This is a genomic window from Methanoculleus sp., assembly GCF_020696975.1.
GTDB lineage: Archaea > Halobacteriota > Methanomicrobia > Methanomicrobiales > Methanoculleaceae > Methanoculleus.
The window spans coordinates 217998-272822 of sequence record NZ_JAJGBK010000032.1; the positions used below are offsets into that span (position 1 = coordinate 217998).

A 54825-nucleotide genomic window follows, 5' to 3' on the forward strand; every position below is an offset into this window, starting at 1 on the left:
CGGTCTCGCGGTCGTTGAGATTGGGGGTTTGTAGCGCCGGATCTTCGTATGAACACCTCCCTGGAGACGGGTGGATAATATTTCTTGAATGCCGGTTGTTTCACCGAATATTAACGATTGCGGTTTCGCTCTCCGGGGGGCCGGCGCCGCGACAGGTTTATCCGTTCTCCGGCGAGAGAACCCCCATAGATGCATCGATACGTGAAAATCCTCCTCTACGGCATGCTGGCGTTTGCCGTCTTTGCCGGGATCAGTTTCACCATCAGCGGGCGGGTGAACTGGGTCTCTGCCGCGGCAACGGCCGTTGGGGTGATGATCGCATACTACTTCATCGGCCCCGGGCGGAGGCGGTGAGAGGATGGCGGCGGGCGTGCGGGCGGAGTGGGAGCGGCTCCGGGAGGTCGCCGTCCACCGCCCGGGGATCGAGATGTTCTTCGGGCTGCTGGAACCGTATGCAGCGCTTTATGAGCGGGCGTTCAGCCGCTATGAGGCTCGCCGGGAGCATGATAACCTGGTGCGGACCCTCCGCGAGGAGTTCGGGGTCCGGGTCCTGCACCTCAAGGAGACGATCCTGGATGCCGCCGACCGCGATCCGGGAGTGCGCCGGCGGCTCGTCGATCGGGCCTACGGGACCGTCACCCTCCGGGGCGGGAGACGGGAGGTGGCGGAGGCCCGCCGGAGCATGGAGCAGAACGCCGACGCCCTGGACTCGCTGCACTTCTTTACGCTCCTCCTCTTGAACCCGGTCATCGAGGTCGGAAGGGGGCACCTCCACAGCGGGGTGGACGTCCGGGTCCCGGGGCAGGAACCGCTCGCGAACCTCTACTTCATGCGCGACCAGCAGGCGGTGACCGGCTCCGGCCTCGTCGTCGGACGCCCGGCGAAGCGGCAGCGGCTCCGGGAGCCCGAGGTTACCCGGTTCCTCTGGGAGATCCTCGGCATCCCCATCGCCGGGACGGTCGAGGAGCCGGGGGCGTTTGAGGGCGGCGACTTCATGCCGATGGGGGAGTTCGCCCTCGTCGGCACCGGCGACCGGACGAACCATGCTGGAATATGCCAGTTCCTTGACTTCGCCCCGGAGTTCGACGAGATCGGCGTCGTCCGCCAGCCGGGCCACCCGCTCATCCCGAGCGATCGGCCCGACCCGATGGTCGACATGCACCTTGACACCTACTTCAACGTCGCGGGGAGCGGGGTGGTGATCGGCTCAGAGGTCCTCCTGCGGCGGGCACAGGTTGATGTCTACCACCGGGCGGACGCCGGCTACGAGGTCTCGAGCGAGACGACGAACCTCTACGACTACATCCGGTCAAAGGGGTTTGCCGTGATCGATCTCTCGATCCTTGAGCAACTCTCCTACGCCGCGAACATCCTCTGCATCCGGGACGGGAGCATCCTTGCGGTGGAGGGGGAGCAGGTGATGCGGACGGTCCTTTTGAACCTGGAGCGGAAGGCTGCCGGCGACCCGCGGCGGTACGGGAAACTTCTCCGCCATGCAGAAGAGGATTACCGCCGGATGCAAGGTGCTGGACGGTTCTTCCCGGACAGGGAGGAGTTCTCCCGCCACGGCATCGAGGTCTGCCCGCTCCACCTTGAGAACCTGACGGGCGGCTACGGCGGCCCCCACTGCATGACCTGCACGCTGGAGCGGGGGTGAGGAGGTGCCGGGGAAGGCTGTGGTGATCGCGCTCGGCGGGAACGCCATCCTGCAGCACCGGGAGACGGGGACCGCTGAAGAGCAGTCCGCGAACGTCCGGAGAGCCTCCCGGCAGATTGCCGCGATTGCAGCCGGGGGGTATGGCGTCGTCATCACCCACGGGAACGGCCCCCAGGTGGGGGATATCCTCCTCAAGAACGAGATAGCGAAGGATATCCTCCCGCCGATGCCGCTCGACGTCTGCGGGGCGGAGAGCCAGGGGATGATCGGCTACCTGCTCCAGCAGTCGATGCAGGAAGTTCTCCTTGCGGCCGGAGTCGACTGCCCGGTCGCGACGGTGCTCACCCAGACGCTCGTGGAGGGTAACGACCCGGCGTTTGGGAGACCGGAGAAGCCCATTGGTCCGTATTATACCGCGATGCAGGCCAGGAAGCTCCAGGAGGAGCAGGGCTGGCGGATGGTGCAGATACCGGGGCAGGGCTACCGGCGAGTGGTCCCCTCGCCGCGCCCGATCGGCCTCGTGGAGGAGGAGGCAATAGTCCGGCTTTTCTCGGCCGGGGCGGTCGTGATCGCCGCCGGCGGCGGGGGCGTCCCGGTGGTTGCAGGCCCGGGGGGCATTCTCCGGGGCGTCGAGGCGGTGGTGGACAAGGACTACACCGCGGCGCTCCTCGCCCAGCTCGTCGGCGCCGACGACCTGCTGATCCTGACCGACGTCGAGCGTGTCGCCCTGAACTACGGGCGGCCGGGTCAGCAGGAAATCCATGAGATGACGGTTGCCGAAGCACGCGAGCACCTCGCGGCGGGGCAGTTCCCGCCCGGGAGCATGGGGCCCAAGATCGAGGCGGCCATCGGGTTCCTTGAATCCGGGGGAGAGCGGGCAACCATCGCATCGCTTGAACAGGCTTCATCCGCCCTTGCCGGGCAGGCGGGAACCCGGATATGCCGGTAACCGGGGCCTCACCCCAACACTTATATATGTGATCCCCAAATTCCCGGCGGTGATAGAAGGGTATGGCTAATAACTTCTGGACGGGTGTCATCGTCGGATGGCTCGTGGGGCTCATCCTCGGCTTCCTGCTGCCGGTCATCGGACCTCTGGTCGGCGGTTTTGTTGCCGGGTGGCTGGCCGGGCGCGGGATCGAGATCGGTGCAAAGGCCGGGCTGCTTGCCGGCATCCTCGGTGCCATCGTCATCGCGGTGCTGCTCCTCGTTGGCGGCACGGTTTTCCTCGGGGCGTTCGGGTTCGTCGCAGGCCTCGGGACATCGCTCGTCATCATCGTGACGGCGTTCATCTACCAGGGCATCCTCTCCCTGATCGGCGGCGTCATCGCCGGGGCGATCCGGCGCTGACGCGGAGCGAACACCGGGGTGGGTCACCCTCCCCGGCTATTCTCTACCTGGAGGCTGGATTGGCGAAATACGGTTCATACTGGGTTTCTGCGCTCGTGGGGTTCATCTTCATGCTCTTCATCAGCCCGTTCTTCCCGGTAGCGGGCCCGATTGTCGGGGGGATCATCGGCGGCTACCTCGGCCCGCCCGGCGCGGTCAGGGGCGCTCTCGGGGGGCTCCTTGACGGGCTCATCGTCGCCGCGATCTTCTCGGTCATCGCCGTCATCGGGGGGACGGCGATCCTCGGGCCGATCGGCACCCTCATCGGCCTCGGCATAGCTGCCCTTCTCTTTGTTCTCGCCCTCTACTTCGGGATCCTCGGTGCTGTCGGCGGCGCCATCGGCGGGGCGCTCAAGGCATGGATGGTGGAGCGCCGGCGGGTTACGGGATGAGGTTCCCGAGCCCTTCCTGGAACCTTACAGCGATACGGCAGCGGTACATCCAGAGGTAAGCGATCAGCGCCGCAACCTCGACGATGACGACGTATGCGACGATATGGCCCAGGGATACGTCGTAGAGGACCCCCATCACGGCGCTCCCCACGAACCACGCCGTCCCGAAGACCGCGCTCACGGTGCCGTAGACCTGCCCTCTCAGGTCCGCCGCCGTGGACTCTGCGATCGACGCCCGGAGAACGGTCTCGAAGATCCCGATCCCGGCTCCCCAGACGAGTGAACCGGCAAGCGCCGCACCTGGTGTGAGCGAGAAGGCGAGCAGGACCGTCGCGATGCTGAGGATCGGGATGGCGAGAAGCGTGTGGATGCCGATCCGATCGAAGGCCCGCCCGATGAGCAGCGCCACGATGACCGAGACCACCATCGCCGAGGCGTAGAAGAGGGGAATGGCGGCATCGGGGATGATCGATTGCGCCTTCAGGTGAAAGGAGATGAGCGGGAAGTTGGCGAACCCGGCCATGCCGAGAAAGATGAACGTGGCATACGGCATGATCCCCGGCAGTTCCTCTCCGGTCTCCCTGGTCCCCCCGTTCACCTCCAGGCGCCCCGGTTTCGGGACAGCCGACCGGGCGAAGAGGAGTATCATGGCGACACCGGCAAGAGGGACTCCGAGCAGAAGAAAGCCTGGAGCGTAACTGCCCGTGAAGGCCAGGACGGCCACCATGACGAGGGGGCCTATGACCGCGCCGACCTGGTCGAGCGCCTTGTGAACCCCGAACCCCCACCCCCTCCCGATGGCCGTCGTCGCGTGGGAGAGGATCGTGTCCCGGGCCGGCGTCCGGATGGCTTTTCCGACCCGCTCGGCGATGATGAGGATGGCCGCCCCCTCCCACCGGCCGGCAAACGCCAGGAGCGGGATGGCGGCGAGCAGACCGTAGCCGGCCATCGCTACGTTCCAGTAACGGCGGCTCTGGTTGACGTAGGCGCCGGTGGCAGACCGGAGCGCGTAGCCTATGAATTCGCCGAACCCGGCGACCAGCCCGACGACCGCTGCACTTCCCCCGAGAAGGAGGATGTAGGGGCCGGTGACACTCCGGGCACCGTTTGAGACCAGGCTCCCGAAAAGGCTTGCCACGCCGAGCAGCAGGATGAGCTGCATCGAGAGGTCGCGCACTTCCTGCCGGTTGTCTGGAAGAGGATCGGGCATATTCAAAGGAGGTCCTGGAAGGCTGTTCTCATCAAGGTGCTCCACGGATCCGGGATGGGCGGCAACAGTGCCATTATTTGCAGCGGGCACAAATACCTATGCAACATAGCCCGGCCGGGGCTCGGGCTGTTCGGGAGGCATGAGTGACGGGAGTAGAGCAGAAAGGCGAGCAACCGTATTCACGAAGGTTCATCCTGCTACTGGTCACCGTCGTCACGTTCTTAAACCCGTTCACGGGTTCGGCGATCAACCTCGCCCTCCCGGCAATCGGGGGCGAGTTCTCCGCGGACGCCGCAACCCTCGCCTGGATCTCCAGCGCCTACCTCCTCTCGTCGGTCATCTTCCTCCTCCCGGCAGGGAGGCTCGGCGACTCCCGCGGGAGGGTCACGGTCTTCCTCGCCGGGGTCGTCGTCTACACTCTCGGGTCCATCCTCACCATCTTCACGCCCACGCTCGACCTGCTCCTCATCTTCCGCTTCGTGCAGGGAGCCGGCGGGGCCATGATCTACGCAAACAGCGTGGCCCTGATCACCCAGCTCTACCCGCCGGGCGAGCGGGGCTCCGCAATAGGGCTCAACGTCACCGCCGTCTACGCCGGGCTCTCGCTCGGCCCGTTCCTCGGGGGCGCCCTGACCCAGTTCTTCGGCTGGCGGAGCATCTTCATCCTGACCGCGCTCCTCGCCGTCCCGGCGCTCGTCTACGCCAGAAAGTTCCCGGCGTTCCTGAACGAGCGGCGGCAGGAACACTTCGATATCCCCGGGCTGGTCCTCTCCTCGGCCCTGATCCTCTGCCTCTTTCTGGGCCTGGCCTCGGCGACCACCCCGGCCGGCGCGGCTCTCCTCGTCGCGGCCCTGGCGCTCGGGATAGCCTTCTTCCGGGTAGAGCGGCACCAGCCCTGCCCCCTCCTCCCGGTCTCTCTCATCGAGAAGAACCGGGTCTTTGCCGCCTCGAACGCCGCCGCCCTGATCAACTACAGCGCCACGTATGCGGTCGGGTTCCTCCTCTCCCTCTACCTCCAGTACATCCGGGGCTACGAACCCGTCACCGCGGGCACCCTTCTCCTGGTCCAGCCGATCATCCAGGTCTTTGTCGCCCCGGTCTCCGGCCGTCTCGCCGACAGGATACAGCCCGGGCACGTCGCCTCGGTGGGGATGGGGATCTCGGGTGCGGCTCTCTTCGGCTTCTTCCTGCTCGGGGAGACCACGCCGGTTGGCGTGATCCTCGCCCTCCTGATCCTGCTGGGTGTGGGGGTCGGGCTCTTCTCGTCCCCGAACACCACCGCCATCATGGGTTCTGTCACGAAGCAGGACTACGGGTGCGCATCGGCGATGACGGCCATGATGCGATCGCTCGGTATGATGCTGAGCATGGGGGCGGTCCTGGTGATCTTTGCGGTCATCATGGGGGCGACCGTTGTCACACCGGCGATATTCCCGGAGTTTCTCCTGAGCATGCGGCTGATCTTCCTCGCGTTCGCTATCCTTTCGGTGTTTGGAGTCTTCCTCTCGCTTCGAAGGAACAAAATCCTCTAAATATCGCCTTATTCTAAGAAAGGGGCCCCGTGGAGCAGAGAGTAAACGTTAAAACTCCGGACACCCTGTGATCTCCTTAACGAATGGACCTCGTAATCGGAATGGCCGGTGACCGGGAGATCGCCGTCGATGCCCAGGAACTGGTAACCGGAAGGACCTGCATCATCGCGCAGTCGGGTGCCGGGAAGAGCTGGGGGATTGCAGTCCTCTGCGAGCAGCTCCTGCTGGCGCGGGTGGGGTTCTGCCTCATCGACACGGAGGGGGAGTACTCCTCACTCAGAGACCGGTTCCCCCTCCTCTGGATCGGTTCCGGGAAGGGCTGCGATGCGGATATCGAGTGGGCGAACCTCCGGGAACTGATGCATGAGGCGATCTGCTCACGGACGGCGGTGATCTTCGACGTCTCGGAGGCCGATATGCAGGCGAAGGTGACCCTCCTCGCCGACGTCCTCTACGACCTGGAGAGCGGGTTAAAGCAGCCTTTTTTGCTGATTGTGGAGGAAGCGGACAAATTCATCCCGCAGTCCGGCGACTCCGTAAAAAAGATCGAGGAGATCTCCCGCCGGGGGCGCAAGCGCGGGCTCGGCCTCCTGGTCGCGACCCAGCGGCCGTCGCTCGTGACAAAAAACGTTCTCTCGCAGTGCAACAGCCAGATCCTCGGAAAACTCTCGATCGAGAACGACTTAAAGGCTGTCAGCCTCTTCTTCTCGTCCCGGAAAGAGGCCGGTGAACTCGCGGACCTCGAACCCGGGGAGTTCTTCGTGATGGGCAGACTCAGGGGAGAGAAGACCAGGATGCGCTTCCGTGACCGGATCTGCGAGCACCGGGGCACGACGCCCCGGCTTGTGCCGGGAAAGCCGCCCGGACCGTGCGCCGGCCCCCAAAAAGACCCGGTGCCGCCGCCTGCCCCGGGAAACGCGGTTGTCCCGGTGCTGCTCCGTGAAGAAGCGCTCGGTATTGCTATGGCGAGACGCAAACGCCGTCTCCTCTTCTTTGAACCCGAAGAGAGGGTTGTCTCCGGGGAACGGCTCTACCGGCCGCTCCACCGCCTGGAGGTCCGCTACATCGGCGGGTTCATCCGGAAGGCGACGAAGACGGCGTCGTTTTGCATAGACGGGCTTACCGGCTGCATCGTCGAGATTGACCGGGGGCTGAAGGTCAGGCCGGGGTTCTCGGAGCTCCTCGGGCTCGATGAGGCCGCGGTGAGGATCGTCACCCGGCTTGCAAACGGCGGCTCGACACCGGTCGAGATCGAGGCCGATACCCGTCTCCCGCCCGATCTGGTTAAGAAGGCGTTGAAAAACCTCGAGAAGGCGAAACTTGTCACGACCATGAAGACGGTGGGCGATACAACGGTCTATGTCCCCCTGCTCGCGACGGAGGTTCCCGGCCTCTCCACCCTCCGGCCGGGGACGGCCCTCCCGATGGAGCCGCTCCGGGAGCCGCCCGCCGAAGCGAGAGTCACGGAGGCCTCCCTCCGGACCATCCTCAAGGGGCTCGAGCCGACGGCGGAGATTGTCGGGTTCGATACGATTTACTACCCGGTCTACCTGATCCGGTTTGAATCGGACCGGACCGAGCGCTCGATCCTCCTCGACGGCTGCACGGGCAAGGAGCTCCATTTCCCGGTCACCTGATCGGAGCGCTTATCCTATCCGGAGTCAACGATCAGTCTGTGCCCCCGCCGGCTGCGAGCCGGGAGGGGAAGAAGGTGAATGACTGATGGATTCATACCGGTGTAATCTCTGCGGCTATGTCTATAACCCCGCAATCGGCGACTCTGCTCACGGCGTCAAGCCGAACACGGCCTTCGAAGACCTCCCGGACACCTGGCGGTGCCCCCGGTGCGGTGCGCCGAAGAGCCGGTTCTCGAAGCTCTGAGAGTGGTAACCACTCCCGGATCTCTATCATCCTCTTTTGGTCTGTTCCGGGAACCCGACCGACGTTGATTCGTCCTGGAAAAACCGTTTCGCCGATCGTCGCATCGAGCGGATCTCCGTTAAACCGGCTCCGAAACCCGATGAAAACGGTATCCTCCGTTCTCGCGGACCTTACCGGCCGGGAACCTCATCCTGCCTTCTGAGCGGAGTACTTATCTTCCCGGGGATACATGGGGACCGTGCCCCGTCGACGTTGCGGCCGGTCGGGGTGATGAGGTGAAGGAGATGATGGACTCATACCGGTGCGGACTCTGCGGCTACGTCTACAACCCCAGGGCCGGCGAGCCCGGCCAGGGTATCAACCCACGCACAACCTTCGAAGATCTGCCCGACTCCTGGGCATGCTCCCGGTGCGGCGCGGAGAAGAACCTGTTCAAGAAAGTGTAAGGGCAGGTCCGGTTTTTTCCCTCCCCGTGGTGGGGTGACTCTCAACCACCCCACCGAAAGACCCGGAGCCCCTTCCCGTGGACCTCCCTGCCGGCGAGGTGCTCCATCTCGTGGTCGATCCCGTAGGCGGCCGAGCCCGAGAAGACCTTCTCCGCGGCGCCGAGATCTTCTGTCCTGATCGTCCGCTCGAGCGGGTGGACGGTCATTCTGATCCCCCGGCGGGCGCCGATGCGCACCCGGTAGGGCCGCGTAACAAGCAGCCGGGCGGGAGCGTTGCCGCACTTTTCGAGCCGGTGGACTGTCCCTTCGCGGTCGAGGATGACCGGGTTGACGAAGAGGTGGATCTCCTCGAGAGAGTAGCCGGTCCGGCTTGCCTCGTCGTAGACCGTGGTCCTCGTCACAGCCGATATCGATCGGATCTCTTCTGAAGCGTAGCTCCAGTCCCCCCCGTAGCGGAGCGAGAAGAGGAGGGGGAGGAGCGCGTCGGCAGGGATGCCGAACCGGACGGCGAGCGCGGCCTCCGCGGCGGCGAAGGCAATCTCCTCACGGATCTCGTCGGTCTCCATCGGCTCCCCGTGCAGGGGGAACCTGGATAAATCCTCCGGCGGCTACCGGACGAAGACGTGGACCGCCGAGGCCTTGAAAGTCACGGACGCCGGCCCCCCCTCGGCAAGATCCAGGCGGGCGATGCTCTGCCGGGTCAGGACGGCGACGAAGGGCAGGCCCGCGTCCACGACGACCCGGGAGAAGATGCCGTTCTGCCGGACCTCCGTCACCGTGCCGGAGAATGCGTTTACGGCGCTCGACTCGAACGGCTCGCGGGAGACGATCACCTCCTCGGGCCGGATGCCGACGCAGACCTCGCCCTCGATGTCGGTGACGGTCCGGATGACGATGCCGCCGAGATCGATCGCCGCCTCCCCGTCTTTGACCCTTGAGACGCCGCAGTAGACGTTCTCCATGCCGGTGAAGGCGGCGACGAATTCGGTGGCGGGCTTCCGGAAGACCTCGTCGGGCGTGCCCGTCTGGACGACCTTCCCGTCCTGCATCACCGCCACCCGGTCGGCGAGGGCGAAGATGTCCTCGAAGTGGTGGGTGATGTGGACGACCGTCGTGTTGGTCGCCCGGTGGACGGCTCTGAGTTCCTTCCGGAGCCGGTCGCGGGTGACGGCGTCGAGTGCCGAGAGCGGTTCGTCCAGAAGCAGGACGCGGGGCCGGAGGACGAGCGCCCGGGCGATCGCCGCCCGCTGCTGCTCCCCGCCGGAGAGTGTCCCCGGCGTGCGGTCGAGGAGATGGCCGATCCCGAGAAGGTCAGCTGCCTCCCTCACCGCCTCTCGTATCCGGGCGGGATCGACCCCGCGCTGGAGGAGGCCGAACCCGATGTTTGCCGCAACCGTCAGGTGAGGAAAGAGCATGTAATCCTGGTAGACCATGCCGATTCCCCGGTCTTTCGGGTCGGTGCGGGTGATATCGCGGCCGTCAAGGGTGATCGTCCCCGTATCGGGAGCGTAGATCCCTGCGATCGTCTCAAGGAGGATCGTCTTCCCGGCGCCGGTCGGGCCGAGGACGATGAAGTACTCCCCATCGGCGACGGTCAGGTCCACGCCGGCAAGGAAGAACTCCCCGAGCGAGAGGGAGAGGTCCCTGATCGAAAGCATCAGAAGATCCCCCTGCTGTCGCCGCAACGCTCGAAGATCAGGAGCGACGCCATGGAGATCGCGATCAGGATGACCGATGCGGCGATGGCGAGGTCGAGGTCCCCTGTCGACATGTTCAGGAAGAGCGCGATGGGCAGGGTCTCGGTCTTCATCCGGGTCGCCCCGGCGAGCATGAGGACCGCACCGAACTCGCCGATGGACTTTGACCAGGTGATGACCAGGCCCGCGACGAGGCCGTTTTTAGCGAGAGGGAGGGTGACCTGGCGGAACGCGCCCCACTCGGTGCAGCCGAGCGTCCGGGCGACGTGCTCGTAGCGGGGATTGATCGTCTCGAAGGCCGACCGGGTGACCCGGATCATGTAAGGGACGTTGACGAAGAACTGGGCGACGATGATCCCGAGCGGGGTGTAGACGACGTCGAACCCCAGCGATGAGAGCATCTTCCCGAACGTCGACGGCCCGTAGAAGATGAGCAGCGCCACGCCCGCGACGAGCGGCGGGAGGGTGAGCGGGAGGTTCATCAGGGTGGTTGCGACCCTCTTGCCGGGAAACGAGAACCGGGCGAGGGAGTAGGCGACCGGGACGGCGGCGAGGATGCAGAGAGCGGTGGAGACCGCCGAGGTGACGAGGGAGAGTTCGACTGCGGCGACGATCTCCGGGGACGCAAGGCTCCCGACGAGGGCCGGGAGCGGCGGGTAGGCCACGAGGCCGGCGAGGACGACGGCCATGTAGCCGATCAGGCCGAAGAGGATGACGAGAAAGAGGATTTTAAATGGGGTAGGACGGGAGAAGGTGTCCATCTTTCGGGACACGGCTAATCGACCCTGAACGACGCGCTCTGTCTCCTGATCTGCTCGATGTGCTGCGGCGTCACCCACCCGGAGGCCGCATCGGGGATGCTGTCAAAGCCGGGGATGTAGGGTTTGATGTCGAGGATCGGCGTCCCGTCCAGGAGGTCGACGCCCTCGACGGCGAGCGTGGCGCCGTCGATCCCGGCAAGCCTGACGACCGAAATCCCGAGCATGTTCGGGCGGTTGAAGTGCCGGGTGGCGAAGATGCCGTGCGCCTTGGCGCCGTCGATGAGGGGGCGTTCGGCGATCGCTTCACTGGCGGCGCGATGAAACCGGTAGATGAGGATGAGGTGGGAGAATCCTGCGAGCGCCGCCAGACCGTCCCGGAACTCGGGGAAGACTTCCACCGTCCCGCGGACGGTGGAGAAGGCCGCCTGGATGGGGGTGGCGGCCGGGTCGGAGAAGGGCGTCCGGGCGACGCCGATGGGCCGGCAGGTATACTCCGTGCCGTTCATGGCTCGATCCCCCTGTAGGCCGGGTCGGGATAGGCCGGGAACCCGTGCTCTGCAAAGATCGCCTTCCCCTCGTCGGAGGTGACGAACGCGACGAACGCCTGAGCGGTGTCCGGCTGCTCCGTGAAGGTGGTCGCCCCGACCGGCACGATCAGGACGAGGCCGTCTTCCTGCACCAGATCGATAGTGTCCATCGTCGCGGGGTTCACCATATCGAGCGTGATGAGCGCGGCGTCGGCGGTGCCCATGTTCATCGCCACAACCACCTCGTTGATCGTCGGGGCCCGGAGGACGACGTTCTTCTCGACGGCGTCGAGAATGCCGTGCTTCTCAAAGAGTCTGTCGCCGGCCTTCCCGATGGCGGTGGTGTTCGCGGCGCCGAGAGCGATCTTCAGGCCGGGCCGGGTGAAGTCGTCCACCGAGGTGATGCTGTGGGGGTTTCCCTTGCCGACGGCGATCACCGGGACGTGGTAGGCGACGTAGCCCGGCTCCCCGACCAGACTTTTGTTCTGCGCGATCCGGTAGTCCGGGGTTCCGCCGGGGATAAAGGCGTCGCCTTTCCGGGAGAGCTCCATCTGGGTGATGAGCGTGCCCGAGCCGGCGAAGGTGTACTCGACGTCGATACCGTACTTCTCCGTAAACGCCTCACCGATCGCGGTCATCGGTTTCTTGAGGCCTGCGCCGGAGTAGACGAAGAGCGAGTCGTCCGTCCCGGCGGGTGTGGTGTTATCGCCGGTGGCGGTGATCGCCGGCTGTGAGGTGCATCCCGCCGTGCAGAGGAGGCAGGCGAGGATGGCGAGCAAAATCAGTGCAACGGGATTCTCTGTCATGTGATACCATTCGGTACCCACCTCACGGTATTAAAGTACTTTCTTTTACTTTTCAGTTATGTTAAATAGTTTTACCTCAACTCCTCCCTGTTAAATGTTACTGCTCCCCCCGGTTGCAGAACCTGCCGTCCGACCGCATGGTGTGGGGGTCTTCGGGAGCTGCTGCCAGCCACCCTGCCTGTTCGTCGGGATAGGCGTCGAACGCCGGGACGTAGGGCTTGATGTCGAGGACCGGCGTCCCGTCCAGGATATCCACGTCCTCGACGGTGAGCGTCGTGCCGTCGACGGCGACCAGCCTGAGGATCGAGAGCCCGATGGCGTTGGGGCGGCGGGGCGCCCGGGTCGCAAAGACGCCGTGCGGCGTCTTGTCGAGGAACGGGACCACCTCGAGCGCGTAGCCCTCCGAGCGGTGGAAGTGGTAGAGGAGGATGATCCGCGAGAACCCGGCAAGGTCCTTTAAACCGGCAGTGCAGGCGGGGTCGAGTTCGATCGTGCCCCTGATACCCTGGGCGCCGACGGGCTGGATGGGCATATTGCGGGGGTCGCGGAATGGAGAGTGGACGATGCCGATGGGGGTGAAGGTGATCCCGGTCATGGGGTACCACTCTCCCGGCGAGGCGAAGAGGGTTTGCGTCCGGGTAGACCACAGGAAACGGTTATTACCGCCCCGTGCGTTCACGTGTTCTCTATGGAAGACCTGTTAACGGTTCTCTCCGATATCGAGAAACGGGCCTGGAAGGCCGCGGACACCCGGGACGCAGCGTTCTATCGGGAGTATCTTGCGCCGGAAGCTCTTGTCGTCAGCCCCCGGGGCATCCTGGACAGGGAAGGGATCCTCCGTGATCTCGTGGAGAACCCCAACGAGTTTCCGGAGTACGCCATCATGGACGAAAAGGTCGTGCCCGTCGGGGAGGGGTGTGCCGTCCTCGCCTATACCGTCTCCTTCGGCGGGCAGACGCTCTACGTATCGACCGTATACGCCCGGGACGGCGGCCGGTGGCGGGCGGCCTTCCACCAGAGGACTCCGGCGCTCCGGAAGCCGGAGTCAGAGGGTTAACGCCCTTTCGCCTTTGCGGCGACGATCCGGCTCCGGAGGTTCCGTGCGGCGGCGGTGACGTCGTCCTCGCCGACGACCGCCGAGATCACCGCGACGCCGTCCGCCCCCGCGGCGATGACGTCGCCGACGTTTGCCGCGGTGATCCCCCCGATCGCGACGAGGGGGAGGGCGACCGCGGCCCGGATCTCTGCAAGCATCATAAGCCCGTGGCCCGGCCCCGCGTCGTTTTTCGACCCGGTCGCAAACGTCGGGCTGAGCGCCACGTAATCGGCCCCCTCCGCCGCGGCGCCGACCGCCGTGGCGGCAGACCCGACCGAGGCCCCGATGATGAACCCCGGCGGGGCGATGCGCCGCGCTTCCCTGATGGGAAGGTCGCCCGCGCCGAGGTGGACCCCGTCGGCGCCGGCAGCCAGGGCAACATCCAGGCGGTCGTTCACGATGAAGAGCGCGCCGGCATCAGCGGTGATCTCACGGACGGCGAGGGCTGCATCGAAGAGCGCCCGGCCGGAGAGGTTCTTGTCGCGGAGCTGGATCACGTCCGCTCCCCCTGCAACGGCGCGGGCGGCAAGTTCCGTGTGGGAGCGCCCGCGGCCGATCTTCTCGTCCGTGACTACGTAGAGGTCGTATTCCATCACCGCTCCTCGATCCGCGCGTGCCGGGCAAGGTCGTCGGGGGAGAGCCCGGCAAGTTCGTCAAAGAGCCCCGTCCGGAACGAGTAGGGGCCGCGTGCCACGGCGGCGCCGCGCTCCCCGGCCCGCCCGAAGGCCGCGAGCGCCGCGGCCGACGCGACAGCGTAATCGTCCGCGACCGCGACGAACGCCGCGGTGACCGAGGAGGCCATGCACCCGGTGCCCGAGAGGCGGTCCATCGCCGGGTTGCCGTTCCTGACGAGGTAGACCCGGTCGCCGTCGGTGACGACGTCGACCGCCCCCGTCATCGAGACGACGGTCCCGGTCAGGCGGGCGCATGCCCGTGCCGTCTCGACGGGATCGCCCGCAATCCCGCCGGAGTCCACTCCCCTGACGCTCCCGCCTGTCCCGGCAAGGACGCCGATCTCCCCGGCGTTCCCTTTCAGGACGGCGATATCGAGGGCGTCGAGGAGCCGTCGGGCGGTCTCCGTCCGGAAACCGGTCGCCCCCACGCCGACCGGGTCGAGGACGATGGGGATGCCGAGGTCGTTTGCCCGCCGGCCGGCGGCGAGCATCGCCTCGACCTGCGTGGCGGAGAGCGTCCCGATGTTCAGGACGAGGGCGCCTGCGGCGGCGACCATATCGGCGACCTCTTCGGGCGCCTCGGCCATCACCGGGGCAGCCCCGGAACAGATGGTGATGTTCGCGCAGTCGTTGATCGTGACGCTGTTCGTGATGTGGTGGATGAGCGGCCGCTTCGACCGCACGGCGGAAAGAAGGCCGGCGGGGATCGCGCCGTCCGTCATGCGTGCCGATGAGTCTTCTGTCGTGTTGCCCGGCATAACTACCCTGACTATTTCCCGGGTAACCGCATAAAACTCGTGTCTGCCGGCTCACTCCAGGTCGTGCCGCCGGAGGAACTCGCGGACCTTCCGTGACTCCACCCATCCCTGATCCAGCTGTCTGATGTACTCGTTGATCCGCCCGACCTGTTCACGGATGATCGCCGCCGTCTCGTCATCGTCCAGCAGTTCCGCTCTGCCCAGGGTCACCTGGAGCGGCTGGCGTATGTGGTCGCCAAGGACAGCGAACTGCTCGATGTTCCGCTCGATCTGGAGGAATGCCTGCTGCCGGAGTTGCTCGTACTGCTTTCGTTCGGTGATATCCCGCCCGACTGCCTGGATGCCGGCAACCTTCCCGTTCTCTATGATCGGGGACTCGTTCAGTTCCACAAACGCCGCTGTTCCGTCTTTCTTGCGGAACTCGACCTCGAGCCCTTCGACCGGCTCGCCCCGGGCCACCCTCTTCTGCCCTTCCTGCCATGCGGGGAGCGATAAGGGGCTGACGTAGTCGCGGCACTTGCCGCCGATGAGTTCTTCGGGTGTGTAGCCGAGGATGTGCTCTACAGCCGGGGAGATATACGCGATCCCGCCGTCATGGTAGCAGGTGTAGATCATATCGGAGCTCCGCTGCGCAATCTCGCGGAACTTCTCCTCGCTCTTCCTGAGCGCCTCTTCGGCGGCTCTCCGTTCGAGCCCCTGCGCCAGGACGTTTGCCGCCGCCTGGATGAAGTTGCTGTCATCCCGGGTGAACGTCCGTTGCATCCGCGTATGGGCGCCGAGCACCCCGTATGGGCCCCTGTCGCCCTGGATGATGACGCTGATCCCGCTCCTGATACCTTCTTCCCGGAGGAGCGCCGGGCCGGAGAAGCGCGTCTCTGTCCTGAAATCCTCGACGATCACCGGTTCGCGGGAGAGAAGCGTATAGCCTGCCTGGGAGTTGGTGCCCCCCTCTATCCTTCTCGTGCCGACGTCGTGTCCGTCGAACCCTATCGCCGCTTCGAGCACGAACATATCCCCATCAGGGAGGTATCGCAACACTTTGGCGTACCCGACCCCCAGGTGTCTTGCAACCGTCCGGACCACGGCATTCATCAGTTCGGGAGGTTCTGTGCCTGCAAGAGCAATCTGGCCGAGTTCCGCGATCGCCGCCTGCTGGGCAACCTGGCGGGTGGTGAGGCATTCGGCACGTTTTCTCGCGGTGATATCGAGGTTAATCCCGGCCCAGAGGCGGATCTCTCCGTTCTCATCCCGGACGGGGGCCCCCCGGGAGAGGATGATGCGGTATCCCCCGCCGGGATTCCGGATCTTGAATTCACGGTCCCACAGGCATCCGGTATCAAGGCAGTGCTTCCATTCGGCGGATGCCGCTGCGACATCCTCGATCGGTATGCTCTCCACCCACCCGGTCTGCCGGCATCCCTCGATCGTCTTCCCCACCAGGTCGAGGAACGAGGCGGATATGTGGAGTGCAGTGCCGTCCGGCTCGCAGATCCAGATACCGTACGGCACCAGATCCCCGATGGCGGTATAGACCGACCCGGCCCTGACCGGATCCTGTATGCCTGCCATGCCCCGCACCATCTCCCCGCGCTCGGGGGTGACGTCCCGGAACCGGACGAGCATCATCCCGGCATACGGCTCGCCGGCCATCACCCGGCACGAGAAGGAGAACCAGCGCAGATCGCCCGAAAAAGTTCGCATCCGGCAGGTAACGTGGGATACCTCCCGCCGGTGCTGGAGGGCATCGAGGACCCGGCCGGCAGAGCCGTCCTCCTCGAAGAGGGGCGTAAGGTGGTGGGTGATAAAATATCCTATCTGCGTGCCGCGGACTGCTTCGCTTTCGATACCGAATAGATCGCGAAACGAGTGGTTCAGCCGCGCAACGCTGCTGTCCCGGTCAAGGATGGCGACAGCATCGTCCAGTTCATCAAAGCAGCGGTACAACGGAGACCCCCATCGGCCGGCGTGCGCAGGAGCCCCGGGCAGCGGGCATCATGCGTCGCTATAGCAGTAATGTACCTGGCTATAATAATATCACTTTTTGGATTGCCCTCACCTTGCGAGATATTGAAATCCCGGGCAATCATGTTGGAAAGCCGGGTTCCGGGGTGTCGCCCGGCCTGTGGTGAAACGATTTCCAGGGGGGTCGTATCGGATATCCGGGTGCATGCTTGCTAATGAAACCCGTAAGACTTGAACTAAGAAAGTGGACGCCGAGGGGGAGATTTGAACTCCCGAGGTGCCGAACACCAGTGGCTTTCGAGGCCACCGCCTTCCCGGACTAGACTACCTCGGCACAGAATCAGCCTATAGTATTTACCCTCTGCGGCTATAATGGTATCGAGTATGCTCTGTCGGTTCACCTTCATCCCGGACGGCACCGTGCTGGTCTACCAGGGCCGTCCGGGCGATACATACGAGGCCGCTCTCCTCTCCTTCGGGCTCAATCCGGATACGGCGCTGATCTTCTGCCGCGGGAAGAGCCTCCCGCAGGATAAAGAGATCGAGGAGGGGGAGGTCGGGATCTTTCTCGCCTCCTCGCGCGGGTGACTTACTGTGCGCCCGGCTTTCCGCCCTGGGTGATCATCATGTCGTCGACACGGACGAGGAGCATGGCCGTCTCGGTCGCACTCTTGATTGCCTGGGTCTTCACGCGCTGCGGCTCGATGACCCCGGCCTTCTGCATGTCTACGATCTCGCCGGTGTAGACATCAAGCCCGGCGTACTTCGCCCCATCGGCATGGGCCTTTCGGAGAGCGACGACCTTATCGATCGTGTCGAATCCGGAGTTCTCCGCAAGAGTTCTCGGGATGACCTCGAACGCGTTTGCAAACGCCTCGATGGCGAGCTGGGCGCGTCCGCCGACGGTTGCCGCGTAGTCGCGGATACGTGTCTGAAGTTCGGTCTCCACCGATGCGCCGCCGACGACGAACTTGCCGTCCTCGACGGCATCCTGGACAACCCTGGCCGCATCGTAGACAGCCCGCTCAAGTTCGTCCAGCAGCAGCTGGGAGGTGCCCCGCAGGAGGATCGTGACGGCTTTCGGGTTCTCGCATCCGGAGATGACCGTCAGGTCGGCGTCAGGAACCTCTTCGGCTGCCTCTGCGCGACCGAGTGTTGCCTCGTTGAGTTCCTCGGGCTTATTGACGATGCTGCCACAGAGGGCTTTCGCGGCGAACTTCATGTCGTCTTCTTTGACATCTTCGATGGCGTAGATGCCGGCTTTGGCGAGGTAATACTGCACCGCATCGGCGATGCCCTTCTGGCAGAGGACGACGTTTGCGCCGGAGGCAACGATCTGGTCGGCGAGTTTCTTGAGGGATTCACGTTCCTGCTCGTTGAACGCCTTCATCTGGTCGGAGGAGGTGATCTTGATCTTCGACTTCACCTGCGTCTTCGTGACCTCGAGCGGCTGAGCGAGCAGTGCGACTTTAGCGTCCGTGACCGCATCAGGCATCTGTTCAAAGACACGCTTCTTGTCGATGACGATACCCCGGATCAGTTCGGCGTCGTCCATCGAGTCGCCGACCTGCGTCTTGATCTTGATATCGTCCTCATCCACGACGTAGATGCCCGGAGCCGTCTCGGTGGCGACCTGCCGCACCGCATCGACCACCATGCCGGAGATCTTGTCCTTGACCGCCTCGATGGACTTGCCGGTCATGGCGGTCCCGGCGATCTTAATGAGGTTCTCCCGGTCGTCGAACCCGGCCGTGATGGCAAGTTCGTCGAGGATTGCAAGGGCCCTCTCCATGCCGAGCTGGTAGCCGTGCGCGATGATCGTGGGGTGAACCTCCTGGGCGAGCAGAGCCTCCGCCTGCTCCATCAGTGAGCCGACGAGCACGGTCGCGGTCGTGGTGCCGTCGCCGACCTCGTCGTCCTGGGTCTCGGCAACCTCGACGACCAGTTTGCCGCCGGGGTGCTGCACGGACATCTCGTGCAGGATGGTTGCCCCGTCGTTTGTGATCACCACATCACCGCTGGAGCTTACCAGCATCTTGTCCATTCCCCGGGGACCGAGCGTTGTCCGAACGGCGGCTGCAATTGCCTTTGCAGCCATGATATTCGAGCGCTGCGCCTCGAATCCGCGCGTGCGCTCAACATTCTCCCGTAAAATAATGATGGGCTGTCCAGCAAGCATTGTATAATCCTCCTTTGCTCGTTAGGTTTGATCAGAGGTTCTATATATAGTAATCGAAGGTGCCCGACGTTCCCGGATGTCCCGGCCGATCGGCGGGGCCGGATCACCTGCCGGTTGGCGCTACGCGCCCGTTGCTCCTCACGGGCCAATATGCCCTGTCGGTGCGCCCGGATAGGTCGGTTCAGGGCTTATTCAAGAAAGGTTGCCCGGGTTCTCACCCGAGCCGTGATATAGCAAAGAGCGACTGGACCGGGACACCGTCGACCTCCCGGACACCCCGCTTGTCGAAGAGCGACCAGACTGCCACCGGCGTGGCCCCGTGGCGCCGGATGAACTGTATGGTCTCTGAGAGTGTCGTCCCGGTCGTGACGACGTCGTCGATGATGATGCAGCGCTGTCCGGTGATCGTGGAGAAGGTGCCCGAGAGGGATCCGGTTGGGGTCTCGCTCCGGCTGTGCTTCGCCGGGAGGTAGACCGCGAGTTTCAGCCCCTCCTCCGCGGCGATGAGGGTGGCGAGCGGGACACCCGACGGCGCGATCCCGACGACCGTGTCGAGGAGATCACCCGCCGTGCGCACGCCTCCCCCTCCCAGGTAGAGGAAGCGCTTGAGCATTATCATTGCCATATCGTTTAAGAGTGTTCCGTGACTCCCCACCTCTGTCCAGTCGATATGGACGTCTTTTGGGGCCTCCATGCCCTTCGGCTGGGTGAGCAGCCAGGTGACCGTCTCCATCGAGAGGCCCAGTTCATCGGAGATCTGGCCCGGGGTGTGCCCTTCTGCCTGGAGCGCCTTTGCCTTCGTGATCAACTCTTCGAGCGCGGACATGGAGAAGAGATTTCCGAGCGATCTATTTAAGTTTTCTTTTGATTGGTGCGCCGCAGACACGGCAATCTCCCGGCTCTTTCCAGTAGCGGCCGCACCCGCTGCACCGGTAGCGCCACCGGATTGCCCTGGCTGGCCGCTGCCGGATGCTCCGGGTCTGGATCCCGAGGCGGTGCGCGACGTTCTGAACCGCGAAGTCGTCGGTGACGAGAACGGCCGATAACTCCAGCCCGAGCGCCAGGATATCGCGATCGGTCCCGGAGAGCACCCCGGCATCCCCGGTTGCGAGGGCTGCGGCGTCGACCCGTGAGAGTTCCTCCTCACGCGGCTCCCGGACCGAGAGTCCCGTGGCCGCGAGCGCTTCGAATCGGCACTTTGCGTGGAGGTCGGCAAGTTCCCCGACCACCGAGGGGGTGGTCCAGGCGGGGCTCTCGACCGGGATCTCCGAGAAGAAGACCGATGCGTCAAGGACCTGGGTCATGCCGAGAACTCCATGGTACCGTTCTTCCGGCACATTATGTGGTACCCGAACTCCGCAAAGAGCCAGCAGGCGGTCTGTGCGTGCATCGAGAGGGTGTGCGTGCTGTACTCACCGCCGTAGCAGGCAAGGTAGACGAGGAGCTGATCGGCGAGGTGGATATCGACCGTGCCGGGGCTCCGGCACTCCTCCACCAGGGCCTGTGCGGCCGCCCGTCCCACCTCTTCGGCGGGGAGCCCTCTCCTCCCGAGAGCGACGGCTCCCTTCGCCCCGCTCCATACCGTGATGGAACTCCCGATGCCTCCCCCACCCTCCCGGGGGTCGAGCGTCGTGGTGCAGGAGAGACCGAGGTCCCTCTCGATGAGTTCCCGGGCGGCGGCTGCCTGGCGCTCCACGACGTGTTTCGGAAGGCCTGCCGAGCAGGAGACGATCCCGCACTCCCGCTCATCTTTCGGGACCGTTATCGGGCCGGGCCTGGCCGGTTCCACCCGGACGTGCACCCGCCCGCCTCCTCGCGGGTAGTAACCCCGTTCAAGCACCTCGATATCGATCGAGGCCCCGGCACGGCGGAGCACCGGCGCGAGGAGACGGTCAAGATAGTCGATGGTCGGGCTCCACGCCACCTCTGTCCCGCCCGTGACGGTGATGCTCCCGCCGGCACGAAGGGCGATCGGGAGCCATGCCTGGAGGATGAGGGGGATGCTCCCGGCGGTCCCGGGGTCAATCAGGAGGTCGGCCCGGCGGATCGACCCCGGGGTGAAGGTGATCTCGCTGCTCCCGGGATGGAGGCCAGTGTATTCGGCGTCGCAGGTCCCGGCTGCTGCCAGAACCGCGGCTATATGCTGGGGGGCGAGCCCGGGGTTCTTCCGGTTCTGCCGGATCCTGGTGACGGTGACCGGAATGCCTGAGATTGCCGATACGGCAACCGCCAGGCGGAGGATCTGTCCGCCCCCTTCGAGATGGGTTCCGTCAAGGGTGAGCATCTTCTCTGATCGCGGTGACGATAGCGTTCGCGGCCGATATGAAGCTTGAGGCGTTTTCGTAGGTGTCGCTGGAGACGACCGATGAGACCCCTGCCGCCCGCAGGCGCGTGTAAGCCCCGCTCGTGAGCACCCCGTGGACGCAGGCCGCGTGGATGGATGTGGCCCCCTGCTCCCGGAGCATGCAGGCGGCGGTCGCCAGGGTCCCCCCGGTGGATATGATGTCGTCCACGATCACGACATCCCTCCCGGCGGCATCGATGGTCTTTGGCGCAATCCGGACCTCCTCGCCCGAGAGCCGGGTCTTTTCAAGGTGATCGCAGTCCCACCCGCCGACGGCGGCGACGCCGGCCGCAAACTCGATTGCTCCTTCGTCCGGAGCGAGGATCAAGGGATTCTTCAGGCGCAGGTCGCCGACGTAACCCCCGATGGCCGGGGCGATCGTGACGTTCTTTGCTGGAATGTTGAAATGGTCCAGCACACCGGGATCATGAATATTGACCACAAACGCCCGCTCGATCCCGGTCGAGAGGGCTCTTGCGACCGCCCGGGCGCTGATCGGCTCACCCGGGCCGAACCGCCTGTCCTGCCGGGAGTAGCCGAGGTACGGGACCACCAGTGTGATCCTTGATTGGTCGGCAGCATCAACTGCGAGGAGGGTCTGTACGAGCATATCGTTGTCCACGACGCTGCTGACGATCACTGTCTCATCGTCCAGTTCTCCACACCGAAGATACATCTCTCCATCGGGAAACCGGCTGAATTTTGTTTCGACAAGGGGAACACCCATCTTCTCTGATATCCGGGCTGCCAGGACCTGGGACCGTTCCGTGCTGATTATTCTCATAGAACACCTTTGCTAGAAAGTATTTGAACGAGGATGAATAAATTATATAAGTATCAGTGCAGCAAAGAGGTAAACCCGACGATGGATTCAACGACTTCAGAAGATATTCCAAAGATCGAGCTCACAAATGACGACCTGGCGGAGACGGACGTCTTTACCGGTCTCGAGCTGAGCGCATCGTCAGACATCGAGGTACCCCCGAATCTCATCGATCAGGTCATTGGCCAGGAACATGCCGTCGAGGTGATCCGGAAGGCTGCGGTCCAGCGCAGGCACGTGATGATGATCGGCACCCCCGGAACCGGCAAATCGATGCTGGCAAAGGCGATGGCCGAGCTTCTTCCAAAGGAGGAACTGCAGGACATTCTTGTCTACCCAAACCCCGAGGATAACAATAATCCCATCATTAGAACTGTGCCGGCAAGCCGCGGCAAGCAGATCGTCACCGCCCACAAGGTGGAGGCGAGAAAGAAGATCCAGATGCGAAGCACCCTTATCATGCTTCTCATCATCGGCATCATCGGCTACGCGATCATCACCTACCAGTGGCTCATGGGGATCATCGCCGCCGCGTTCATCTTCATGGCGTTGAAGTACTCGACGCCACGCGAGGAGACGATGGTCCCGAAGCTCCTGATCTCCCATGACCCGAACACCCCCGCGCCGTTCGTCGACGCCACCGGCTCCCACGCGGGCGCCCTGCTCGGCGACGTCCGGCACGACCCCTTCCAGAGCGGCGGTCTTGAGACCCCGTCCCACGACCGCGTCGAGGGAGGCGCCATCCACCGGGCGCACGGGGGCGTGCTCTTCATCGACGAGATCAACACCCTCACACCGCACTCGCAGCAGAACCTGCTGACCGCGCTCCAGGAGGGTACGTTCCCGATCACCGGCCAGAGCGAGCGTTCGAGCGGTGCGATGGTCCGGACCGAACCGGTCCCCTGCCGGTTCGTCATGATTGCGGCAGGCAACCTCGACGCTATCCAGGGGATGCATCCGGCGCTCCGGTCGCGTATCCGGGGTTACGGCTATGAGGTCTACATGCGGGAGACGATGGAGGACACCCCGGAGAACCGGAAGAAGTTCCTCCGGTTCATCGCCCAGGAGGTCAAGAACGACGGGAAGATCCCGCACTTCGACCGCAGCGCCATGCTCGAGGTGCTCCGCGAGGCCCGGCGCCGCTCGAACCGGAAGGGTCACCTGACCCTGAAACTCCGTGACATGGGCGGGCTCATCCGGGTGGCGGGAGACCTCGCCCGGCAGGAGGGTGCGGAGTTCACCACCGAGAAGCACGTCATCGCCGCAAAGTCGACATCCCGCTCGATCGAGGACCAGATCTCTGATGAGTACATCCGGCGGAGCCGTGATTACGACCTTGCTGTCGTCGAGGGCACCCGGATAGGACGGGTGAACGGTCTTGCCGTGATGGGGAACGACTCGGGCTCGGTCCTCCCGGTGATGGCCGAGGTGACCCCGAGCCAGGGAGCCACCGGCTCGGTCATCGCGACCGGGATGCTCCAGGATATCGCCAAAGAATCGATAACGAACGTCAGCGCCCTCATCAAGAAGTTCACGGGCAAGGACGTCAAGAACATGGATATCCACGTCCAGTTCATCGGCACCTATGGCGGCGTGGAGGGCGATTCGGCCTCCGTCACCGTGGCAACAGCGGTGATCAGCGCCATCGAGAACATCCCGGTTCGCCAGGACGTCGCGATGACCGGTTCCCTCTCGGTCCGGGGCGACGTTCTCCCCATCGGCGGGGTCACCTACAAGATCGAGGCGGCGGCAAAGGCCGGGATCAAGAGGGTGATCATACCGCGGTCGAACTTAGACGACGTCCTCATCGAGGAGCGGTACCGCACGATGGTCGAGGTGGTGCCGGTCGACCATATCGAGGAGGTTCTCCAGAACGCGCTCATGCCCGAGAACCGTGAAGGATTCCTCTCGAAGATTCAGAAGCTGGCGGTCACCCCGACCACCATCTTCGACCCGAACGCCGGGCGCTCCGCGGTCTGATGCCTTATGCCTGATGTACGATACTACGACATCAGGTGCGTGCGGGGCGAGATCACCCAGGTCGATATCGACAACGGGGTGGTCGAGTCCGCAGGCACCTCATTTTTTGACAAAGCCGTGATCCGGGTGCTCGGGCCGCAGGGCTGGGGCATCCTCACCCGCGATCACGTTGAGATCGATTCGAAACGCGAGGTAACCGACCTCATCGAGGCGGCGGCACGCCTTGCGGCCGTCACGCAGGACCAGCTCGACCTTGCCGATGCGCCCCGGGGCGTGCTTTCCGTCCCGCCGCTCGGTGAGGACCCGCGGGACGTCGACCTCGAGGAGAAGACCCGGCTGCTTGCCGGGATCGAGGGGGCGGCACGGGTCGATGGGGTGACAAACACCCGGGCCCGCTACACCGAGGGGATCGACACGGTCCGGTTCCTGGATTCAGAAGGGAACGAGTACTCCTACGAGGCGGTCCGGTCCGGGTTCTCGGTCCTCGCGATCGCGTCCAGAAACGGGGTGATGCAGATGGGGAGCGAACGCGACCACATCATCACCGGCTTTAACCTCCGCGACAAGCAGGACCTCGGCCGGAAGGCCGGGGAGGTCGCGGTCTCCCTGCTCGACGCGAAACTCCCGAAGGGCGGGACACGACGGGCCGTGCTTGACCCGGAACTCGCCGGCGTCTTCACCCACGAGGCGGTCGGCCACGCGAGCGAGGGCGACCTCGTCCGCGAAGGCGCATCGGTCCTCGGGGGGAGGATCGGTGAAGCGATCGGGTGTCCGGGGCTCGTCATCGTCGACGATCCCTCCCTCCCCGAGTTCGGGTTCATGCCCGTCGACGCCGAGGGTGTCGCGGTAGAGCGCACGGAGATCATCCGCGACGGCATCCTCACCTCCTACCTCCACAACCGCGAGACCCTCGCGGCGGTCGGGAACGGGGTTCCCGGGCACGCCCGCTCCGAGCACGGGGCGCCGCCGATCGTCCGGATGAGCAACACCTTCATCGAGAACGGCGGTGCGACCTACGACGAGATCATCGCCGAGTGCAAGGACGGCATCCTGCTGATCGGGTCGCGCGGCGGCCAGGTCGACCCGGGGCGAGGGGTCTTTCAGTTCAACGCGGAGTACGGCTACCTCATCGAGGGCGGCGAGACGACCGATATGGTCAGGGACGTCTCGCTCTCGGGCGAGATCCTCTCGACGCTCCATAACATCGCCCTCATCGGGAACGACCGGAAGATGAGCCCGGGCTACTGCGGCAAAGGCGGGCAGAGCGTGCCGGTGAGCGACGGCGCGCCGCATCTCCTGCTTGAGAGTGCAACCATCGGGGGGCGAGGCGAATGAACGGCGAAGACCTGATCAACCGGGTTCTCCGGGAGGGCGAGCGCGAGGCCGACGAGGTCGAGGTCTTCTACGCCCGGGGGGAGAGCGTCAGCACCGAGATCAAGAAGGGGATCCTCGGCACGGCCGAGGAGTCGGAGGCCTGGAGCATGGCCATCCGGACCGTCAAGGACGGGCGGATAGGGTTCTCCGCCACGAGCGATCCCGACCGGTGGAGAGCGTGCCTGGACGCGGCGCTTGCAAGCGGGCGCCTCTCGACACCGCAGCAGTGGGGCGGCCTCCCGAAACCCACCGATCTCGCGGGCACCGCATCCTCGTCCGACCGGGATCTCGTCGTCACCGTGGACGATGCGGCGGGGATGGTGGCGGACCTCCTCTCCGGCGCGGCGGAACACCCCGTTGAGGTCGTCGGCGGGGGCGCGAACCTCGCCCGGTCGTACATGATGGTCGCAAACTCGAGCGGCACTCTCTACGGCATGGACCGGACGGTGGCTTCGGTATCTCTCGAAGCGATTCGGGAGCAGTCCACGGGCTACGAGTTCGACGCCTCTCCGTTCCGAGCCGATATCGACGCCCGTTCTGTCGGGGAGCAGGCGGCCTCGCTTGCCGCCCGTTCTCTCGGCGGCAAGGATATCGAGACCGGGCGCTACGACGTCGTCCTCTCCCCGATTGCGGCGGCAAGCATCCTCGGGCAGGTCCTTCTCCCGGCCCTCTCCGGGCGGAACGTGAAGGCCGGCCGATCGTTCCTCGCGGATAAGGTCGGCGACCAGGTCTTTGACGAATCCTTCTCCGTCTACGACGACCCGTTTGCCCCCGGCCTCGGGAGCACCACCTGGGACGCGGAAGGCGTCCCCACCCGCCGCCTGGTCTTCGTGGAGCAGGGAGTGCTCCGGCGGTTCGCCTACGATCTCAAGACCGGTTACCGCTACAGCGAGGAGAGCACCGGGAGTGCGGTCCGCTCCGGGGGCGATCCCCCCGGGATCGGGTTCCACAACCTCTTCGTGGACGGGCCGAGGGTAAAAGAGCCCGGCGATGAGCGGGCGGTCTGGATCCACGATGTCGTGGGTGCCCATACCGCGAACCCGTTCTCCGGCGACTTCTCGGTGGAGATCTCAAACCCGTTCTGGGTGGAAGGCGGGGACCTCGTCGAACCCGTCCGGACAGCGATGCTCTCCGGGAACGTCTTTGAGATGCTCCGGGAGATCGGGGGGCTCGGAAAAGACTCAAGACGCGTCGGACGGCTGACGATTCCATCAATACGGTTAAATAACCAGCAGATCATTGGTAAATAGATAATCGATGATGGAAGAGATCCTCGCCATCCTTCTTGCGGTTGCGATAGCCGCAGCGCTCTACTATCTCATGAAGAAGGCCCTGACGCTCGTCATCAACGCCGTCGCCGGGCTCATCACCCTCTGGCTCCTGAACTACTTCAACATCCTCGCCCTGTTCGGCGCACCTGACATCCAGGTCAACCTCGTATCCATCCTCATCTGCGCCCTCGGGGGGCTTCCGGGCGCCCTGGTCCTGGTGCTGCTGCACCTTGTCGGGATTGCGATCTGAGAGGGCACATTAGATGTTTTCCGGCCGACGGGGCGGCCGGGGTTTGATTTTTGGGTTAGTACCTCAACGGTTGGACTGTTTTGGTCATCCACCTAGCGAAGATAAAACTTAAGCAAGGTAAAGTCCCTATGCAGTGGACCGTGGTGGACTGCGCACCTCCGGTGCTCGAGCTCCTGCCCTTCGGCCAGTCGCTTATCGCCACGCACTGCCCCCGCCCCCCCAGGGGGCGGGGGAGGAGGCCGAAGGCCGGGCGGGGTGGGGGTTACATGTCCCCTTACAGGATCGAGACAGGGGAGGGGGGAGACCCCCCTCCCCGTCAGCCCCACCCCCTGTGGCGATATCCCCCCGAAATCCGTGCCCGGGGTGCACTCTGAGGACATTCAAGCCCCTTCAGGCAAACAACCCACAAGGGAGCAGCACCCCTCTCTCTTCAAAGTTATCCAAACCCCTTCGAACGTCTGGGGCTCCGAATGCTTGCATGATGCCCCCCTCAAGTGCTCGAACTCCGGATGTCCCCCGGCGCCGGCCGACCCACTCCCGGGCCCACACCCGGCCGAAACCCTTATCTCCTGCCGTGGCTCTCCCGGAACCATGCCTCTCCCCCGGGCCGGCATGCTCGTTGCCGCCGTCATCCTGGCCCTGTATGCGCTTGTTGCCGCAGTGGTGCTGACCACACCGTACGAGGACCCCTTTCGCGTCATAGCCCGCCTCCTCGCCCTCTGGGGTTTCCTTGCTCTCAGTATCGCGACCATCCTGACACCGTTCCTCCGCGAGATCATGAAGGTCTTCGGGAGACCGTTTCTCGCTGTGCACCATATCTTCGCCGCCGTCGGCCTCCTCCTCCCCACGCTCCACCCGGTGACCCTTGCCCTGCGGTCGATGAACCCTGCCCTCTTCATCCCGGTCTTCTCTCCCTGGGAGCGGTTCTGGCTGAACGCAGGCCGGCCCGCCCTCTACCTGCTGTATATCGCGTTCGCCGCCGTGGTGCTCCGGAAGTACATCCCGAAGTACTGGCGATGGGTGCATGGCCTGATGTACGTCGTTCTCTTCTTTGCCGTCGTGCACGGGAACCTGATCGGCACCGATTTCGAGGACCCGATCATATGGACGCTCTTCAATACGCTCTTCGTCCTTGTCGTCGCGGCGTTCCTCCTCAAGCGGTGGCAGAAGATGCAGAAGAAGAGAGCACCCGCCCGGAGGTGAATCCCCGGCGAGCCGCAGAACCGGTTCTCCCGGGAGTGCCGCGATAAGGTTTTATCCTCTGCCTTCCATCTCTCTCCTGGTGATGCCAGATGTGTACAGTCGGTGGACCGGTCGATATTGAGTTCGATGGCGAGCGGGTGAAAGGCAAGAGTTACCGCTGCAAGGAATGCGGCGAGCGGTTCAAGGGCATCGGGAAGCGGCCGATGTGCCCGAGCTGCCAGTCGGAAGATGTCGAAGAAGTCTGAAGGCGGCACTTCCGGGAGTTCTTCTGCCGGGCCGGACGGGGTGACCGTCCCCCTCGGCGAGGAACTCCTGCTCATCCGGGGAGAACGCTCTTTTCTGCTTGTTGCGAAAGCCGCCTCGCGGTTCACGCTCTGCATCGAGACCCCGGACGACGAGTACTGCCTCGCGGTCGACCCGGACGACCTTATCGCCGTCTCCATGCCGGAGGGCGGGCCAATCAGGCAGGCCTACCTGATGCTTGAGCTGGTCAGGCACTACCACATCCCGCTCGTCGTCCTCCCCAAAGATCACCCGGGCTCGAGAAGACTGTCGATGGTCGTCTCGGTAGCCCCGGAGATCCTGCTCTCCTGTGATATCCGGCGGGGAACCCATCCCGAACAGCACCTGCTCTGCTCATCGGGGGAGTTTTCAGGGGTCTTGCTTGCCGGAGTTGGCGGCGGTATTATGATAAAAAACTTGCCATCCGGGGTGGTGGTCGAGCATCTGGATGCAGAAAATTACTCAGCGGACAAACAACAATAAATATATGCTCAATTTCATCAAATATTCATAGGCCGTGAGAAGGAGGGTTTGATGAAGACCGATGTCCTGAAGAGCATCAGGGAAACTGAAGAAGAGTATCAGGCAATGATCCGTGATGCGCAGGCCGAGAGGAAGAAAAGCCTCTCCGATGCCGAGCAGGAGGCTGAAAGCCTGGTCCAGAAGGCACAGAACGATGCCGGTGACTACAGGAATCAGCGTCTAGCGGAGGCACGAGCCCAGGCGCAGAACAGGTACAAAGAGATCGTCAGGGAGGGTGAAACACGCGCAGAAGCGCTGAAAGCACAGGGAAATAAGAACCTTGCAAAAGCTGTAGACTTTGTTGTTACACGGTTTAAGGAGCAGCTGCATGTTAAGGCCTGAACGGATGCGCCGCCTGCTCATCGCGGCCCCGAAGAGTGAGATCGATACGATCATCAGAGAACTCTATCGTCACAACGTCTACCACATAGAAGACTTTGTGCCGGAGAGCACGTCCGGTGATGGTCTCTCGATCGGTCACCCACTCTCCGGAGCGAGTGATGCAGCCTCGGCGCTCATCAAGATCAGGGCCATTGAGAACGCGTGCGGGATAGACCCGGAGAACGTAGAAGTCAGAACGCGACTCCCCGCATCAAAAGTCAGGGCGATGATTCGGACAGACCTCCCTTCAATCGTAGAAGAGGTGGAAGGTCTCGTCGCATCGCGCTCAAGACTGGAGACGCGGCAGAAGGAGCACGAACAACGCGCGAAAGAGTTTGAACCGTTCGCTGCCGCCCCTCTGGATCTGGAGTTATACCGCGGGTATACGCGGTTTACGGTCTTTACCGGGCATATCGCGCACGACGTAACCATCGACGTCCCTCACGAGAAATATTTTTCCGACAGGGTGGACGGCAACATGATCGTCGCCGTGGTGCCGAACGAGCACCGCGAGCAGGTCGAGCGGATGCTTCTCGATGCCGGCTTCCAGGCAATCCCCGTCCCGGAAGAGACCGGGGCGCCGGCTGACCGCCTGAAAGCCCATAACGATGAGATCCAAAAGATTAACGGCGAGCTCGCCACGATCAACGGTAAGATCGCGAGCATCTGTGCCAGGCACACCGACTTTCTGGTAGCATGCGATGAACTACTCACGGCTGACGTAGAGCGGGCGGAGGCCCCGTTGCGATTTGCTACCACAGAGGAGACCTTCATCACTGAAGGATGGGTGCCCGGTGACCGGGCGGACAGGATCCAGGAAGCACTGAAAAGGGCGACCAACGACAGGATCTACATCGAGGAACTGGAAGTCGACGACGATACCAGTGTCCCGGTGGAGTATCAGAACCCGTCGTTTGCCACACCATCGCAGTTGCTCATGGACCTCTACGGCCGGCCGCGGTACTCCGAACTTGACCCGACACTGCTGCTGGCTATTGTGTTCCCCATCTTCTTCGGGATGATCCTCGGCGACGTAGGCTACGGCGCCGTTCTGCTTGCCCTGAGCCTCGGGCTGCGGAAGGTCCTGAAGAGTGAGGGAGGAAGAGCCCTTCTTAAGGTGCTCAGTATCTCAAGCATATCAAGTATCATCTTCGGCGTACTCTACAGCGAGGCCTTCGGGTTCGCGCTCCCGTGGGAGCCGCTGTTCTTCTCCCGACACCTCAACATCGGGGGAGCCGCGACCGGTCACGGTCCACAGGTCGTCGAACTGATGATCATTGCGATCTGGATCGGTATCCTGCACATCACGCTCGGGCGCCTTATCGGCACGCGCAACGCACGGAGCCTTTACCACGGCAAACACGCGACGAAAGCGATGATCTCCAACCTCGGTTGGCTCGGGTTCATGTGGGGTCTGCTGCTCCTGATCTGGGCGTTCTTCCCCATACCGATGATGCCCGACCTGACGGGTCTTCCCGTTGTTGCCATGGGGTTCAACCTTGCCGCCGTAACGGGGGTCGTCCTTCTGGTGGCCGGTATCATCGGGATCGCGCAGGAGAACCCGCTCGAGGTCGTCGAGCTTCCGACAATCATCAGTCACGTGTTGTCTTACGCCCGTCTGACGGCGGTGGGCTTATCATCGGTCGCAATCGCGATGGTAGTCAACTACATCTCGATAGGGATGATGATTGAGCCCCAGCTTGAAGCAATCACACCGGTCGGTGTGATCCTCATCATCGTCGGCATTCTCGTCTTCCTGTTGGGGCACGTGCTGAACACAGCACTCGGTCTCCTTGGTGGCGGTCTGCACTCGATTCGTCTTCACTATGTTGAGTTCTTCACCAAGTTCTACAAAGGTGGAGGCAAGAAGTACAACCCATTCGGTATGAAACTTAAATTCACGGAGGAATAAGGAAATGGTAGATGTTGGCACAACTCTTGAAATGGTACAGGCATCGCAGGCAGGAATGAGCGCAGTCGGCGCAGGCCTCGCAGTAGGTCTCACCGGTGTCGGCACCGGTCTTGCAGAGATGGGCATCGGTGCAGCCGCAGTCGGTGCAACCGCAGAGAACAGAGATATGTTCGGTCTCGCACTGCTGTTTACGGTTATCCCCGAAACCATTGTCATCTTCGGTCTTGTGGTTGCACTGCTGCTTCTGTTCTAATGGAGTGAACCATGGGACTCGAAGCAGTTGTCAACGAGATCCGGGAGAAAGGGCGAAAGGAGGTCGAGGCGATACGGGCAGAGACCCGCGCTGAAGTCGAGGAGATCTTGAAGGATGCGCAGGCCCGCGCCGCCGAGATTAAACTCTCAGCTGAAGAGGAGGCGGACCGGGCGGCCACCCACGTCACCAACCAGGAAGTCTCCGCAGCGAACCTTGTCGTCAAACGGCAGGTCCTGAACGCCCAGAAGACGCTCCTGGATCAGGTCTATTCGGCCTCACTCGCTGCTATCGGTGACCTGCCTGCTGAGTTCCAGGAGAAGGCGCTCACAGACCTGTTGAAGAGAGCGGCAAAGGTGATCAAAAAGGGTGTCGTGCATACAAACGAGCGGGACATCCCTGTTGCCGAAGGGATCATCTCCCGGTTAAAGACTCTCTCGGGCTACACCATGGGCGACCCGGTTGACATTCCCGGGGGCGTCATCATCGAGAGCAACGACGGCGAGCTGCAGCTTGACTACAGCTACGGTACGTTCCTGGGAGAAGTCTGGGAATCCGGTCTGAAGGATGTGTCAGATATCCTGTTTACGTGAGGAGGTTCATACATGGCAGGGATAAGTAGCGGATCAGCCCAGTACATCTACGCCTGCACTCGCCTGCGGGTGCGGAGATCGCTGCTGATACCGCGCGAAGATTATCTCCGGATGCTGAATATGAGCCTGCCTGAGATCACCCGGTTCATCGGCGAGACCAACTACCGGTCCGAGATCGATGAACTCGGCACCTCCTTCTCCGGGATCGACCTCGTAGAGGAGGCATTGAGCTGGAACCTCGCCAAGGAGTACCAGAGTATCCTGGAGCTTGTGCCCGGGGAACTGAAGTACTTCACCGCGAGTTACCTGCGCCGATGGGATATCCAGAACGTCGTCACTATCCTGCGCGGTAAGCTGCAGGGTATGCGGCCGGGTAAGATCAAAGAGGTCCTGATCCCGGCCGGCAGGCTGAACAAGGTCGCTCTCGACCGTCTCCTCGCCGAAGAATCGCCGGAACGGGTCGCCGAGGCGCTCAAGGGCGAACGGTTCTACCCGATCCTCGAGCGGGAACTTCCCCGCGCGATAGAGACCGGGTCGTTTGCCCACCTGGAGAACGAACTCTACAAGGGTTACTACGCGCGGCTGCTCGCCGACGCCACGGGAGGCATCAAGGGCGGGGATATATTCCGGAAGTACATCGAGCTCGAGATCGATACCCGGAACATTCAGAACCTCTTCCGGCTTCAAGCCGGGCGCGTCCATGAGGACGTGCGGGAACTGATGATTCCCGGCGGTTCGTTCTCGGTGGAGGAACTGCAGCGGCTCTCAACGGTTGAGGACCGGGACGAGTTCATCGACGCGTTAAAGAGGCAGGTCAGGATGACCCCGCTCTTAAACACGCTCGAGTCGATCCGGGGCAAGAGTGCCATCCATGAGATCGAGGTTGCGCTGACGCGCGTCCAGCTCGAACAGATGGAGCGGATGTCGAAGCGCTACCCGTTCTCGATCCTCCCCATCCTGGTCTACCTGGAGGAGAAGAAGTACGAGGTCGCGAACCTTCGCGCCCTCGCCCGGGGCAAGGAAGTTGGCCTCCCCGGTGAGCGATTGCAGGGCTACCTGGTGATGTAGAATGGAGATCGCAGTTGTCGGTACCGATGAATTCATCCTCGGTTTCAGGCTCGCTGGCGTCAGAAAGACCTATGCGGCTGAGACCGACGAACGGCTGGTCGAGCACATCAACCAGGTTCTGGAGGACAGTGACGTCGGCATTCTCGTGCTGAAGGGCAGTGACATGGAGCGGATCCCCCTGCGACTTCGCACCACCCTCGAGAACTCCGTTAAGCCGACGGTGATCGCCATCGGCGGCGAAGAAGGCGGTCTGTCGATGAGAGAGAGAATCAAGAGATCGGTGGGTGTTGATCTGTGGAAGTAATGAAGAAAGGAACAGCAAACAGGACTCAAGGAGTCCTGAAACGGATTTCAGGGCCGGTCGTCACTGCTGTCGGTCTCGACGCACACATGTACGACGTGGTGAAGGTCGGCAATGAAGAACTGATGGGGGAGGTCATCAAGATCCAGGGTGAGAACATCATCATCCAGGTCTACGAAGATACCGCCGGCATCAGGCCCGGTGAACCGGTGGAGAATACCGGCCTCTCGCTCGCAGTGGAGCTCGGGCCCGGTCTGCTGACCAGTATCTACGACGGGATTCAGCGGCCGCTCGAGGTGCTCGTGGACAAGATGGGCAACTTCATCGAGCGCGGCGTCTCGGCCCCCGGCCTCTCCCACGAGAAGAAGTGGGAGTTTGTGCCCACGGTGAAGAAAGGCGACGAAGTCAAGGCCGGCGACATCATCGGCACGGTCCAGGAGACGAACATCGTCCATAAGGTCATGGTCCCGCCCAGGTCGAAGGGCGGCAAGATCAAGAAGATCTCGGGTGGCAACTTCACGGTCGACGAGACCGTCTGCACCTTCGAGGACGGCACCGAGATCGCGATGCTCCAGCGCTGGCCGGTCCGTGTCCCTCGCCCGGTGAAGGAGAAGTTGAACCCGGACATCCCGCTGATCACCGGTCAGCGGATTCTGGATGGTCTCTTCCCTATCGCGAAGGGCGGAACGGCCGCTATCCCCGGTCCGTTCGGGAGCGGTAAGACGGTCACCCAGCAGCAGCTTGCGAAGTGGTCCGATGCCGAGATCGTCGTCTACATCGGTTGCGGCGAGCGCGGCAACGAGATGACCGAGGTTCTGACGGAGTTCCCCGAACTCGAGGACCCGAAGACCGGCAAGCCGCTGATGGAGCGGACGGTGCTGATCGCAAACACCTCGAACATGCCTGTTGCGGCCCGTGAAGCATCTGTCTACACGGGGATCACGATCGCCGAGTATTTCCGCGACATGGGCTACGACGTCTCCCTGATGGCCGACTCCACCTCCCGGTGGGCAGAAGCCATGCGTGAGATCTCCAGCCGTCTTGAGGAGATGCCCGGTGAGGAAGGATATCCCGCGTACCTTGCGGCACGCCTCTCGGAGTTCTACGAGCGTGCCGGCCGTGTGGTCAACAACAACGGAACGAGCGGTTCGGTCTCGGTCATCGGTGCGGTATCGCCGCCCGGTGGTGACTTCTCAGAGCCGGTCACCCAGAACACCCTGCGTATCGTCAAGGTCTTCTGGGCACTGGACGCGAAGCTCTCCCAGCGCCGGCACTTCCCGGCCATCAACTGGCTGAACTCCTACTCGCTCTACCTTGACTCGCTCAACGAGTGGTATGACAAGGAGGTCTCGCCCGAGTGGAACCCGCTCCGGGCCTGGGCGATGGGTGTCCTCCAGAAGGAAGCCGAACTCCAGGAGATTGTCCAGCTGGTCGGTTCGGACGCTCTCCCTGACGAAGAGCAGGTCACGATCGAGGTGGCCAGGATGATCCGTGAGATCTTCCTGCAGCAGAACGCCTACGATCCGGTTGACACCTACTGCTCGATGAGCAAGCAGTACGACATGATGAAGGCGATCAAGCATTACGCCGACCTCGCGCGTGCTGCCCAGGCAGGCGGAGCGACTCCGGCACAGGTCATCGGCATAAGGAGCAAGAACGAGCTTCCGCAGATCAAGTTCATCAGCGACTATGTGCCTGCGCTTGAGAAGATCCTGAAAGACATGGAAGCTGAATTCGATGCGATGAGGGCGGCGTGACCATGAAGGAGTATAGAACGGTTGCACAGATTGCCGGCCCCCTGGTCTTCGTCGAGAAGACGGAGCCGGTGGGTTACAATGAGCTCGTTAACATCGTGACCGCCGATGGTACGGTCAAACGCGGCCAGGTGCTGGACACGAGCGACGAGATCGTGGTCGTCCAGGTCTTCGAGACCACTGCAGGTATCGGCAGGGACTCGGGGATCCGGTTCACCGGCGAGACGATCAAGATGCCGGTCGGAAAGGACATGCTCGGTCGTATCCTCTCCGGCGGCGGTAAGCCGATCGACGGCGGCCCTGAGATTGTGCCGGAAAAGAGGCTCGAGATCACGGGTGCGGCCATCAACCCCTACGCCCGGGCGCCCCCTGCGGATTTCATCCAGACGGGCATCTCGACGATCGACGGGACAAACACTCTCGTCCGTGGTCAGAAACTGCCGATCTTCTCGGCATCGGGTCTGCCCCACAACGACGTGGCGCTTCAGATCGCCCGGCAGGCAAAGGTGCCCGGCTCGACCGAAGAGTTCGCTGTGGTCTTTGCGGCTATGGGTATCACCCGGGAAGAGGCCAACTACTTCATGGCCGACTTCGAGAAGACAGGCGCCCTCGAACGGGCGGTCGTCTTCTTGAACCTTGCCGACGACCCGGCCGTCGAGCGGATCATCACGCCGCGTCTCGCGCTCACCACCGCGGAGTACCTGGCGTTCGACCTCGGCTACCATGTGCTCGTCATCCTGACGGACATGACCAACTACTGCGAGGCGCTCCGTCAGATCGGCGCGGCCCGTGAAGAAGTGCCCGGCCGGCGTGGCTATCCGGGGTACATGTACACGGACCTTGCAGGCATCTACGAGCGTGCAGGTATCATCAAGGGCGTCAAGGGCTCGGTGACCCAGATCCCGATCCTGACGATGCCGGGTGACGATATCACCCACCCGATCCCGGACCTGACCGGCTACATCACCGAAGGCCAGATCGTGGTCAACCGTGAACTGCACCGGAAGGGTATCTACCCGCCGATCAACGTGCTGCCCTCGCTCTCCCGTCTGATGAACCTCGGTATCGGGAAGGGGCACACCCGCGAGGACCACAAGAAGGTCTCGGACCAGCTCTACGCGGCATACGCGGAGGGTAACGATCTCCGGGGCCTGGTCGCCATCGTCGGGAAAGACGCGCTCTCGGAGCGCGACCGGATGTTCCTTGAGTTCGCCGACCTCTTCGAGGACCGGTTCGTCAGGCAGGGCCTGTATGAGGACCGGACGATCGAGGGGACGCTCGACCTCGGCTGGGACCTCCTCTCGACGCTGCCTGAAGAGCAGCTCGTGCGTATCGACCGCGAACTGATCCAGAAGTATCACCCGAAGTACCGGAAGAAGGCCCAGGGGTAAGTGTCCATGGCGCTGCGAGATATCAAGCCGACCCGATCCGAGCTGATCAACGTCAAGCGACGGATCAAGCTCTCGGAGCGCGGCTATAACATCCTCAAGATGAAGCGCGATGGGCTGATCCTGGAGTTCTTCAAGGTGCTGCAGCAGGCCAAAGACAGCCGCGGCGCGATGCTGGAGCGGTATACGCGTGCAATGGAGATGATCGCCCTCGCGGAGACCGTCGAGGGCGCGATCGGGGTGAAAGCCGCCGCCTTCTCGACGGCGGACGTCCCCGCGATCTCCCTCAAAAGCAAGAACATCATGGGCGTCGTCGTCCCGGAGATCGAGGCGTCGTCGGTCCGCAAGGGTGTGCTTGACCGTGGTTACGGGATGCTCGGCACCTCGTCGGTCATCGACGAGACTGCGGAGGCATTTGAGGACCTGCTCGAGTCCATCATCGAGGCTGCCGAGATCGAGACGACCATGAAGCGGCTGCTCGATGAGATCGAGGGCACCAAGCGGCGCGTCAACGCGCTCGAGTTCAAGGTGATCCCGGAGCTCACCGAGGCCAGAGACTTTATCAAGATGCGGCTGGACGAGATGGAGCGCGAGGAACTCTTCCGCCTGAAAAAGATTAAGGCGCGGAGTGTCTGATTAAGGTTACAGGGTGATACCTGGTGGAGATCGGTACGCTTGCAGATGCTGGGAAACTGACGGGAACGGTGATGTTGCGGGTTGATTTCAACTCCCCCATCGATCCCTCGTCAAACCAGATCCTGGACGACAAACGGTTCCGGGAGCACCTGCCGACGGTGCAGGCACTTGAGGATGCACGGCTTGTCATCCTCACGCACCAGAGCAGGCCCGGCAAGAAGGACTACACGACGCTTGAGGCGCACGCGGCGAAACTGGAGCGGCTGCTCGGCCGCCCGGTGACCTACGTCGAGGATATCTTCGGACGGTGTGCCCGGGAGGCGGTCCAGAGCGCAAAGCGCGGCGACGTCCTGATGCTCGAGAACCTCCGGTTTGCCGCCGAGGAGAATCTGACCCTGAAACCTGAGGAGGCAAAGAAGACCCTCCTTGTCCGGAGACTGGCGTCGATGGCCGATGTGTACGTCAACGACGCCTTCGGCACGGCGCACCGGTCGCAGCCGTCGATCGTGGGGCTGCCGCTCGCGCTGCCGTCGGTGGCCGGCCTCCTGATGGAGAAGGAGGTTGCGAACCTCTCCCGGGTCTTTACCGGCGCCCCGCGCCCCGTCACCTTCGTCCTCGGTGGGACGAAGGTGGACGACTCGATCGCGGTTGCGGAGAACGTCCTCGAGCTGGGGACCGCCGACCGCGTGATCATGGTCGGGGTGGTAGGGAACGTCTTTTTGCTTGCGGCAGGCTACGAGATCGGGCACCCTTCGGCCCAGCTCATCGACCAGCTCGGCTACCGGGGCGAGGTCGATAAAGCAAGAAGCCTCCTTGAATCCTACCGGGACCGTATCGGCATGCCGCAGTCGGTCGCGATCCGCGAAGACGGCGAGCGTGTGGAGTACCCGGTGGATGCCATACCGAAGGATGCCCAGGTGCTCGATCTCGGGACCGAGTCGATCAACCTCCTCTCGCAGGAGATCTCGAGGTCCGGGACGGTCGTGGTGAACGGGCCGGCCGGGCTCTTTGAGGAGGAGCGGTTCGCCGTCGGCACCTTCGAACTCCTGAAAGCGGCTTCCGCTGCGGAGTTCTCGGTGGTGGGCGGCGGGCACTCCGGTGCGGCGATCGAGCGGCTCGGTATCGAGGATCGGTTCACCCACATCTCCACCGGCGGAGGCGCGGCGATCGAGTTCCTGACCGGGAAGAAGATGCCCGCCATCGAGGCGCTGGAGATGTCCCGGAAGATATTCGGGTGAAGGGTCCTGGCCCTCGCCTCTTCTCTCCTGAGTTTACAGTATTGGTTAGTGCCGTGCTCCCCATCCGAGCGGGCAGAGGCCTGCCTTCGTAACTTACGTCCGGCAGCCTTGCGGTCCTCAAGTTCCAGGCGTTTCGCCGAACCGCGGCGCTCTTTACGGTCTTGAGTAATTAAAAAACGAGGTGGGGGTCATGCCTCATGGTGGAATGAGGTGGGGGCCACACCCGGGGAATGTCATGGTCCGGGTAATCTCGCTTGTGGTCGCTGAACACTGGTGCAGGGGCGCCATATGCCGTGGTTTGCCCTGACCGAACCGTTGTCTTTCTTGGTAGGTGTGATTGTGGTAGGTAGGTGTGGTGATTGCTGACTGTGGTTGAATGACTGATGATCGCTGGGTGTGGTCTTACCCCGTTCCAGTATCTATAACGCTTATTATATAATATTTTGCCCTAAATATTTATCCAAATATATGTCTCTAAATACTTAATGGGGCTTGATGTATTGCCTTTTGACACGAACGGCTGCTGACATTTGAGAAAAATTTAGGTTATGTCTATATGCTCTCCACCGATCATCCGGCAGGGCCTGCCGGGGATCACTCCCGGAGGAGAGCGACCCGGGAGCCGACGGGAATGCCGATGTCGGCACTGATCGGGGCGCACTTTACCGACATCAGGTACGCCACGGGCGGAAGATCGCGCTCGTCGGAGAGCGACTCGTAGTTAGCCATGCCCTTTGCAATGACGAGTGTCGCGCGGTCCAGGGCATCGATCAGGCCCGGTGGAGCCGTATCCCGGTTGAGGCCGAGTTCGGCGATGCCGTCGGCGGTGGTGGTGAGCAGGTCCACGCTGCGGTCGAGCCCGAGCGCCACTGCATCCTCAAGCGTTGCATCGTTCAAGATCGGCGCGCTCCGGACGGCAAACGTGACATGCGATCCGTTCTGCTTGAGATGATCGGCAAGGAGCGCGTCAAAGACGATCTCTCCGCAGTTGTCGGCCAGGTAGACCACCCGGGAGGTGAGGGGCTCCATTGCCTCTGTGTCATCAACGGTCAGCCCTGCCGCAAACTCCCGGCGAAAGAACCGAACAAAGTTGTCGGTGACGGTGTGGGCCTGCGAACCATAGTCCAGCGTGTTGCCGATGACCGCCGCGAGCACCAGATCCCGAAACGATTCAAGGTCGCCGCGCACCGCCCGGGAGACCGTCAGCGCGTCCTCATTGTTGGCCCTCTTCAGGGTTCGGTACGGGTCGGTCTCGCCGATCATCCGGTAAGCAAGGCGGTGCACCCGGCTCGCGATGACGGGTGCGGGCACCGGGTCGGCAGCGATGCGCTGGAGCTGGTCCCGGCACGCGTCGACGATCTCCTGGATGCGCTTCGGATCGTCGGTGCAGAGCCTGCTCTCATACTCAACGCGAGAGATCAGGCAGTCCGTACAGCCCGTATAAAACCTCATGCTGTAGAACTGTTGGGTGCATCGAACGAAAAAATAGTGCAATGGGGCCACTGCGATTTGAACGCAGGTCAGAAGACCCCCAGTCTCCTAGGATGGCCAGGCTACCCTATGGCCCCTCCTCACAATATGTGTTGGAATCACACATATATCTTCGCTTTGGGGGCAGGGATAGGGGGCCTATCCCCGTGTTCTCTTGTACTCTTCGACACTCCGTGTCAGCTGTTCCAGTTCGCTGCCGGTGATCTCCATCCTGCCTGTCAGCGCGTTGACTTCATTCAAGAGCTGCTGAATGCGCACGTACATCACGTACATGATGAACAGCAGGCAGATGATGATCACCGAGAGCAGAACGATCATGATTGCATTGATGTCGATCATTATGACACTCTCCTGAATAGTGTGCGGGCGAGCCGCTCGATAAACCCTTCCTGAACCTTCTCGGGTTCCTCCTCAACGGGGAGACCCGCAATCTCTGCTGCAATCCTTCGGAATGCCTTTGACGATCCGGATTCCGGATACTTTACGACGACCGGCGTCCGTGCCGCCGCCGTCTTTCGCACATTCGCATCTTCGGGGACCGTATCGATGATCCGCACGCCGAGGGCATTCTCGATCTTTCTCCTGCTCATATCGGCACCATCGAGGGTCGCCCTGTTGAGGATGGCCCCTCCGACGGTGCCGCCGACCATCTCCGTCAGGATCCGGATCTTTAACGCATCCACGAGCGAGCAGATCTCGGGATTGATCACCAGCAGCACTTCGTCTGCCATGGTGAGTGGTATGACCGCATCGTTGCCGATGCCGGCAGGCGTGTCAAGGAGGAGGAACTCACAACGATCGGTAAGTTCCCGCATCACGCCCTCGAGCCGCCGCGGGTCTGAATGCTGGAATCCCTGGAGCGAGAGGCCACTCGGCACGATCTTCAGGCCGTACGGGCCCTCGTATATCGCGTCCTGAGTCGCTGCCTCTCCTGCCAGAACCTCATGGAGGGTGACCGGCGTCTCTTCGAGCCCCAGTACCAGTCCAAGGTTGGCCATACCCGTATCCGTATCAATGATGCAGGTTTCCCTGCCATACTGAGCCAGTGCTGTTCCCAGGTTTGCGGTGATGGTCGTTTTTCCGGTCCCCCCTTTCCCGGAGGCGATGGTGTAGGCCCTGATCATCTGAAACTGTCTCAAGGATAGATCGTAGTTCTCTAACTTAAATTTATTTGTTTGATTTATTTTTTGCGTGGTCCTGGATTCGATTTCGGCGTTTTACGGTCCTTGTGATGGATATTCGCATAATCGATGATCGGGGAAATGTTTTTCAAAGTGTATTGGCTGGAACGCCTTTCTGCAACTGCCTGGCCTTATGGGCATGCTGAGAAATCCTATCCCGGCGGTCCTGGCGGTGTCGGGACGGAACGGGGGATATCAGCTGAACATATGGTGAAATGGCATCATAATTGATAACGGTTGCCGAAATGGGCTTGTATTAATGCCCGAAAGTATGATATGCGTCAGCCTGGGGCAGTACCGATTCGATATTCATATATTATGCGACGCAGATATCTCCATGGAGATATCCTGGAGTTAAGTATATGAGTTGCCATCCCTCCATGGAAGAGAAAGCTCGGAAATACACCGATGAGATCCGGTCTGTCGTTGGTGTCGTTGCATGCGCTCTTGTTTCCTGTGAGGGCCTGATTATGGGTAAGTGCTTCCGGGGGGATGGCGCGTCATCGTCCCTCTTCGCAGCGATGAGTGCTACGGTTCTTGCATCGGCTGAGGCGGTCTGCGGCAGCGTCCACGTAAAGCGGCCGTCCATGGTCACAATCACCGCCGCCGACGCAACGATTCTCATCGTGAGCGTGGGGGAGGACGCCCTTATCACAGCGGTAATAGATATGTCTGCAGATCTCCCAACTGTGCAGGAGCGGTTGTTGGGGATAGCAGCCGGGATCGGAGAGGAGGCGTGATGTATACTATACTGGTTGTCGACGATAGTCCCATGATCGTCGACGTTTTTGTCACCATGCTGGAGCGTGGCGGGTATCGACCGATCACCGCCTTTAGCGGGGAGGAGTGTCTGGATGTTCTGAAAACGACCACGCCGGATCTCGTCCTCCTGGACATCATGATGGAGCCGATGGACGGCTGGGAGACGCTTGAGAAGATCAAGGCTGATCCTGCGACGCGGGAGATCCCTGTTCTTATGCTGACCGCAAAGCCCCTCACACCGGAGGAGGCCAATACATACGGTGCCTACATTGAGGACTATATCCTCAAGCCCACCACGCACCACCAGCTCTACGAGGCTATCGAGCACGTGCTGGCGCGCCAGCACTCCATTGCCGCCGATATCGAGCGGGCGCGCGAGGCCGGTGTGGATCAGCAGCTCATCGACGAGTACGAGCGTCTTTCAAAGAGCGTCGATATCAACAAGCGTCTCTTAAAGATCCTGGAGACGACCTACAGCATCAAGGATGTCCGGGCGGGGATGGGCGAGAATATTACCCGGGCCATAAAGAGTATGGCGACAAGCATCAAACTCCAGGAACAGCGTCTGGATCAGGTCCGGACTCAGTTCGGGGACGTCCTTGAGGCGCGTTGACCGCCTCTCTTCCCCGCGCCGAAACATTCTCATACGGATGGCGCCTGCCCGGGACAGATTCCCGGGCCTCCTCTTCTGTCTCTAGTAATTGTCGGCGCGCTCCTGTCTTCCGATATACACGACTGCAACGGTCAGCACGAGGATTGCAATGAGTGTCATCCCGATGTCAAGGGGCTCAACGGGCTCGACGCCGAAGGTCAGGACCCGGCGCACCATTGCGGTGATGCCCGCGAGCAGGATCGGGGTCACCTGCACCCTGTTGGTCCTGAAGTAGGCCGTCACCGTCTCCAGGACCTCTACGATGATGAGGGTCAGGAGGAGTGCGTGCAGCACCTGGAGCACGCCCTGTGTCATGTCTCCGGTATGGATGAGCGCCGCTACCTGCAGGGCGACGTCGTAAAACGAGATGAGGGCAAGCAGGGAGAGCGAGACCGCGATGAGGAGGTATATCGCCCGGGTCAGGCTGGATATGGCAGATATGGCCGTATCGGCGCGATTCTTGGTTGGGCTCATGCGGGCACCCGGATCTGGGGATGTATCTGTAAGAAAAAGCATGTGGTAAGCATTAAGCATTGCGAAATGTCCGTATGGTGTGGGGGATTGAAAGGTTTATATTGTTGGAGTGCGAATTATATGATACGCCCGAAAGGAAAGTATTTATACTATTCTCGCATTGTAATAATGCTGGATGGCAGTACGAGCGGGGTCTATAGCTCAGTTAGGTAGAGCGCCTGGCTTTTAACCAGGTGGTCGGGGGTTCAAATCCCCTTGGGCCCGTTGCCATGGGCGATGTCTATGGATTTTAGCAAGGTGATGTATCTGATACGCAACTTTTTCGTCGGTGAGGTGTAGGCGATGGGCGCCCCACTCGATGTACTCAAACACGAGATGGTTCCTGACCATCAGATCATGAGCGAAGAAGAGGTCGCGGACCTTCTTGCAGCGTACCATATTTCTCTTGAACAACTACCAAAAATTTACCATGACGATCCTGCAGTAAAGGTTACCGGGGGCGATGTCGGGAACGTCGTTCGGATTACCCGTGACAGTCGCACGGCGGGCAGAGCGGAAGCCTACCGCCTCATCGTGAAGAGACCAAAGAAATAACTCGAAGGCCGGGGAGCTGATCCATCTGTTAGACAGAAGTGTTTTGTCGAGAGCATACTTTTCGCGGGAGCATGTAGCGCGTCACCAGTTAGACTCTTATAATAACTTTCTCCTGCATAATCTCCAGAAAGTCGTCGACGAGCAGCGTATAATTGAGACTGATATTGAGACCCGTGGAAAAGGCAAAGAGGCCGTCTGGGTCGAATTGGGCAAGATCGAGGTGAAAAAGCCCCGGGTCCGTGAAGCGGACGGGTCACAGTCCGAGCTCTTCCCGAGCGAGGCGCGCCTCAGGAACCTCACGTATGCGGCACCCATTCAACTCGAGATGACGCTCGTCCAGGGCGAAGAACCACAGGAGCCGATCATCACCACCATCGGGCAGCTGCCGGTGATGGTGGGATCGGCCGCCTGCAACCTCTACAACATGAGCGACGCCGAGCGGACCGAGCACGGTGAGGATCCCCTCGATCCCGGCGGCTACTTTGTCGTCAACGGCACGGAACGGGTGCTGATGACGCTCGAGGATCTTGCCTCAAACAAGATCATGACCGAGTTCACCGAGCGCTACAACGAGCGTATCTATGTAGCGAAGGTCTTCTCACAGTTCCGCGGCTACCGTGCGCTCGTGATCGTCGAGCGGAACAGAAAGAACCTGCTTGAGGTCTCGTTCCCCTCGGTCGCCGGGCACCTCCGTTTCGTCGACCTGATGCGGGGGCTGGGGCTCCAGGGCGACCACGATATCGTGGAGGCGGTCTCGACCGACGAAGAGATCCTCACGTTCATGATGCAGAATCTGGAGGAGAGCGAGTGCGACACCGTCGACGAAGGCGTCATGTATGTGGGCAAGAAACTCGCCCCGAACCAGACCCGCGACTACCAGCGCAAGCGTGCGGAGTTCGTCCTCGATAACTACCTCCTTCCACACTTAAACTACCTGATGCCGGTGGGCTTAAAAGAGGAGGACCCCGGATACCGGACGGCAGTCGAGGGTGTCCGCCTCGCAAAGGCGCATTTCCTCGGCCGGATGGCCGAGGCCTGTTTCGACCTGGTGCTTGACAGGCGCCGGATCGACGACAAGGACCATTACTCGAATAAGCGGCTGAAACTCGCCGGTGACCTGATGGAGGACCTCTTCCGGATCTCGCTCAACCGTTTGACGCGCGACGTGAAGTACCAGCTCGAGCGGGCCAGCATGCGTCACCGCGACCTCTCGATCGGGACCGCGGTGCGTGCGGACGTCCTGACCGAGCGGCTGCTCCACCCGCTTGCCACCGGAAACTGGGTGGGCGGGCGGACCGGTGTCTCGCAGCTCCTGGACCGGGTGGACCACATGGCGGTGCTCTCGCACCTGCGGCGTGTGATCTCCCCGCTCTCCCGGTCACAGCCTCACTTCGAGGCCCGTGACCTGCACCCCACCCAGTGGGGCCGGATCTGTCCGAGCGAGACTCCTGAGGGTCCGAACTGTGGGCTTGTGAAGAACTTCGCCCAGATGGTCGAGATCAGCAAGGGCGTTATCGACGAAGAGGAAGTGAAGAATATTCTGTATGATATGGGCGTCATTGCCCTCCGGAGGGAGACGGCATGAGGCAGTCACGGGTCTTCGTTGACGGAGCTCTTATCGGGCTCGTGGATGACCCCCGGGATCTCGTTAGCCGGATGCGCGATATGCGCCGGCGCGGCGAGATCTCGAACGAGGTCAACGTCTCCTACAAGGAGTTTAACAACGATGTCATCATCCACACCGACCGCGGGAGAGCACGCCGCCCCCTGATTGTGGTCAGGGACGGCAAACCCCAGGTGACCGACGAAGACATCGAACATCTCCGGAACGGTGAGATGACGTTTGAGGATGTGGCGCGCAAGGGCGCGATCGAGTTCGTCGATGCCGAGGAGGAGGAAGACCTCTTCATCGCCATCAACGAGGCGGACCTAACCCCTGAGCACACGCATCTTGAGATCGATCCCTCGCTCATGCTGGGTATCGGTGCGGCGCATGTCCCGTTCCCCGAGCATAACGCCAGTCCCCGTGTCACCATGGGCGCGGGGATGGTCAAGCAGGCCCTCGGGTTCGGCACTGCGAACATGAAGCTCCGTCCCGACACCCGGGGTCACATGCTTCACTACGTCCAGAAACCGCTCACTTACACCCAGACCTCCGATGTGATTGGCTCCGACGATCGGCCTGCAGGCCAGAACTTCGTCGTCGCGATCATATCCTACGAAGGGTTCAATATTGAGGACGCGCTGGTCATCAACAAGGCCTCCATCGACCGGGGGCTCGGGCGGTCGCACTTCTTCCGCACCTACGACGGTGAGGAGCGGCGCTACCCCGGCGGTCAGGTTGACCGGATCCAGATCCCGGACGAGGAGGTCTCCGGCGCGCACGGTGCCGAGTACTATGCGAACCTGGACGTCGACGGCATCATCAACCCCGAGACGATCGTCCGCGAGAAGGATGTCCTGATCGGAAAGACCTCTCCGCCGCGGTTCCTTGAGGAGCCGACAAGCGAGCTCATAGCCGTCGAAAAAAGGCGCGACACATCGGTCACGATGCGGAGCAACGAGCACGGCATCGTGGATACCGTCATCATCACCGAGGGCGAGAACTCCTCGCGCCTCGTGAAGGTCCGGACCCGTGACCTCAGGGTCCCGGAGGTCGGCGACAAGTTCGCGTCCCGGCACGGGCAGAAGGGTGTTATCGGGCTGATCCAGCCTGCGGCGGATATGCCGTTCACCGAGTCGGGGATGACACCCGACCTGATCATCAACCCCCACGCGGTGCCGAGCCGTATGACCATCGGGCACATGCTCGAGATGCTGGGCGGCAAGGTTGGTTCCCTCGAGGGCCGGCGGATCAACGCGACCGCATTCCGTGGTGAGCGTGAGACGGATCTCCGGCATTCGCTCAGGGAGCTCGGGTTTGCCCACAACGGCCGCGAAGTGATGTACGACGGCATCACCGGGCGTCAGTTTGCGGCTGACATCTACATCGGCGTCATCTACTACCAGAAGCTCTACCACATGGTATCGAGCAAGATGCACGCGCGGTCGCGCGGTCCCGTGCAGGTGCTCACCCGCCAGCCGACCGAGGGGCGTGCTCGTGAGGGTGGTCTTCGGTTCGGTGAGATGGAGCGGGACGTGATGATCGGCCACGGCGCGGCGATGGCCTTGAAGGAGCGGCTGCTCGATGAGTCGGACAAGGTGACCCAGTGGGTCTGCGCGAAGTGCGGTATGGTGGCGATGCTTGATAGGAAGAGAAAGGTGACGCGGTGCCTTGCCTGCGGCGGCGAGACCGACATCTACCCCGTCGAGATGAGTTACGCCTTCAAACTCCTCCTTGATGAGATGAAGAGCATGGGCATCGCTCCCCGCCTGAGACTCGACGATATGGTGTAAAAGGGGGCGCAATCAAACTATGACCAGTCCAAAACGTGTTGGAAGGATCGAGTTCGGGCTCTTCTCCCCGAAGGAGATCCGCAAAATGAGTGTTCGAAAGATCATCTGGGCGGACACCTACGACGACGACGGCTTTCCCTACCCGCAGGGCCTGATGGACCTGAACCTGGGCGTCATCGACCCCGGTCTCCGGTGCAAGACCTGCGACCAGAAGGCCGCAGACTGCCCGGGCCACTTCGGGCACATTGAACTCGCAAAGCCCGTCATTCATGTCGGCTACACCCGTCTGATCCGGAAACTCCTGCGGGTGACGTGCAGGTCGTGCTCCCGGCTGCTGATGACGGCCGAAGAGGTCGAGAAGGTCGTCGGCCCCGAGGACAGCGAACTTGCCGGGGAGATCGTCTCCGAGAAGGACATCAAGAAGGAGCGGGTCTGCCCCCACTGCGGGGAGCAGCAGCTCAAGATCAACTTCGAGAAGCCCACAACCTTCTCCGAGGTCTTTGTGGAAGACGGGAAGAAGATCGAGCACAAACTGACCCCGGCCGATATCCGGGCGCGTCTGGAGAGGATCCCGGACGAAGACCTGCGGGTTATGGGAGTCAACCCGGACGTCGCGCGGCCGGAGTGGACGATCCTCACCGTCCTCCCGGTCCCGCCGGTCACGATGCGGCCCTCGATCATCCTTGAGAACGGGCAGCGGTCCGAGGACGACCTGACCCACAAACTTGTGGATATTATCAGGATCAACCAGCGGTTCAAGGAGAACCAGGACGCCGGCGCACCCCAGCTCATCATCGAGGACCTCTGGGAGCTCCTGCAGTACCATGTCACCACCTACCTTGACAACGAGGTGGCGGGCTGCCCGCCCGCCCGGCACCGGAGCGGCCGGCCCCTAAAGACCCTCTCGCAGCGGCTCAAAGGGAAGGAAGGACGGTTCCGTGGCTCGCTCTCGGGTAAACGTGTGAACTTCTCCGCCCGTACGGTCATCTCCCCGGACCCGAACCTCTCGATCGGCGAGGTCGGGATACCGCTTGCCATCGCAAACGAGATGACGCTTCCGATAAGGGTGACCCAGTTCAACCTCGACGAGATGAAGCAGTATGTCCTGAACGGTCCCGAGCGTCCCACCATCCGGTCGCCCTGTGGTGCAAATTACGCCATACGGCCGGACAACCGGAGAATGCGCCTATCGGAGGCGAACCTGGAGACGGTTGCCGAGATGATCGAGCCGGGCTGGACGGTGGAGCGGCAGTTAAAGGGCGGTGATATCGTCCTCTTCAACCGGCAGCCCTCGCTGCACCGGATGAGTATCATGGCCCACCGGGTCGTTGTAATGGACGGGAAGACCTTCCGGCTGAACCCGGCCGTCTGTCCGCCCTACAACGCCGACTTTGACGGCGACGAGATGAACCTGCATATCCCGCAGACCGAGGAGGCGCGGGCGGAGGCCGAGATCCTGGTCTCGGTGCAGGCAAACATCCTCTCGCCGCGGACCGGCGGCCCGATCATCGGTGGTATCCACGACCACATCTCGGGCATATTCCTCCTGACGCACACCGTCCGCCACTTCTCAAAGAAGGAGGCGCTCTACCTCACCCAGCATCTGCCCCTCGAGCATCTGCCCGAGCCGGATACGCAGGACGAGGCTGGAAACCCTCTCTGGACCAACAAGCAGATCTTCTCGCTCATCCTCCCCGACGACCTGAACATGCTCTTCCGCGCCTCGTCGTGCCAGAACTGCGAGACCTGCAAGCGGGAGGTGTGCGAGAACGACGCGTTCGTCCGGATCTCCAACGGGAACCTGATCACCGGGACGATCGATAAGAAGGGGATCGGTGCGTTCGACGGCCAGATCCTGCACCGGATCATCCGGCAGCATGGCATGAAGCGGGCGGCCCGGTTCATCGACGACGTGACGAAACTCTCGATCCGGGGCATCATGCTCAAGGGGTTCTCGTTCGGCATCGATGACGAAGACCTGACCAAGACCGAGTACGGCCAGATCGATGAGGTGCTCAACGGCGCAGTCAGCGACGTCGAGCGCCGGATCAAGATCTTCAACGAGGGCCAGCTCGAGCCGATGCCCGGGCGGACGCTTGAGGAGACGCTCGAGATGCAGATCATGCAGGTGCTCGGCAAGGCCCGTGACCGCACCGGTGAGATTGCCGGGCGGCACCTCGGGATGGACAACAGCGCCGTGGTGATGGCGGTCTCCGGCGCCCGTGGATCGATGCTGAACCTGACGCAGATGGCCGGGTGTCTCGGGCAGCAGTCGGTTCGTGGCGAGCGAATCATGCGTGGCTACGAGGACCGGACCCTCCCGCATTTCAGGAGGAACGATCTCGGCGCGGAGGCGCACGGGTTCATCACCAACAGTTACAAGAGCGGTCTTTCACCCACCGAGTTCTTCTTCCATGCCATCGGTGGTCGTGAGGGTCTCGTGGACACGGCGGTCAGGACGTCCCAGAGCGGGTACCTCCAGCGGCGGATGATCAACGCCCTGCAGGACCTCAAGGTGGCGTACGACGGCACCGTCCGGACAACGGGAGGCCGGATCATCCAGTTCCGCTACGGTGAGGACGGGACCGACCCCGGAAGAAGCAGCTACGGCGCCCCGGTGGACGTGAAGGGTATCGTTGAGAGTGTCTTGAAGGAGGAGGTCAAATGAACAGCGATATGGAGCAGCGGATCGATTCCCTCGATCTACCTTACCGGACGCGGGAAGACCTGAAAGCGAGTCTCGCGGAGAAGGATATTACCGACGAGCAGTTCGACCAGATCCTTGCGATGGTCTTTTCGGAGTACCAGAAGACCCGTATCGAGCCCTGTGAGGCGGTCGGCGTCGTGGCGGCGCAGTCGATCGGCGAGCCCGGCACCCAGATGACAATGCGGACCTTCCACTACGCGGGTGTGGCCGAGATCAACGTTACTCTCGGTCTTCCCCGTCTCATCGAGATCATGGATGCCCGGCGGGAGCCGAGCACCCCCACGATGGCGATCCACCTGCTGGACGATTGGGCGTTCAACCGCGATCGCGCCCGTGAGGTGAGCTGGCAGATCGAGGCCGCGCCGCTCCATGAGTTCGGGGATATCACCATCGATATGGAGAACATGCAGGTCCTCGTCCTCCTGAACAAGGCGGTCTGCGATCGGCGAAAGATCGGGGTGGACGTGATCATTGAGGCGGCGTCGAGGAAGATCCGCGAAAAACGGCACTTCCGTGACTTCGAGGTCGAAGGGGACGTGAAAAAGGCGTCAATCACCTTCACCCCGAAGAACCAGGAGAGTTACCAGAACCTCTTCCAGCTCGCCGAACATGTCAGGAACGTCATCGTTCAGGGTATCGACGATATCGAGCGGGTAGTCGTCAGAAAGGAGGGTGGAGAGTATATCCTTTATACTGAAGGCTCCAACCTAAAAGATGTCTTCGAAGTCGAGGGAGTCGATATCTCCCGCACCCGGAGCAACAACATCAGCGAGATCGCCGATGTGCTCGGTATCGAGGCAGGCAGGAACGCGATCATCCAGGAGGCCTTGAGTACCCTGAATGAACAGGGTATCGGCGTTGATGTCCGTCATATCATGCTCGTTGCTGATATGATGTGCATGGATGGTGAGGTCAAGCAGATCGGCCGGCACGGTATTGCCGGCGAGAAGGAGAGTGTCCTCTCCCGGGCTGCGTTCGAGGTAACGGTCAACCATCTGCTGGATGCAGCAATCGCAAACGAGGTCGACGAACTGAACGGCGTCACTGAGAACGTGATCGTGGGCCAGCCGATCCAGCTCGGCACCGGTGATGTAAAACTTATTGCAAAACCAATCAACCTGAAAACCTAGGAGAACCATATATGGACTTTAATGCTTCACTACGTAAAGCCGTGAAGACTGGTACTGTATTCCTCGGTCAGAATAAGACCCGGGAGTGCGTTGAGGAAGGCAAGGCAAAACTTGTTGTGGTGGCTGAGAACAGCCCCGAATCCGTCAAGAATCTCGTGAAAGAGATCGATGTCCCTGTCTACGTCTACGAGGGATCGAGCGTCCAGCTCGGGAAAGCCTGCGGTATGCCCTACGTTGTCAGTGCGCTTGCCGTGGTCGAGCCCGGTGAATCCGATATCCTGACTGTTGCGAGAGTGTAGACAATGCCACAGGTCGTGCTGACTGAGGAGTGCATGCGCCTCATCTCCCAGTTTGAGAGCCTCACCGGCGCAGGCAGCCGCGATTGCATCGTTGACAACCGCAACGAGCGGATCATCTTTGTGATCAATCCCGGCGACATGGGGCTTGCCATCGGCAAGAGCGGATCGAGTATCAAGAAGGCCTCCGACGTGATGGGCAAAAGGATCGAGGTTGTGGAGTACTCCGCAGACCCCGGCCAGTTCCTCCGGAACTGTTTCCTCCCAGCTCAGGTCACGGATATCGACTTCGACACCAACGAGGAGGATCAGCAGGTTGCCCTGGTTGAGGTACGGGACGAGGACCGTGGGCTCGCCATCGGCAAAGCAGGAAAGAATATCTTCAAGGCAAAGGTTCTTGCACAGCGCCAGCACGACATCGCCGATGTCCAGCTGATGCAGAACGAGACTGCCTGAACTTCCTCTCTTTTTCGCAGTCATCCTTCATTTCTAATAAGAGGTCTTCTCGGTTCCTGCCGGTGTCTGGAGATTGGATCTCCTGTCAACCGCTGCAACCAGCCGGTATTCATTCCCCGTCTCATCGGGCAGGCTTTTCGGGCAATATACTCCACTCCGGGGGAGAGCCCTCACGGGCCTGATCCGGACGGGAGATTTCGAACGGCCCCCTCCCCGCAAGTTATTTATATCGTTGTGCGCTCCATGAGACTCCCATGAAAGGGGGATCCGGATGGATGGTTGTGCCTCCAATCATCTGCAGCAGACCGGCGAAGAGCGGACACGACGTTTCAGGATCCCGGGGGTGGTGCCGTTGAGGCTTCTTCTGGTTGTAACTGTGGTTCTGGTGCTCTGTTCTGGTATGGTTACTCTTCCCGGCTCCGCCCTCCCGGATCCCGGGGTGAACAGCACCGGGGGTTCATCGGATGGAGGGGACGGTGATGATAAAGTCGTCGTTGAGGAGACACCGGTCCTCCTGGACACACCTTCAGCCCCGGTGACGGCCGGACCGGATAAAGTGGATCAGAAGACCGCGCTGAAGAAGGACCCCCTCTCCTTGATAACGGGGGAGACCCCACTGGAGGAGACTACACCGGAGGAGACCACACCAGAGGCGATCACCTCTCCACCCGCAGAGGAACTGGCGGCAACGGAACCGACCCCGGAACTGACGGCCACCCCTCCTCCGGAGACAACGCCCTCCCTGGAACCGACCCTGGAACCAACGGTCACATCCCCCCCGGAGACGACACTCTCCCGGGGACCGACCCCGGGACCGGCCACCTCCACCGATACTCCCGATGACGACGAGATCGGGTGGTCGATGATGAGGAGCATGTCTGCCCCGGTGGTGACAGCCACAACCTCCTCGACGGCAACCCCCTCCCCGGAACCGACCCGGACAGTGACCACCCCCGCCGGTGACTCCGATGACTCTGACGACGCAGAGACGGAGGAGACTCCGACACCGGGACCAACCCAACGGGATGCCCCCCCGAGACCGAACGCGACGATGGCGAAAGCACACCAGTCGCACGGCCGGCCGCTGCCCCAGAGCGACCACCAGATCGTCACTTCCGCATCGGCGTTCACCCCCGACGGGAGCAACGAGACCGGGGCCGGGACGTCACCTCCCCTCGCCGCACCGCATGACGGCCTGATCATCAAGGGTGTCGGGGTGCTCCTCGACCGGACCCCGGAAGACATCGCCCTCACCCGGAGCGGGGTGGAGATCGCGAACCTTGACTGGCTGCTCGACCCGGCCATGACTCTCGGCGGCCGGCACCCGCGGGCGGTCTTCGAAGGGGAGACGTTCGCCGTCACCGTGACGGTCGAGGCGAGGAACTTGACGGCCATCCCGGAGGGTCCGGCCTACGTCGTCCTGGTGCCGCCGCCGGGGGAGACCGGTGTCTACGAGATCACACGGACCCGGGAGCCCGGGGTTCTCCAGGACGGAGAGCGTGGTGTCTGGGAGTTCTCGGTCACCACCCGGACGGGGAGGCTGACGCTTGCGGATCTCACTCTCCCCGAAGAACGGCTGATAACCGATCTGACGTCGAATCCGGAACTCTTTGCCTTCCGGGCATACGCTTTTGCCGGCGATCAGGAGCCTCCCTCATCCGGGCTCTCCGACCCGGTGCTCGCTATCCGGCCCGACGGCAATGAGGGTTCGGTGGAAGATCGGCCGCTCCCCGTGATCTACGCGATCGCGGGCATTTCAAACTCGCCGCTCACTCCCTCGGAGACGATACCCGGGGCGTGGCAGAGGGAAGTCGGTCACGACATGATTGTTGCCGGGGCGGTCGGGGGCCTGGACGCTCTGAAAAGCCTGGGAAAGGAGGAGATAGCGGCTGTCTACGACGAAGAGATGGTGGGCGGGACTGAGGAGCCGGCCGGGTCCTCGTCGTCGCCGTTTGATATGATCGTGGAGTTCTTCCGCGGCCTGTTTGGATGGGCAAGGTGAGATCCAATCCTCCGGGATGACACCCCGGAGGGACAGATCCCCCGAAAGCCCCTATTTCTCCCTGAACTCTTTCCAGAGCCGCGCGAGCCCGAAACACCCCGAGAGCATCATATCCCCGAAGGGTGCCGCCTGGTATGCTCCGGGGAGCAGCCGGAGTCGGTTCGGGCCGGTGATGGCCACGGCATCGGTCGCGAGCGGCTTCCTGACTGCCGCCCCGTGGCCGCCGTCGTCGAAGACCTCCTCCGATCTCAGGGTGCCGTCGGCGAGCCGCCGGATGTAGTGCTGCAGTTTTGCAGGGTCGAGCGCGCCGGTATGGTGCTCAAAGAGACCATGAACCTCACGCCCTTTCAGGGTGAAGCAGAGGGTGTGCCCGTTCCCGGCGTTGACGAGGGTGACCCCGGTGGTATCCGCCATGCGCCGGACCCTCGGGTCACAGAGCGCCCCGATGAGGGCGACCGGTCCGGTGTCGGTGACGAGCGCGCCCGGTGCCTGCCGCCGGACGGCCTGCATCCGGGTCATATCGGCGAGCGGTGGGTCCGCGGCAAGCGCGAGGAGATCCCAGTCCCCGGCATCCAGTTGCTCGCGCATCAGTTCGAACCGGTGGATCCGGTTGCTGCGGTGCGGGGAGTAGCCGTGGTCCTGGACGGCGACCGCGACATTCTCCGGGTAGTCCACACCGAAGAGGGAGAGCGCTTTTCGGAGTTCCGGCTCCATGTAGTCGGTGGTATGGACGGTCACCGCGTCCTCCGGCGGGGTGGGGCGGATCTCGATACCCATTGCGCGTACTCGCTCGATATCGTCATGGATGGTGCCGGCGGCTGCTTCGGTCGCGTAGACGGGAAGGCCTGCCGCCAGGTGCTCCCGCACGGCGCCGGTGTTTGCGCCTCCGCCCATCAGGCACCCGTCCAGGAAGACCGGGCGATTGGCCCGGGTCGCCTCCCGGATCTTCGCCGCCACCACCACGTTCGGGGAGGGGAGGACCAGTTTGATGCTGTTCTCGATTGCCCGGCCGGGTTCGTAGAGCAGAATGTCCTGGGTGCCTCTGCCGACGTCGATGGCGAGGAGTGGGGTCATCAGATTGATCATAGTGCGGCCTCATGTACCGCTGCCCTACGGCATGCGGCTCCTATCTGAATCTCCCCTGCAA

General features: G+C 62.4%; 58 protein-coding genes and 3 tRNA genes. 39 read left to right on the forward strand and 22 right to left on the reverse strand.

Annotated features, from left to right (window positions below):
• Positions 1-189: 189 nt before the first annotated feature.
• The 5 genes from QZ650_RS11170 to QZ650_RS11190 all read left to right on the forward strand — a co-directional run bounded on the left by QZ650_RS11170 (position 190) and on the right by QZ650_RS11190 (position 3438).
• Complete coding sequence (locus tag QZ650_RS11170) at positions 190-354, forward strand: hypothetical protein (RefSeq protein WP_292519060.1); 165 nt, start codon at positions 190-192, stop codon at positions 352-354.
• A 4-nt stretch (positions 355-358) separates the two neighbouring features.
• Complete coding sequence (locus QZ650_RS11175) at positions 359-1657, forward strand: arginine deiminase family protein (RefSeq protein ID WP_292519058.1); 1299 nt, start codon at positions 359-361, stop codon at positions 1655-1657.
• Between the two features lie 4 nt (positions 1658-1661).
• On the forward strand, positions 1662-2606 hold the full coding sequence (gene arcC / locus QZ650_RS11180; protein ID WP_292519056.1) for a carbamate kinase: 945 nt from the start codon (positions 1662-1664) through the stop codon (positions 2604-2606).
• Positions 2607-2668: 62 nt separating this feature from the next.
• Positions 2669-3007: a DUF5518 domain-containing protein gene (locus tag QZ650_RS11185; RefSeq protein WP_292519054.1), complete on the forward strand. Its 339-nt coding sequence runs from the start codon at positions 2669-2671 to the stop codon at positions 3005-3007.
• Positions 3008-3066: 59 nt separating this feature from the next.
• The gene (locus QZ650_RS11190; protein WP_292519051.1) at positions 3067-3438 is read left to right on the forward strand and encodes a DUF5518 domain-containing protein; all 372 of its coding nucleotides are present in this window, start codon (positions 3067-3069) and stop codon (positions 3436-3438) included.
• Here QZ650_RS11190 and QZ650_RS11195 read toward each other — a convergent pair.
• Positions 3428-4648, reverse strand: a complete 1221-nt coding sequence (locus tag QZ650_RS11195) for an MFS transporter (RefSeq protein ID WP_292519050.1) — start codon at positions 4646-4648, stop codon at positions 3428-3430. The genes QZ650_RS11190 and QZ650_RS11195 overlap by 11 nt on opposite strands.
• A gap of 143 nt (positions 4649-4791) precedes the next feature.
• Here QZ650_RS11195 and QZ650_RS11200 point away from each other — a divergent pair, with 143 nt between their 5' ends.
• From QZ650_RS11200 to QZ650_RS11215, 4 genes are all read left to right on the forward strand, one after another.
• Complete coding sequence (locus tag QZ650_RS11200) at positions 4792-6180, forward strand: MFS transporter (RefSeq protein WP_292519048.1); 1389 nt, start codon at positions 4792-4794, stop codon at positions 6178-6180.
• Positions 6181-6263: 83 nt separating this feature from the next.
• Positions 6264-7817, forward strand: coding sequence for a DUF87 domain-containing protein (locus QZ650_RS11205; RefSeq protein WP_292519046.1), 1554 nt, complete (start codon positions 6264-6266; stop codon positions 7815-7817).
• A gap of 85 nt (positions 7818-7902) precedes the next feature.
• Positions 7903-8061 carry a rubredoxin gene (locus tag QZ650_RS11210; protein WP_292519044.1) on the forward strand — a complete coding sequence of 53 codons (159 nt, stop codon included), beginning with the start codon at positions 7903-7905 and terminating at the stop codon, positions 8059-8061.
• Between the two features lie 287 nt (positions 8062-8348).
• Entirely contained in the window at positions 8349-8507 is a 159-nt protein-coding gene (locus tag QZ650_RS11215; protein WP_292519354.1) for a rubredoxin, read from the forward strand.
• A gap of 41 nt (positions 8508-8548) precedes the next feature.
• Here the strand turns inward: QZ650_RS11215 and QZ650_RS11220 are convergent, their stop codons facing one another.
• The 6 genes from QZ650_RS11220 to tsaA (QZ650_RS11245) all read right to left on the reverse strand — a co-directional run bounded on the left by QZ650_RS11220 (position 8549) and on the right by tsaA (QZ650_RS11245) (position 12893).
• Positions 8549-9073 (reverse strand): RimK/LysX family protein, encoded by a 525-nt coding sequence (locus QZ650_RS11220; protein WP_292519042.1) that lies wholly within the window; start codon positions 9071-9073, stop codon positions 8549-8551.
• Positions 9074-9115: 42 nt separating this feature from the next.
• Entirely contained in the window at positions 9116-10165 is a 1050-nt protein-coding gene (locus tag QZ650_RS11225; RefSeq protein ID WP_292519040.1) for an ABC transporter ATP-binding protein, read from the reverse strand.
• Complete coding sequence (locus tag QZ650_RS11230; RefSeq protein ID WP_292519352.1) at positions 10165-10893, reverse strand: ABC transporter permease; 729 nt, start codon at positions 10891-10893, stop codon at positions 10165-10167. Before QZ650_RS11230 ends, QZ650_RS11225 begins: the two co-directional genes overlap by 1 nt.
• An 86-nt stretch (positions 10894-10979) precedes the next feature.
• Complete coding sequence (gene tsaA / locus QZ650_RS11235; protein ID WP_292519038.1) at positions 10980-11471, reverse strand: tRNA (N6-threonylcarbamoyladenosine(37)-N6)-methyltransferase TrmO; 492 nt, start codon at positions 11469-11471, stop codon at positions 10980-10982.
• Positions 11468-12298 carry a molybdate ABC transporter substrate-binding protein gene (modA, locus tag QZ650_RS11240; protein ID WP_292519036.1) on the reverse strand — a complete coding sequence of 277 codons (831 nt, stop codon included), beginning with the start codon at positions 12296-12298 and terminating at the stop codon, positions 11468-11470. The genes tsaA (QZ650_RS11235) and modA overlap by 4 nt, the downstream gene beginning before the upstream one ends.
• Positions 12299-12395: 97 nt before the next feature.
• The gene (gene tsaA / locus QZ650_RS11245; RefSeq protein ID WP_292519034.1) at positions 12396-12893 is read right to left on the reverse strand and encodes a tRNA (N6-threonylcarbamoyladenosine(37)-N6)-methyltransferase TrmO; all 498 of its coding nucleotides are present in this window, start codon (positions 12891-12893) and stop codon (positions 12396-12398) included.
• Between the two features lie 93 nt (positions 12894-12986).
• Between tsaA (QZ650_RS11245) and QZ650_RS11250 the strand changes: the two genes are divergently transcribed.
• Positions 12987-13355 (forward strand): nuclear transport factor 2 family protein, encoded by a 369-nt coding sequence (locus QZ650_RS11250; protein WP_292519032.1) that lies wholly within the window; start codon positions 12987-12989, stop codon positions 13353-13355.
• Here the strand turns inward: QZ650_RS11250 and thiE are convergent.
• The 4 genes from thiE to QZ650_RS11270 form a co-directional block, all read right to left on the reverse strand.
• The gene (gene thiE / locus QZ650_RS11255; RefSeq protein ID WP_292519030.1) at positions 13352-13987 is read right to left on the reverse strand and encodes a thiamine phosphate synthase; all 636 of its coding nucleotides are present in this window, start codon (positions 13985-13987) and stop codon (positions 13352-13354) included. The two genes, QZ650_RS11250 and thiE, sit on opposite strands and share 4 nt — an antisense overlap.
• Positions 13987-14826, reverse strand: a complete 840-nt coding sequence (gene thiM / locus QZ650_RS11260) for a hydroxyethylthiazole kinase (RefSeq protein WP_292519028.1) — start codon at positions 14824-14826, stop codon at positions 13987-13989. Before thiM ends, thiE begins: the two co-directional genes overlap by 1 nt.
• Before the next feature lie 51 nt (positions 14827-14877).
• Entirely contained in the window at positions 14878-16770 is a 1893-nt protein-coding gene (locus QZ650_RS11265) for a PAS domain S-box protein (RefSeq protein WP_292519026.1), read from the reverse strand.
• Positions 16771-17037: 267 nt separating this feature from the next.
• A tRNA-Ser gene (locus QZ650_RS11270) sits at positions 17038-17122 on the reverse strand.
• Between the two features lie 50 nt (positions 17123-17172).
• Between QZ650_RS11270 and QZ650_RS11275 the strand changes: the two genes are divergently transcribed.
• Positions 17173-17376 carry a thiamine S protein gene (locus QZ650_RS11275; protein WP_292519024.1) on the forward strand — a complete coding sequence of 68 codons (204 nt, stop codon included), beginning with the start codon at positions 17173-17175 and terminating at the stop codon, positions 17374-17376.
• Position 17377: 1 nt separating this feature from the next.
• Here the strand turns inward: QZ650_RS11275 and thsA are convergent, their stop codons facing one another.
• The 5 genes from thsA to QZ650_RS11300 form a co-directional block, all read right to left on the reverse strand.
• The gene (thsA, locus tag QZ650_RS11280; RefSeq protein WP_292519022.1) at positions 17378-18967 is read right to left on the reverse strand and encodes a thermosome subunit alpha; all 1590 of its coding nucleotides are present in this window, start codon (positions 18965-18967) and stop codon (positions 17378-17380) included.
• 214 nt (positions 18968-19181) lie between these two features.
• Entirely contained in the window at positions 19182-19793 is a 612-nt protein-coding gene (locus QZ650_RS11285) for an orotate phosphoribosyltransferase-like protein (RefSeq protein ID WP_292519020.1), read from the reverse strand.
• Between the two features lie 22 nt (positions 19794-19815).
• Entirely contained in the window at positions 19816-20271 is a 456-nt protein-coding gene (locus QZ650_RS11290; RefSeq protein ID WP_292519018.1) for a nucleotide-binding protein, read from the reverse strand.
• Complete coding sequence (gene rtcA, locus QZ650_RS11295) at positions 20268-21251, reverse strand: RNA 3'-terminal phosphate cyclase (protein WP_292519016.1); 984 nt, start codon at positions 21249-21251, stop codon at positions 20268-20270. The genes QZ650_RS11290 and rtcA overlap by 4 nt, the downstream gene beginning before the upstream one ends.
• Positions 21238-22095, reverse strand: coding sequence for a ribose-phosphate diphosphokinase (locus tag QZ650_RS11300; protein ID WP_292519014.1), 858 nt, complete (start codon positions 22093-22095; stop codon positions 21238-21240). The genes rtcA and QZ650_RS11300 overlap by 14 nt, the downstream gene beginning before the upstream one ends.
• Before the next feature lie 81 nt (positions 22096-22176).
• On the opposite strand from QZ650_RS11300, the gene lonB reads away from it, so the two are divergent.
• The 17 genes from lonB to QZ650_RS11385 all read left to right on the forward strand — a co-directional run bounded on the left by lonB (position 22177) and on the right by QZ650_RS11385 (position 38537).
• Entirely contained in the window at positions 22177-24114 is a 1938-nt protein-coding gene (gene lonB, locus QZ650_RS11305; RefSeq protein ID WP_292519012.1) for an ATP-dependent protease LonB, read from the forward strand.
• 6 nt (positions 24115-24120) lie between these two features.
• A complete protein-coding gene (locus QZ650_RS11310) occupies positions 24121-25449 on the forward strand; it encodes a TldD/PmbA family protein (protein ID WP_292519010.1) in 1329 nt (442 codons plus the stop codon).
• A complete protein-coding gene (locus tag QZ650_RS11315) occupies positions 25446-26738 on the forward strand; it encodes a metallopeptidase TldD-related protein (RefSeq protein WP_292519007.1) in 1293 nt (430 codons plus the stop codon). The genes QZ650_RS11310 and QZ650_RS11315 overlap by 4 nt, the downstream gene beginning before the upstream one ends.
• A 7-nt stretch (positions 26739-26745) precedes the next feature.
• Positions 26746-27009 carry a pro-sigmaK processing inhibitor BofA family protein gene (locus tag QZ650_RS11320; protein ID WP_292519005.1) on the forward strand — a complete coding sequence of 88 codons (264 nt, stop codon included), beginning with the start codon at positions 26746-26748 and terminating at the stop codon, positions 27007-27009.
• A gap of 591 nt (positions 27010-27600) precedes the next feature.
• Positions 27601-28212, forward strand: a complete 612-nt coding sequence (locus QZ650_RS11325) for a hypothetical protein (protein WP_292519004.1) — start codon at positions 27601-27603, stop codon at positions 28210-28212.
• Between the two features lie 89 nt (positions 28213-28301).
• Positions 28302-28457: a hypothetical protein gene (locus tag QZ650_RS11330; RefSeq protein ID WP_292519002.1), complete on the forward strand. Its 156-nt coding sequence runs from the start codon at positions 28302-28304 to the stop codon at positions 28455-28457.
• Positions 28441-28977 carry an alpha/beta hydrolase gene (locus QZ650_RS11335; protein ID WP_292519000.1) on the forward strand — a complete coding sequence of 179 codons (537 nt, stop codon included), beginning with the start codon at positions 28441-28443 and terminating at the stop codon, positions 28975-28977. The genes QZ650_RS11330 and QZ650_RS11335 overlap by 17 nt, the downstream gene beginning before the upstream one ends.
• A 51-nt stretch (positions 28978-29028) precedes the next feature.
• The gene (locus QZ650_RS11340; protein WP_292518998.1) at positions 29029-29358 is read left to right on the forward strand and encodes a V-type ATPase subunit subunit G family protein; all 330 of its coding nucleotides are present in this window, start codon (positions 29029-29031) and stop codon (positions 29356-29358) included.
• Positions 29345-31309, forward strand: coding sequence for a V-type ATP synthase subunit I (locus tag QZ650_RS11345; protein ID WP_292518997.1), 1965 nt, complete (start codon positions 29345-29347; stop codon positions 31307-31309). Before QZ650_RS11340 ends, QZ650_RS11345 begins: the two co-directional genes overlap by 14 nt.
• Before the next feature lie 4 nt (positions 31310-31313).
• The gene (locus QZ650_RS11350) at positions 31314-31562 is read left to right on the forward strand and encodes an ATPase (protein WP_292410729.1); all 249 of its coding nucleotides are present in this window, start codon (positions 31314-31316) and stop codon (positions 31560-31562) included.
• 11 nt (positions 31563-31573) lie between these two features.
• Entirely contained in the window at positions 31574-32152 is a 579-nt protein-coding gene (locus QZ650_RS11355) for a V-type ATP synthase subunit E family protein (RefSeq protein ID WP_292518995.1), read from the forward strand.
• Between the two features lie 12 nt (positions 32153-32164).
• Positions 32165-33220 (forward strand): V-type ATP synthase subunit C, encoded by a 1056-nt coding sequence (locus tag QZ650_RS11360; protein WP_292518993.1) that lies wholly within the window; start codon positions 32165-32167, stop codon positions 33218-33220.
• A 1-nt stretch (position 33221) separates the two neighbouring features.
• Positions 33222-33524, forward strand: coding sequence for a V-type ATP synthase subunit F (locus QZ650_RS11365; RefSeq protein ID WP_292518991.1), 303 nt, complete (start codon positions 33222-33224; stop codon positions 33522-33524).
• Positions 33524-35278, forward strand: a complete 1755-nt coding sequence (locus QZ650_RS11370) for an ATP synthase subunit A (RefSeq protein ID WP_292518989.1) — start codon at positions 33524-33526, stop codon at positions 35276-35278. The genes QZ650_RS11365 and QZ650_RS11370 overlap by 1 nt, the downstream gene beginning before the upstream one ends.
• Positions 35279-35280: 2 nt before the next feature.
• Positions 35281-36666, forward strand: a complete 1386-nt coding sequence (locus tag QZ650_RS11375; protein ID WP_292518987.1) for an ATP synthase subunit B — start codon at positions 35281-35283, stop codon at positions 36664-36666.
• Positions 36667-36672: 6 nt separating this feature from the next.
• The gene (locus QZ650_RS11380) at positions 36673-37299 is read left to right on the forward strand and encodes a V-type ATP synthase subunit D (RefSeq protein WP_292518985.1); all 627 of its coding nucleotides are present in this window, start codon (positions 36673-36675) and stop codon (positions 37297-37299) included.
• Positions 37300-37370: 71 nt separating this feature from the next.
• The gene (locus tag QZ650_RS11385; protein ID WP_292519350.1) at positions 37371-38537 is read left to right on the forward strand and encodes a phosphoglycerate kinase; all 1167 of its coding nucleotides are present in this window, start codon (positions 37371-37373) and stop codon (positions 38535-38537) included.
• 594 nt (positions 38538-39131) lie between these two features.
• Here the strand turns inward: QZ650_RS11385 and QZ650_RS11390 are convergent.
• From QZ650_RS11390 to minD, 4 genes are all read right to left on the reverse strand, one after another.
• Complete coding sequence (locus QZ650_RS11390; RefSeq protein ID WP_292518983.1) at positions 39132-39989, reverse strand: ARMT1-like domain-containing protein; 858 nt, start codon at positions 39987-39989, stop codon at positions 39132-39134.
• A gap of 42 nt (positions 39990-40031) precedes the next feature.
• Positions 40032-40105: transfer RNA gene (locus QZ650_RS11395), tRNA-Pro, on the reverse strand.
• Between the two features lie 61 nt (positions 40106-40166).
• Positions 40167-40367, reverse strand: a complete 201-nt coding sequence (locus QZ650_RS11400; RefSeq protein ID WP_292518981.1) for a hypothetical protein — start codon at positions 40365-40367, stop codon at positions 40167-40169.
• Entirely contained in the window at positions 40367-41152 is a 786-nt protein-coding gene (gene minD, locus QZ650_RS11405) for a cell division ATPase MinD (RefSeq protein WP_292519348.1), read from the reverse strand. The genes QZ650_RS11400 and minD overlap by 1 nt, the downstream gene beginning before the upstream one ends.
• A gap of 437 nt (positions 41153-41589) precedes the next feature.
• Between minD and QZ650_RS11410 the strand changes: the two genes are divergently transcribed.
• Both QZ650_RS11410 and QZ650_RS11415 read left to right on the forward strand, forming a co-directional pair.
• Entirely contained in the window at positions 41590-41949 is a 360-nt protein-coding gene (locus QZ650_RS11410; RefSeq protein ID WP_292518978.1) for a roadblock/LC7 domain-containing protein, read from the forward strand.
• A complete protein-coding gene (locus QZ650_RS11415) occupies positions 41949-42584 on the forward strand; it encodes a response regulator (protein ID WP_292518977.1) in 636 nt (211 codons plus the stop codon). The genes QZ650_RS11410 and QZ650_RS11415 overlap by 1 nt, the downstream gene beginning before the upstream one ends.
• Before the next feature lie 81 nt (positions 42585-42665).
• Here the strand turns inward: QZ650_RS11415 and QZ650_RS11420 are convergent, their stop codons facing one another.
• Positions 42666-43097 carry a phosphate-starvation-inducible PsiE family protein gene (locus QZ650_RS11420; protein WP_292518975.1) on the reverse strand — a complete coding sequence of 144 codons (432 nt, stop codon included), beginning with the start codon at positions 43095-43097 and terminating at the stop codon, positions 42666-42668.
• Positions 43098-43287: 190 nt separating this feature from the next.
• On the opposite strand from QZ650_RS11420, the gene QZ650_RS11425 reads away from it, so the two are divergent.
• The 9 genes from QZ650_RS11425 to QZ650_RS11465 all read left to right on the forward strand — a co-directional run bounded on the left by QZ650_RS11425 (position 43288) and on the right by QZ650_RS11465 (position 53678).
• A tRNA-Lys gene (locus tag QZ650_RS11425) sits at positions 43288-43361 on the forward strand.
• Between the two features lie 78 nt (positions 43362-43439).
• Positions 43440-43691 (forward strand): DNA-directed RNA polymerase subunit H, encoded by a 252-nt coding sequence (locus QZ650_RS11430; protein WP_292518973.1) that lies wholly within the window; start codon positions 43440-43442, stop codon positions 43689-43691.
• A gap of 43 nt (positions 43692-43734) precedes the next feature.
• A complete protein-coding gene (locus QZ650_RS11435; RefSeq protein WP_292518971.1) occupies positions 43735-45276 on the forward strand; it encodes a DNA-directed RNA polymerase subunit B'' in 1542 nt (513 codons plus the stop codon).
• Complete coding sequence (gene rpoB / locus QZ650_RS11440) at positions 45273-47087, forward strand: DNA-directed RNA polymerase subunit B (protein ID WP_292518969.1); 1815 nt, start codon at positions 45273-45275, stop codon at positions 47085-47087. Before QZ650_RS11435 ends, rpoB begins: the two co-directional genes overlap by 4 nt.
• 19 nt (positions 47088-47106) lie before the next feature.
• Positions 47107-49755, forward strand: coding sequence for a DNA-directed RNA polymerase subunit A' (locus tag QZ650_RS11445; RefSeq protein ID WP_292518967.1), 2649 nt, complete (start codon positions 47107-47109; stop codon positions 49753-49755).
• Positions 49752-50924, forward strand: a complete 1173-nt coding sequence (gene rpoA2, locus QZ650_RS11450; protein WP_292518965.1) for a DNA-directed RNA polymerase subunit A'' — start codon at positions 49752-49754, stop codon at positions 50922-50924. The genes QZ650_RS11445 and rpoA2 overlap by 4 nt, the downstream gene beginning before the upstream one ends.
• Positions 50925-50935: 11 nt before the next feature.
• Positions 50936-51223 carry a 50S ribosomal protein L30e gene (locus tag QZ650_RS11455; RefSeq protein ID WP_292518963.1) on the forward strand — a complete coding sequence of 96 codons (288 nt, stop codon included), beginning with the start codon at positions 50936-50938 and terminating at the stop codon, positions 51221-51223.
• A gap of 3 nt (positions 51224-51226) precedes the next feature.
• Positions 51227-51676 carry a NusA-like transcription termination signal-binding factor gene (locus tag QZ650_RS11460; RefSeq protein ID WP_292518961.1) on the forward strand — a complete coding sequence of 150 codons (450 nt, stop codon included), beginning with the start codon at positions 51227-51229 and terminating at the stop codon, positions 51674-51676.
• A 400-nt stretch (positions 51677-52076) separates the two neighbouring features.
• On the forward strand, positions 52077-53678 hold the full coding sequence (locus QZ650_RS11465) for a hypothetical protein (RefSeq protein ID WP_292518959.1): 1602 nt from the start codon (positions 52077-52079) through the stop codon (positions 53676-53678).
• 51 nt (positions 53679-53729) lie between these two features.
• Here the strand turns inward: QZ650_RS11465 and QZ650_RS11470 are convergent, their stop codons facing one another.
• Positions 53730-54764, reverse strand: a complete 1035-nt coding sequence (locus QZ650_RS11470) for a DUF1786 domain-containing protein (protein ID WP_292518957.1) — start codon at positions 54762-54764, stop codon at positions 53730-53732.
• Positions 54765-54825: the final 61 nt, after the last annotated feature.

What these genes read in the sequence shown, in the direction of transcription:
- QZ650_RS11170 (WP_292519060.1), top strand. Translation starts at nt 190, where the DNA reads ATGCATCGATACGTGAAAATCCTCCTCTACGGCATGCTGGCGTTTGCC.
- QZ650_RS11175 (WP_292519058.1), top strand. Translation starts at nt 359, where the DNA reads ATGGCGGCGGGCGTGCGGGCGGAGTGGGAGCGGCTCCGGGAGGTCGCC.
- QZ650_RS11185 (WP_292519054.1), top strand. Translation starts at nt 2,669, where the DNA reads ATGGCTAATAACTTCTGGACGGGTGTCATCGTCGGATGGCTCGTGGGG.
- QZ650_RS11195 (WP_292519050.1), bottom strand. Translation starts at nt 4,648, where the DNA reads ATGCCCGATCCTCTTCCAGACAACCGGCAGGAAGTGCGCGACCTCTCG.
- QZ650_RS11205 (WP_292519046.1), top strand. Translation starts at nt 6,264, where the DNA reads ATGGACCTCGTAATCGGAATGGCCGGTGACCGGGAGATCGCCGTCGAT.
- QZ650_RS11210 (WP_292519044.1), top strand. Translation starts at nt 7,903, where the DNA reads ATGGATTCATACCGGTGTAATCTCTGCGGCTATGTCTATAACCCCGCA.
- QZ650_RS11215 (WP_292519354.1), top strand. Translation starts at nt 8,349, where the DNA reads ATGGACTCATACCGGTGCGGACTCTGCGGCTACGTCTACAACCCCAGG.
- QZ650_RS11220 (WP_292519042.1), bottom strand. Translation starts at nt 9,073, where the DNA reads ATGGAGACCGACGAGATCCGTGAGGAGATTGCCTTCGCCGCCGCGGAG.
- QZ650_RS11225 (WP_292519040.1), bottom strand. Translation starts at nt 10,165, where the DNA reads ATGCTTTCGATCAGGGACCTCTCCCTCTCGCTCGGGGAGTTCTTCCTT.
- QZ650_RS11230 (WP_292519352.1), bottom strand. Translation starts at nt 10,893, where the DNA reads ATGGCCGTCGTCCTCGCCGGCCTCGTGGCCTACCCGCCGCTCCCGGCC.
- tsaA (WP_292519038.1), bottom strand. Translation starts at nt 11,471, where the DNA reads ATGAACGGCACGGAGTATACCTGCCGGCCCATCGGCGTCGCCCGGACG.
- modA (WP_292519036.1), bottom strand. Translation starts at nt 12,298, where the DNA reads ATGACAGAGAATCCCGTTGCACTGATTTTGCTCGCCATCCTCGCCTGC.
- tsaA (WP_292519034.1), bottom strand. Translation starts at nt 12,893, where the DNA reads ATGACCGGGATCACCTTCACCCCCATCGGCATCGTCCACTCTCCATTC.
- QZ650_RS11250 (WP_292519032.1), top strand. Translation starts at nt 12,987, where the DNA reads ATGGAAGACCTGTTAACGGTTCTCTCCGATATCGAGAAACGGGCCTGG.
- thiE (WP_292519030.1), bottom strand. Translation starts at nt 13,987, where the DNA reads ATGGAATACGACCTCTACGTAGTCACGGACGAGAAGATCGGCCGCGGG.
- thiM (WP_292519028.1), bottom strand. Translation starts at nt 14,826, where the DNA reads ATGCCGGGCAACACGACAGAAGACTCATCGGCACGCATGACGGACGGC.
- QZ650_RS11275 (WP_292519024.1), top strand. Translation starts at nt 17,173, where the DNA reads ATGCTCTGTCGGTTCACCTTCATCCCGGACGGCACCGTGCTGGTCTAC.
- thsA (WP_292519022.1), bottom strand. Translation starts at nt 18,967, where the DNA reads ATGCTTGCTGGACAGCCCATCATTATTTTACGGGAGAATGTTGAGCGC.
- QZ650_RS11285 (WP_292519020.1), bottom strand. Translation starts at nt 19,793, where the DNA reads ATGTCCGCGCTCGAAGAGTTGATCACGAAGGCAAAGGCGCTCCAGGCA.
- QZ650_RS11290 (WP_292519018.1), bottom strand. Translation starts at nt 20,271, where the DNA reads ATGACCCAGGTCCTTGACGCATCGGTCTTCTTCTCGGAGATCCCGGTC.
- rtcA (WP_292519016.1), bottom strand. Translation starts at nt 21,251, where the DNA reads ATGCTCACCCTTGACGGAACCCATCTCGAAGGGGGCGGACAGATCCTC.
- QZ650_RS11300 (WP_292519014.1), bottom strand. Translation starts at nt 22,095, where the DNA reads ATGAGAATAATCAGCACGGAACGGTCCCAGGTCCTGGCAGCCCGGATA.
- lonB (WP_292519012.1), top strand. Translation starts at nt 22,177, where the DNA reads ATGGATTCAACGACTTCAGAAGATATTCCAAAGATCGAGCTCACAAAT.
- QZ650_RS11310 (WP_292519010.1), top strand. Translation starts at nt 24,121, where the DNA reads ATGCCTGATGTACGATACTACGACATCAGGTGCGTGCGGGGCGAGATC.
- QZ650_RS11315 (WP_292519007.1), top strand. Translation starts at nt 25,446, where the DNA reads ATGAACGGCGAAGACCTGATCAACCGGGTTCTCCGGGAGGGCGAGCGC.
- QZ650_RS11320 (WP_292519005.1), top strand. Translation starts at nt 26,746, where the DNA reads ATGATGGAAGAGATCCTCGCCATCCTTCTTGCGGTTGCGATAGCCGCA.
- QZ650_RS11325 (WP_292519004.1), top strand. Translation starts at nt 27,601, where the DNA reads ATGCCTCTCCCCCGGGCCGGCATGCTCGTTGCCGCCGTCATCCTGGCC.
- QZ650_RS11330 (WP_292519002.1), top strand. Translation starts at nt 28,302, where the DNA reads ATGTGTACAGTCGGTGGACCGGTCGATATTGAGTTCGATGGCGAGCGG.
- QZ650_RS11335 (WP_292519000.1), top strand. Translation starts at nt 28,441, where the DNA reads ATGTCGAAGAAGTCTGAAGGCGGCACTTCCGGGAGTTCTTCTGCCGGG.
- QZ650_RS11340 (WP_292518998.1), top strand. Translation starts at nt 29,029, where the DNA reads ATGAAGACCGATGTCCTGAAGAGCATCAGGGAAACTGAAGAAGAGTAT.
- QZ650_RS11345 (WP_292518997.1), top strand. Translation starts at nt 29,345, where the DNA reads ATGTTAAGGCCTGAACGGATGCGCCGCCTGCTCATCGCGGCCCCGAAG.
- QZ650_RS11350 (WP_292410729.1), top strand. Translation starts at nt 31,314, where the DNA reads ATGGTAGATGTTGGCACAACTCTTGAAATGGTACAGGCATCGCAGGCA.
- QZ650_RS11355 (WP_292518995.1), top strand. Translation starts at nt 31,574, where the DNA reads ATGGGACTCGAAGCAGTTGTCAACGAGATCCGGGAGAAAGGGCGAAAG.
- QZ650_RS11360 (WP_292518993.1), top strand. Translation starts at nt 32,165, where the DNA reads ATGGCAGGGATAAGTAGCGGATCAGCCCAGTACATCTACGCCTGCACT.
- QZ650_RS11365 (WP_292518991.1), top strand. Translation starts at nt 33,222, where the DNA reads ATGGAGATCGCAGTTGTCGGTACCGATGAATTCATCCTCGGTTTCAGG.
- QZ650_RS11370 (WP_292518989.1), top strand. Translation starts at nt 33,524, where the DNA reads ATGAAGAAAGGAACAGCAAACAGGACTCAAGGAGTCCTGAAACGGATT.
- QZ650_RS11375 (WP_292518987.1), top strand. Translation starts at nt 35,281, where the DNA reads ATGAAGGAGTATAGAACGGTTGCACAGATTGCCGGCCCCCTGGTCTTC.
- QZ650_RS11380 (WP_292518985.1), top strand. Translation starts at nt 36,673, where the DNA reads ATGGCGCTGCGAGATATCAAGCCGACCCGATCCGAGCTGATCAACGTC.
- QZ650_RS11385 (WP_292519350.1), top strand. Translation starts at nt 37,371, where the DNA reads ATGTTGCGGGTTGATTTCAACTCCCCCATCGATCCCTCGTCAAACCAG.
- QZ650_RS11390 (WP_292518983.1), bottom strand. Translation starts at nt 39,989, where the DNA reads ATGAGGTTTTATACGGGCTGTACGGACTGCCTGATCTCTCGCGTTGAG.
- QZ650_RS11400 (WP_292518981.1), bottom strand. Translation starts at nt 40,367, where the DNA reads ATGATCGACATCAATGCAATCATGATCGTTCTGCTCTCGGTGATCATC.
- minD (WP_292519348.1), bottom strand. Translation starts at nt 41,152, where the DNA reads ATGATCAGGGCCTACACCATCGCCTCCGGGAAAGGGGGGACCGGAAAA.
- QZ650_RS11410 (WP_292518978.1), top strand. Translation starts at nt 41,590, where the DNA reads ATGGAAGAGAAAGCTCGGAAATACACCGATGAGATCCGGTCTGTCGTT.
- QZ650_RS11415 (WP_292518977.1), top strand. Translation starts at nt 41,949, where the DNA reads ATGTATACTATACTGGTTGTCGACGATAGTCCCATGATCGTCGACGTT.
- QZ650_RS11420 (WP_292518975.1), bottom strand. Translation starts at nt 43,097, where the DNA reads ATGAGCCCAACCAAGAATCGCGCCGATACGGCCATATCTGCCATATCC.
- QZ650_RS11430 (WP_292518973.1), top strand. Translation starts at nt 43,440, where the DNA reads ATGGGCGCCCCACTCGATGTACTCAAACACGAGATGGTTCCTGACCAT.
- rpoB (WP_292518969.1), top strand. Translation starts at nt 45,273, where the DNA reads ATGAGGCAGTCACGGGTCTTCGTTGACGGAGCTCTTATCGGGCTCGTG.
- QZ650_RS11445 (WP_292518967.1), top strand. Translation starts at nt 47,107, where the DNA reads ATGACCAGTCCAAAACGTGTTGGAAGGATCGAGTTCGGGCTCTTCTCC.
- rpoA2 (WP_292518965.1), top strand. Translation starts at nt 49,752, where the DNA reads ATGAACAGCGATATGGAGCAGCGGATCGATTCCCTCGATCTACCTTAC.
- QZ650_RS11455 (WP_292518963.1), top strand. Translation starts at nt 50,936, where the DNA reads ATGGACTTTAATGCTTCACTACGTAAAGCCGTGAAGACTGGTACTGTA.
- QZ650_RS11460 (WP_292518961.1), top strand. Translation starts at nt 51,227, where the DNA reads ATGCCACAGGTCGTGCTGACTGAGGAGTGCATGCGCCTCATCTCCCAG.
- QZ650_RS11465 (WP_292518959.1), top strand. Translation starts at nt 52,077, where the DNA reads ATGGTTACTCTTCCCGGCTCCGCCCTCCCGGATCCCGGGGTGAACAGC.
- QZ650_RS11470 (WP_292518957.1), bottom strand. Translation starts at nt 54,764, where the DNA reads ATGATCAATCTGATGACCCCACTCCTCGCCATCGACGTCGGCAGAGGC.